This is a genomic window from Microbacterium sp. ZW T5_45 (genome assembly GCF_044987415.1).
Classification (GTDB): Bacteria; Actinomycetota; Actinomycetes; order Actinomycetales; family Microbacteriaceae; genus Microbacterium.
The window spans coordinates 113,138-157,009 of sequence record NZ_JBJDRJ010000005.1 but is presented as its reverse complement, the minus strand read 5'-3'; the positions used below and the strand labels follow the sequence as shown (position 1 = coordinate 157,009).

Sequence of the window (43,872 nt, the reverse complement as noted above, 5' to 3'; positions counted from 1 at the left end):
CCTTACGCCCCGTGGGGCCGGGCATGAGATCGGAGATCGACGCCCACTGGGCATCCGACAACAACACGAAACGACTCACCCGACAACACTCTCAGACCACGCCCACCATTTAGGAGACACGCCCTAGCGGAGCCGCAGTAGTCGCGCCCAACCAGGATACTGATCCACCGCGTTTCAGAGATGCAGCCTAGGTCAACCGTCAGTCTCGGAAACGCGGCTGGGTAGGGATCTGAGCGCGTTTAGCCAGGCGCTCGGGTCTTTCGCGGTTGTGAGTGCTGTTCCGCTGACGACCCAGTTCGCGCCGTGTGCGCGCGCGCTTCGACTCCGTTCGCCGTCGACACTCCCGTCCACTCCTCGCAGCGGTTGGCGACGCGCAAGCTCGAGGAGCGGGAGCCTGTCTGTTCGGAAACCGGTCCCCGCGTTGCCTGGGGCGACGGTCATGATGAGGACCGCGAGGTCAGCGTCGAGTCCTTGCGGAAGCTCACTGTCTGGGCCGATGGCGATGCCCGCACGCGCGCCCGATGTGCGTATGTGGTCGACCGATTCTCGCCAATAGGTGCTCTCCACGTGCACGATCACCAACTCCGAGAAAGCCAGCCAGTCGTCGAGTTCGGGCCGTGGGTCGGCGAGCATTAGATGTGCTTCTGAGCGCGCCCCAGTGCTTGCAGTGATTTCGTGGGCGTCCCGAGCAGTAAATCCGCCGGCGGGGCCCAATGACCCGTCGGCGCGATCCCAATGCCATACGCCGAGCCCAGCGGTGACAAGCCGCGACGCCTCACTCCGAACCTTGGCGGGGGGAACCGACCAGAGTGAGCCTGCCACTCTCATCGTCACGAGCCCTCGGAGCGGCGAACGGGAGGATGAGTGAGCGCTTGCGCGGCGAGGGAGTGATCTGTCACCAACCCCGTGATCAAACGGGCACGTGCCACGGCTACAACAGCACCGGCTTTTCTCTCCCCGGCGGCGACGGCCAGAACGCGGGGGATTGCCCTCAGTTGCGAGGAAGTGACGGCGATCGTCCGGTCGGCGAAGTCCTCCGCGATGGCCTCCCCGTCCGCGGAGAGAAGCGTCGCTGATACTTCGGCGACGACTCCTCGCGCCATCAGATCATCTCGCGCCGCAGACGGGAGGAAGTCGTAGAGCTGCGAGTCCGGCGGGTTCCAGGAACCGACGGATACGAGCGCTGTTGTGACGTCGGCGAACATGGCGATCGCTCTGGCGATATCAGCCTGCTGCCGGAGAGCGCGGGCCGTTTCTGCGGTCTCGACCACGAGCGGGGCGAAGATCGGGTGCGCTGATCCGCCTGAGTTGTGCGCCATGAGACGAACCAGTTCGACGGGCGACTGACCCAGATCCGAGCCCGCGGCACCTGTGAGCTGGACGATGGACATCTTGGGGAGGCGGGGCAGGGCAGTGGTCAGCGCGCTGAGCGTGCGTCCCCATGCCAGGCCGAGCACCTCACCGTCGCGCAGCGTGGAGCTAAGGAGCTCCGCACCCGCCATAGCCACGCGGTTGCGGACGCGCTCTGTGTCGCCGTTCGCGTGGACGACGACCGCCTCTTTCAGGTTCAGGTGCTCCGCGAGTTGCTGAGACAGGTCCCAAGCCACCGCGCCGTCGTCATTCAAGGTGATGGTGACGAGTTCTTGCGCACGAGCGAGTTCCAGCATTCGCGCAACCTTGAAGCGTGAGATGTCGAGTTCAGCAGCGATCTCAGTCTTGCTGCGGTCCTCCAGGTAATACCGGCGCGCGACCGCGAGCAGGCGACTGCGTTCCTCAACCGTGAGTTCCGCAGATTGGGCCGATCGTGTGCGTGCCACCGGCACACTCCCTTCGAATCAGTTGCGCAATCACCAGCGCGAGTCTACTATTGCACACATGGGCATAAAAAATGCTCAAATGAGCGAATTAAGCCAAGTTGGCTGCAAGGAGGCAGAGACGATGCGCAGACGAGTGCCCAATGAGGTGGGGATTGCGGCCGTGCTGGTACTGGTCGTGGTCGCGTTCAGCTTCCTTTCGCCGAACTTCCGCACGCTCGAGAACGCGCAGGTGCTCCTGCTCAACGGCGCGGTGATCGCGTTCCTGGCCCTCGGGCAGACTTTCGTGCTTCTGACGGGCGGGATCGATCTGTCCACCGGCTCCAACGTGGCGCTGACAGGAATGATCGCCGCCCTCGCGATGAGCGGCGGCCTTCCCTGGTGGGCGGCAGTCCTGATCGCGATCGCGACAGGGCTGCTCGTGGGGGCGATCAACGGGGGGCTCATCTACTACTTGAAGCTGCCCCCGTTCATCGTCACCTTCGCCACCTTCGGAGTGGCGGCGAGCATCCCGCTCATCCTCACCGGTGCGAGCTCCGTGAATGTCGCCGATCCCTTCTTCGCCATCATCGGTCGGGGGTCTGTCTTCGGCATTCCGATGCCCGTGATCCTCGTCGCTGTGGCCGCAATCATCTTCGGTTTCGTTCTGCGCTTCACCGCGACCGGCGTGCATATCTACGCGGTAGGCGGCAACGCCGAAACCAGCCGACTCGCCGGAGTGAACAGTGGGCGCGTCATCCTGCTCGCCTACGCGCTCAGTGGACTGTGTGCGGCAATGGGTGGTCTGATCGTCACGAGCCGTCTGATGGTCGGCTATCCCAGCGCGGGCTCGGGCAACGAGTTGTTCTACTCGATCGCAGCGGCCGTCGTGGGAGGCGTCAGCCTGTTCGGGGGCATCGGCTCGATCAGCGGTGCGCTCCTCGGCGCAGTTCTCATCGCGACCGTGTCCAACGGTATGAACGTCATCGGAGTGCAGAGCTACTGGCAGCCCCTGGTGATCGGTCTCATCATCCTCGGCGGAGTGATTATCGACACCCACCGCCGCCAGCTGTCCTTCGCCACCATCTTCTCCCGGCTGCGCGGCTCATCAGGGCAGCCCTCAGGCTCCCGACCCGTCGCTCCCGTCGTAGCCACTGCCGGTCCTCCGGCCGGAGTTACATCGGACCCCCCGGCACGAACGCCGCGAGAACCTCGCTAAGCGCCGCGGCGAGACCAGGCCGACTCGCCGTTTCTCCTCTACCCAAGGCCGCCTTCAACCCATTCCACCAAGGAGCAATCATGCAACGACGCATTTCACTGACCGCAGCCGCAGCGGGCATTCTGCTGCTGCTGACCGGGTGTGCCGGCGCCATCGACACCGGTACCGGCACCGCCCCCACCGCATCCGACGGTTCGATCCCTCGGCCCGCATCCTGCGATGACGACACCCCGTACATTGCGGTTGCGCTTCCGAACCTCACCAACCCGTACTACGTCGCGATGAAGCAGGGGTTCGAAGAACAGGGCACCAAGAACGGGTTCAAGGTCGAGGTGCAGGTCGCCAACGACGACGACGCAGCACAACTGTCGCAGGTGCAGTCGATGCTGCAGAAGAAGCCGTGCGCCCTCGCCCTGAATGCGGTGAAATCCGAACCCGCCGCGGCGATCGTGAAGGCGGCCAATGACGCGGGCGTGCCCGTGTTCACCGTCAACGTGACCGTCTCTCCCGAAGCGCTCGAAGCCCAGGGAGCATCAATCGTGCAGTACCTCGGCGCAGACAACAGTGCCGGAGGGCGGCAGATGGCCGAGCAGGTACTCGCCGACCTCGGAGCCGACACAGCCTTGAACATCGGATTCGTCACCGAGCCGGATGAGGTCCCCACCGTCCAGCGAGACGAAGGTTTCGAGGAGGGCATCGCCGCCAACGCGAACGCATCCGTCGTCGCGAAGGTCGACGGCAACGTCAAGCCCGACGACAGCCTCGCGGCCACCACCGAGATGCTCAGCGGCAACCCCGACATCAATGTCGTGTTCGCCAGCACAGGCCCCGGAACGTACGGTGCCCTGCAGGGGCTCGAGGGGCACCCGAACGTGAGCCTCTACGGTTTCTGCGCCTCCGAAGAACCTCTTGCTGGTCAGTACAAAGGTTGCGTCGCGCAGGAACCCGAGTCGTACGGGAAGCAGGTCATCGACCAGATCCGCGGATGGGTCGACGGTGACACGCCCGAGCCGGAGATCCTGCTCCCCCTGAAGATGTTCGTCTCGGGCGACACGCCCGCACCCGGCGAGGTCGGCTGACATGGCGGCGATGGACGCGGCGACCGGTGCCGCAATGGACGGTGTGGCCGGATCCGGCCTGGAAGTCCAGGACGTCGTCATGAGCTACTCGGGCGTGACGGTGCTGAAAGGCGTGTCCATCGCCGTCCGCCCCGGCGAAGTCGTGGGACTGGTCGGCCACAACGGGGCGGGGAAGTCCACGTTGATGCGCGTCATATCCGGCGCGATCAAACCCGTGTCCGGAGCGATCCTCCTCGACGGTGAGCGAAAAAGCCTGGGCTCGCCGATCGACGCGCTACAGGCAGGAATCGCGACCGTCTACCAGGAGCTGTCGCTACTTCCCAACCTCACCGTCACGCAAAACGCCTTTCTCGGACACGAGCGCACCCGAAGTGGGATCCTCAACAAAGACCAGATGCGTGAGCGGACGCGTGCGCTGACGGAGGAGTTCGGACTTGATGTCGACCCCGACGCGAAGGTCGGAAGCTATCCGGTCGCCACCCGGCAGCTGCTCGAGATCGCGATCGCAACTCACCGAAACGCCCGGTTTCTTCTCCTGGACGAGCCGACGACAAGCCTCGAAGGTTCCCAAGTCGATCGATTCCTCGAGATCGTGAAAACGCTCTCCTCCCGTGGGATTGGCATCGTGCTGGTCGACCATAAGCTGGAGGAGCTGTACGCGGTGGCATCGCGGGTTGTCGCTCTCGTAGATGGCGGGGTGCGTATCGATGCGGACGTGAAGGAAGTTTCGCGTCAAGACGTCGTGACTGCCATCGCCGGCGAGGACGCAGTGCAGCTTGTGGGGCGATCTGCCCGCAAACCAGAGTTGGCGGAGCAATCGACCAACAAGATCACCGTGTACGTCGAGGGACTACGCACCAGCGCTCTCTCCGACGTCACGCTGCGGGCACACGAAGGCCGCGTTCTTGGAATTTACGGTCTTGTCGGCGCCGGACGCACGGAATTGCTGCGCACCCTGGTCGGTTTAGACCCGATCAAGGACGGGAGCATTACTGTCTTCGGGAAACCTTTTGCCCCCCGAGGGCCGCATCATGCGATGAAAGCCGGCGTGGTCTACGTCACAGAAGAACGCAAAGTTGATGGCATCATCCCGCAGCTCGACTCGTCCCTCAACGCCATGCTGCCCGTGCTTCGCCGAGCGTACCGATGGGGGAAGCTGGACCGCTCCCGGGTCAGAGAGATCGCCACGGAGTACATGGACCAGCTTAAGGTGAAAGGGAACCGCTCCGGACCTATCGAGCGCCTCTCGGGCGGCAATCAGCAAAAGGTGTTGCTTGCCCGCGCGCTGGCGCAAGACCCGAAGATTCTGCTCCTGGACGAGCCTACAAAAGGAGTCGACCTCGGCGTTAAGGCAGACATCCACCAAATGGTGCGTCGACTCGCGCACGAAAACGGCCTCACGGTCATTGTCGTATCCAGCGAAGAAGAAGAGATCTGCGAGGTCTCCGACGACGTACTCGTTATGAGTAACGGCACTGCAGACGGCACTGTCCTGGATCCCGACTCTCTTACCCCCGCCTCACTACGACATGCCGCGTGGAACGCGGCCTGACGAAAGGACCTTCACCATGTCCATCGACTTCACGATGCTCGAGGCCGCGCGCCTGGTTGTACGCAACGAGGGGGCAGCGGTCTCGGCCGTGGCCGACCAGATCGACGAATCCTTCATCGCTGTTGTTGATCTCCTCGAACACTGCAATGGCAAGGTATTCGTGACCGGAGCGGGAACATCGGGAGCCGTAGCGCGGCGGATGGCACATCTGCTGGCGGTGTGTGGAACACCCTCGACCTTCATCCACCCCATGGACGCCCTGCATGGCACGATGGGCGCACTCGCTCCCGGCGACGTGCTCATCTCCATATCCCGCGGCGGCGAATCGAGCGAAATCAATGATTTCTCCACGCGAGCGCAGCGCCGCTCCGTGAAGGTAGTCGCCATCACCGCAGACCCGGAATCCACCCTCGGCCGACTCGCCGACCTCACCGTCGTTCTCACCACCGTAGGTGACGGCGACCCCGGGGGAGTCATCGCGATGGGAAGCACCCTCGTAACATCGGTGTGGGGAGATGCCCTCGCCAACGTCCTCATGCGCCGTCGCGGTTACGGCTGGGACCAGGTACTCGAGACACACCCTGCGGGGGCGGTCGGGCTCATCACCGACCTGCCAGAACCGCTGGACAGCCTCAACACGTCCCCGTCCGCCTGAATCGGGACAAGATACTCCCATGAGCATCGTCGCCGGGGTGGACAGTTCCACCCAGTCCTGCACCGTCGAACTCCGCGACGCCGACACTGGCGAACTACGAGGTTCCGGGAGGGCGCCCCATCCCGTCACGTTCCCCCCGGTGAGTGAGCAACACCCGGATGACTGGTGGAACGCATTCGAGTTGGCGTTAGGTCGAGCCGTGAGTAACGCGGCCCTCCCGGCTCATGAGATACGCGCGATCAGCGTCGCCGCTCAATGTCACGGTTTGGTCATGCTCGACGCGAACGGGCAGCCGTTGCGTTCAGCGAAGCTCTGGAACGACACCGAATCAGCCCCCCAAGCTCGAGAGATGGTGACGCACCTCGGTGCCGCGACGTGGGCCGATTCAATCGGTTCCGTCCCGACGGCCGCGTTTACCATCACCAAACTTGCATGGATGGCGCAACACGAACCTTCGCTACTCAGCGCAACTCGACATGTTCTCGTCCCGCACGACTACCTGACGTTCCGGCTGACCGGGCGTACAGTGACGGATCGTTCCGATGCCTCGGGGACTGGTTACTACGCCGCGCACGAATCTGCCTGGCGGTTTGATCTGCTCTCACGGTACGTTTCCGATGAGGTGGCATGGGATGTGCTCCTGCCGGAGGTTCTCGGACCCGCACAGGCCGCAGGTCTCATTCGGCCTCGTGTCGCCGACCGCCTCGGTCTTTCACGCGCCGTGATCGTCGGACCCGGAGCAGGAGATCAGCACGCCGGTGCCCTGGGAATCGGGACGCGAGAGGGCGACGTTCTCTACAGTCTGGGAACGTCGGGAGTTGTTCTCACTGAGTCGCGCACTCCGGTCTTCGATCACCTCGGTCTCGTCGACGGCGTTGCAGACGCCGCCGGCGGGTTCCTGCCACTGGTGTCGACTCTGAACTCGACCAAGGTCACCGACGCGGTCGGCCGGTGGCTCGACGTCGATCTCGAACAGCTCTCGGAGCTCGCGCTCCATGCGCCAGACAAGGATGAGCGTCCCGTGTTCATGGCGTTCTTGGATGGGGAGCGTACTCCGAACCGACCCGACGCTACGGGTCTCCTCGGCGGTCTATCCACGTCGACTACTCGGGAAGACATAGCCCGATCCGCATACGAGGGCGTGCTATTTGGGCTCGTCGCGGGACACGAGGCGATCCGTAACGCTGGCGCTCCAGCCGACGGCACAGTCACAGTCGTGGGAGGAGGGGCAAAGTCGCCGGCTTACCGCCAACTGCTCAGCGACATCCTTGGGGCGCCCCTCCTCACCAAGGATGTCCCTGAGGCGACAGCAAGGGGAGCATGCATTCAGGCGGCTGCAATCCTGCAAACCGAGTCGATTCCCGTAGTGCGCGACAGCTGGGATCCGAGAGTCATCTCCGTCACAGAGCCGCGAGGCAGCCGCGTCGAGATCGCGCGGGCCCGATACGACGCACTAGTGAAGGGGCCCGGGAGTCCACGCCTCGCCCCGCCCGCCACCGGAGACATGCGTCCGAAGCGAAGGCCGTCAGGCGACTGATGGACGCAGGGGGCGATCGCACCACCGCATGTGTCGCGCCTTCCCTGGGTGCAAACGTCAGGCGGTCTCCGCTCTCTGGTAACGGACAGAGAAGTTCGTGAGGTCGGCTGACCATCCGCGCCCGTCGAGGTCGTCGGTTCGAGCACCCGCGTGTAACCCGGTGAAGCGCAACTTTGCCCCGTGGTCGTCCGACAGGGTCCATACCGGATAAGTGCCGTCGAGGGGTCGATCGTTCACCTGGAAGGTGACGGTCGGTCCGGCGATCAATGCGCCAAGGGTGAGTGGTCCCTCAGGTGCCGGTACTGGGTGGGAGGACGTCGTGGCCGCGCCATCGCGCTGCGTGACGATGACATACCGGCCACTGTGTGAGTCACCCGTGACGTGGAGCCAGATCCACCCGTTTCGGTCGTACCAAAGAATCAGGCCGGCCATCTCGCGAGGGCTTCGGGGTGATGCATCGACGTGGAGCTCGATGGCGGCCAAGTGCTCTCGCACTGGGGTCAGCACCATCGACTGGTCGAAAACCGACGCGGGGGAGTGACCGCCGCGCATGCGAAGCCAGCCGGGGCGGGAGGTCAGGTCGAGGGTCTTGGGAGGCAGCGACGTGCGGAGCGTTGACCAGGAGCGACTGTCGAGCGCGGTGGAGAGGAACTCCTCACGAAAGTCGTCGGCGGGGGAGAGGGAAGGGTCGCGCTCAGGGAACGTGGAATCAAGTTCGACGCTTGTTGCGGCATGGTGGCCGCCCTGTTGCAGGCGCAACCATCCTTCCGCATCGAAGACGACGCGTTGGAGGCAAGTTTCGCGACCCAGGGTGGAGTACCTCTCCCCTTGATGGAGGACGGGGCGGCTTGCCAGGTGCACAAGCCACCAGTCGCCGTTGGCTGTCCGGACGAGCTCACCATGCCCTGCTTTTTGGAGGGCTTCACCGGGTGCATCTCGAGAGGTGAGTACTGCGGGGAGAGGGTCGCGCTCATACGGGCCGAAGCGCGAGCGCGAGCGTGCGGTGGTGATGCCGTGGTTCCATCCGGTCCCACCTTCCGCGAGAAGGAGGTAATACCACCCGTCGACCTGGTAAAGATTCGGCCCCTCGACAAGTTCCGTGTCCTGGAAGAGGAGCTCTGCGTGCCCACTCGTCCGTTTTTCGTCGGGGAAGTACTGTTCGATGACGATGCCGGCGAAGGACGAGACGTCGGAGCGTTGATCCCACTGCACCCCGACGATCCAGTGGGTGCCGTCAGAGTCCTGGAAGAAGGAGAAGTCGAATCCTCGGGATCCGAGGTAGATGGGTGCGCTCCAAGGGCCGTCGATTGACGCTCCCGTGACCAGGTAGTTGTCGATGTCGAGGTCATCGCCATCCATCGACCGAACGACGGAGTATGCGAGCCAGAACTGACCCTCAGAGTGCGTCAGACTGGGGGCCCACACTCCGCCGGAATCCGGTACCCCGCGGAGGTCGAAGCCCTCATCGAGTGCATGGCCGATGACCTCCCACTCCTGAAGGTTGGTCGAGTGATGTAGGCGGACGGCGGGATGGTACTCGAAGGTGCTCGTCGCAATGTAGTAGTCGTCCCCCACTCGCAGGATCGACGGATCGGGGTTGAATCCGCGGATAACGGGGTTGAGGAGTCGAGAGGTCACGGGGTTCAGAGTAGCCCCTCGGCAAACGTTATCCGAGAGCACACCCGTTGTCTGAGGTACGACGGCGAACAAAGTCGTGGATCTCGCCGGTTGGCAAAGCCTGCATGACGCCTAACGCTCGAAGCTTCCGGGATAGACGTACCTGATCTGGGCGAGTGTTTGGATGACATCCATGCTCGGCCCCCATATCCGCGCCAACGCTGAGACGGTTCTGGGGCCCTCCTCGGCTGTTCGTTTCCCGCGCCGAGATTTTCTGCGGACTGGTTGACCTCAGGTCTCGCGTTGGGCACACTGGCAGAGCGGATAGCGTTATCCGCAATGACGGCGCTGAACGATCCGCGCCACGCGCACTCTCACGGAGGAGAAGGACGTGTCAATAACACAGCACCCGCGTCGACGGCCAGTTGTGGCCACCGTCGCGACCGCTCTTGCCCTTGCGGTTGGATCGCTGATCCCCGTCCAACCCGCTGCAGCCGTCACGGACGTTCCTGTGACGGCAGAGGTCGCGATCGAGCGCGTGACGGAAGCGGGGTTCACCCACCCCGGTATCGGCATCACCGCCGATGCGTTGGAGGCCACCCGTACCCAACTGTTGGCCGGTGCTGACCCGTGGGCGAGCTTCTTCAATGCGATGAAAGCCACGAAATACGCCAGCCGCACACTGACATCGACGAATCAGGGTGCTGGGGACGGAGTGCCGCTGTCTGACGCTTTCGCGGACGCCGGAATGAACTCGCGCCTGGATGCTGACGGCGCCGGCGCGCAGACGCAGGCGCTGCTGTACTTCCTCACTGGCGACCCGGTGTACCGCGAGAACGCGCTGAAGATCGTGCGTATCTGGAGCCACATGGATCCGGAGAAGTACGAGTTCTACCCGGACGCGCAGATCAAGATAGGTGGCGGGGCATACCGTCTGATTCAGGCGGCCGAGCTCCTCCGCTACACATCGGTCGTCGACGGTGGCGGTGGCTACCCGCTGGAGTGGACGGGGCAAGATACAGATGACTTCACGGAGAACTTCATCGAGCCGGTCACCGCGACGTTCGCCTACAGCAACGCCTGGTACATGAACCAGGGCACGCTGCCGATGCTCGCATCGATGTCGGGGGCGATTTTCACGAACAATCAAGCCCGCTACAACGAGCGGGTCGAGTGGTTCACCGTCAACGCGAGCCACCCGGATCAGGATGTGAACGGTTCCGTGGCAGCGATGTTCCGTCTCATCGACAAGAACGACCCGCTGAACCCGTTCAACAAGTCTTTCGTCCAGCACGTGGAAATGGGCCGCGACCAGGCGCACGCTGCCGATGATGTGCTCACGCTCACGGCGCTGGCACGCATGGTCGACACCCAGGGCACCAAGCTTGACCCGAAGACCGGGGTCCCGTCGACGAAGAAGGGCGCTGTCACTCCTTACCGGTTCCTCAGCGACCGGCTCTTGAAGGGGGCGAACGCGTTCGTGGGCTTCACTATGGGCTACGACGTGCCTTGGATCGACATCACCGACCAGGGTGGACGGCTCGCCCAGTCGTACCGGGGCCGCGGCCCGGACGCTCTGAACGAGCTGTACCACATCTACACCTACGACGAACGCGTGAATGTCGCAGACGTCGCCCCCTACGTCGCTAAGCAGTTCGAGCAGCGCGACGGGGCCTACTTCTACAACTGGACGAGCCACGAGATCGGCACGAAGATCGCCGACGACGGGCTGTACAGCTTCTGGGGCGGCAGCATCCCCGGCGATGACTATTGGCTTTCCATTCCAGTCGCCGCGAAGGGAGAAAGTGTCCCCGCCGCTGACCAGAACCTGCAGTTCGAGGCCAAGGGAGCGGTGATCGCGGGCAAGGCCTCAGTTCTTCGTGAAGGAGACCAAGCTTTCCTGCGGGCGAGCGTGAAGAAGAATAAGGACACGACCATCGCCGTCCGCAACCTTCTCTACGGCCCCCGCGACGGGTTCAGCCCGGTCGCTCTTCGGGTACGCACGACCGAGACGTCCACCCTCAGCGTCAGTAGTCAGCGCGAATCGGAGCCGTACCACCGCTTCACGGTCCCCAACACCGGGGGTCAGTGGCGCTACGTCACTTACGACATGGACACCAGTGTTATTCCGAAGGCGGTGATGGGGGACAACAACATCGTCTTCCTCACCCTCAGCGGAACCAACACGTCTGTCGACCTCGATTACCTCGACGCCGACGCCTCCACGGAGGTCACCCCACCTCGTTTCCCGCAAGGCAGCACCACCACACTGATCGGTGTCGTGGGACAACCACTGGATGCTGACCTCGCCGCCGACAACGAAGGCACTGGTGAGACGCTGACCTATAGCACCCCCGTCGCTCCCAATGGCCTGGTCGTGGACAGCAGTGCCGGCCGCCTCACTTGGATCCCCCGCGCCAAGCAGGGTGGCGACACGGTTGCAGTCGTGCAGGCCGATGACGGCGCCACCGCCACGGCTCTCGCTGTCACGATCCGCATCGCCCAGGACCGCGCCGGCGCGTTGGCCCTCGCGAAGGACGGCTACGACACGACGGTGACATACACGAGCGTCAGTCGATCCGCGTACGACACCGCGGTCGAAGCTGCTCAAAAGCTCGTGAAGACCGGAAGCTACCGTTCCTTCGCTGACGCTCTTGTGAAGGTGCAGAACGCGGTTCGCGGACTCGAGCCCCTCACCCCGCTCCTCGGCGACGGCACACTCGACTACCTGGCGGTGTCGACGTCTACCCTGGATGCAAACCTTGCCGCGACGCTGGCGGACGACGACAACACGACGTTCGCGGGTGACCTCACGGTCCCCTCGTTCACTTTCGATTTCGGCCCCGGATATCGGGTGAAAGCGGACGCCTTCGAGTTGCAGGCGCGCCAGACCTTCGGGAACCGCTCCCAGGGCACGAACGTGTATGGCTCGAATGACGGGACGACCTGGACGAAGCTGACCACCCGGATGACGACCAACACGAACGATCGCGAGACGCTGCCTGTTGGTCCCTCCCAGGCGGATACCGCGTACCGATTGATCAAGGTGCAGGTCGACGAACCGGGGGTAGCCACGGATCCGAACTTCCCGGGCATTTTCAGTATTGGCGAGTTCCGCATCCACGGCGAACGCGTCGAATCGGTCAACCGCGTCACGACCGCGTCGATCACCTCGAACAACCCCATCGCAGGGATCGCCGCCACCGGTGATGTCGTCGCCCTCACCTTCGCGACCACGGAACCCATCACCGACGTGGAGGGCACCATTCAGGGGGCGCCTGCGGAGATCACCGGCGCGGGCACCTCATGGAAGGCGACGGCGACCGTTCCTTCTGATGTGATCCCCGGGTCGTACATCTCCTTCAAAGTCACCTACAAGACTGCGGCAGGGCAAGTCGCGGATCCTTTGCAACTGACCACGGATCAGTCTCGCCTGTTCCTGTCCGACACAACCGGACTGATTACGGCGCCCACGAGTCTGGCGACGATCGTGTCGACGAGCGGGGAGCCCGAGCCGTCGAAGCAGACTTGGGTGAACAACATGTTCGACACCAACGCCGCAACCTTCAGCGACGTCGGCCCGGTCGGTGGAAAGTACTACGTCATTTTAGACTTCGGTGACGGGGGATCGCTCGCCCTTGACCACGCCGAGCTCCTTGTCAGGCAGGACAGCTGGGGCTCGGGTCGCGCCTCGAACCTTCACCTCGAGGGCTCGAACGATCTGGCGACCTGGAAACCGGTCAGCTACAACGCGAAGGCCACGCTCGACTGGCAACTCTTGAAGCGACCGGCTGGCACCGCAGTGACGCCCTACAGGTACCTGAAGGTCGCCAACACGGATTGGATTAACATCGCCGAGCTGCGCCTGTTCGGCTCGCATACTGCTCCGGCCGCGTCCAGCATCTCGACGGCGAAGATCACCTCCTCCGGGGGAGATGTGGGAGGCCGTGCCGTGGAAGGGGACACCGTCACCCTCAGCTTCACGGCCAAGGAGCCGATCACGGACGTCACCGCCACCATCGACGGGAAAGCGGCCACCGTTACCGGCAGTGGCACGTCGTGGACAGCCACCGCCAGCGTGACTGTCGACGCCAGCCCGAGTCGGAAGCTCGGATTCCGCGTGGACTACGCCGGGCCCGCCGGGGAGGATCGCCCACCGCTGGTGGCCACTACCGACGGTTCGAGCGTGTTCCTCACCACGGACGAAGGACTCATCACTGATGTGACGAGCAAGTCCACGGCCATCCTGCTGAACGGCACCCCCAACGCCGACAAGCAGCTCCATGTGAACAGGCTGTTCGACCACAACGTGTCGACGTTCTCCGACTCCGTGCCCGTCGACGGTCCGTACCTGGTGATGGACTTCGGTGCCGGTCATGCGATCGGACTCGATCACGCCGAACTCATTGTCCGGCAGGACGCGTTCGGAACCGGTCGGGCGGGGGACGTTCGACTAGAAGGCTCCAACGATCTGGCGACCTGGACGCGCCTCACCGACAACGCCAAAGGAACGCTCGCCTGGCAGACGCTGGCGAAGTCCAGCGCTGCCCCCAGCACGGAGTTCCGTTACATCCGCGTCGCAAACAATGACTGGATCAACATCGCAGAACTGCGGCTCTTCGGAACGCATCAGTAGCACCGAGCAACGAGTGAGGGGGTGCCACGATGCGGCGCCCCCTCACTCGTTGCGATGCACCGATGACGCCTTTGCCGAGGGAACGGCCGCAGGGTTCGATGGAGAACGTCGCCGATCCTGGGCAGTGCGGTTGACCGCGTTTAGATTGCCATGGGGTGGGCGAAAGGCAGGCCAGCGACCAATCGGGCCACCTCGGATACGGTGGCCTGACCGAGGCGACGCAATTCCGAACCGGTGGACCCGGCAAGGTGAGGTGTCAAGAAGACATTCGGCAATGTGTAGAGCGGATGGCCCACCGGAAGGACGTCGGGATCGGTGACATCCAGCATCGCGCGGAGACGACCAGATCGCAGCTCGTCTACCAAAGCCTCCTGATCGATGAGGGTCCCCCGAGATGTGTTAACGACCGTGCTTCCATCCGGGAGAGCAGCCAGCACCGTGCGCGAGACCATACCGCGGGTGGCGGGTATCTCAGGCGCGTGCACCGACAGAATGCGGCATCTCGAGGCCAGCTCCTCCATCGTGGTTACCAGCGTGGCGCCGAGCTCCTCAGCTCGTTGTGCCGTGGCGAACGGATCGAACAGGAAGACGTCCACCGCAAAGGTTCGCAGCATCTCCATTACCCGAGAACCGATACTGGACGCGCCGACGATGCCGATGGAGGTCCCATAGAGTCCCGTGTGAGCCAACTCTGCTTCACGGTCGATTGCCCGCTGCTCCGCTGAATATTGCCGCGACACCCAGAAGGCGTCCTTTGCAGCGAGGATGAGGAGAGCAACGGTGTACTCCGCGACAGGGATCGCATTCGCGTCTCGAGCCGATGACACCACGACGCCCCGAGCGGTCGCGGCAGGATCGATGAAACCCACGCTCCCACCCCAATGAATGATGGCCCGCAGCGCAGGCATCGCGCCCAGGGCCCGAACATCGACTCGCGGGACACCCCACCCCGTGAGAAGTACTTCCACCTCTGACAGCGCGGCCGAATCCAGGTCGTCGAACGAGGTCGCCACCTGAGAGAAGTCCACCTCGAGCAACTCGTGCAGGCGCCTGCGCTCTGCGTCGCCGAAGACATGAGGAAGCGTCTTGGCATCCATCATGAGGGCGGCTTTCATCCGGATCCCTTCGTCGCGGTACCTTCGGATGCTACCGTGTATGGATAGCGTTTTCCACCTCGATAAGGTTGATCACGATGCGCGCAGTTATAGCCAGTGGCACTGGTCGGTACGCCGACCCGTGGCATCCGTTCACGAAGACGAGCCCGCTGTTGGCCGCTGTCTTGGAGGACGCGGGCTTCTCCGTCCGTGTGGATGAGGATGTTGACCATGCGATACCCAACCTCCGGGGTGTGGATTTGCTTGTCGTTAATGCGGGGGATCCTTGGCGAGAAGCAGGGGAGGGCGACGTCGCCCCGAAGGTGACGGGTGATCCGGCAGCCTTCGGGGCGGTGTTAACCCAGGGATTAGGGCTGCTCGCGATGCACTGCGCGGTGTCATCGCTCCGCGACTATCCGGACTGGTTCCCGGCGATCGGAGGTATGTGGGTGCCCGGGCTGTCCTGGCACCCGCCGGCCTCCATGACGAACGTGAAGGTGAACGGGTTCCCGGACGAAGAGGGCGGAGCCGGCTTCGACGACTTCGACGTCTTCGACGAACGCTACTGCCGGCTGCAGCAACTGGGAAGCCGTGACGTGGTCGCTACCCATCCCGGCGAACAGGGCCCTGAGCCCAGCGCCTGGGTGCGCCGCTACGGTCGATCACGCATCGCGGTCGACGTCCTTGGCCACGACGAGAAGTCGTACGAGTCGGAGGGACACCGGCAGCTGATCACCCGCTTGGCCGTGTGGGCAGCACATCGCGACGAGTCTCCCGGGGTGTGAGCACTGTATCTCGACGGGCCGTGATGTGATGGATGTGTCAGCTCACTCAAGGAGACTACGGATGACACTGCAAGACCGCCCCGCAACGCTTGCGGATGTGGCCCTCCGCGCACAAGTGTCGGTCCCTACGGCGTCTCGGGTGCTTAACGGCGGTATCCGAGGCCGTGAGAGTGGTGACCCGACCCTTCGTGCACGCGTCCGAGAGGCCGCGGAGGAACTTGGGTACGCGCCCAGCGCTGCTGCTCGCACCATCAAGGGCGGGCGATCACAAAGCATTGCCGTGATCGTCAATTCAATCGAAGACCTCGGATCCACCGTCATGATCGGCGGCATCATGCACGCAGCGGAAGATCGCGATCTCGCTGTCGCGGTTCGCACAACCCGGGACGATTCCGCTCGAGAACTCGAGGTCTTGCGCCAGTTGCGCGGCGATCGGCCTCGAGCGGTCATCGTCGCCACGAGCAGAACCAGTGACAGCGCACGAGAAGAGCGCGTTGGAAAGGAATTGGTGCTTCTTCGTCGGCAAGGCGCGCGCATCGTCGTCATCGGGGATAGCGCCCTTCCGTTCCCTAAAGTTACCGTCGACGCCGCGAACGCGGCGCACGAGCTTGCCCGAGGTCTGGCAGCCACCGGAGCGCGACGCTTTGCGGTCGTCTCTGGGCCAGAACACGAGATCACTGCTCAAACTCGACTTCAGGGATTTCTCGCGGGACTGCACGAAGCAGGTGTCGCCGTCCCCCAGAGATTCATCGCACACGCAGAATTCTCTCGCGACGGCGGCGTAGACGCCGTCCATGCATTCGGCACCGCCCTCCAGAGCGTCGACGTCATCGCCGCCATGAGTGATGCCCTCGCCGTGGGGGCGATCATCGGCCTCCGTCGGCTCGGTCTCGCGGTGCCGCGAGACGTGCTCGTCTCGGGTTTCGACCACATCGGTGTCGTCAGCGACCTCGTTCCGACCCTCAGCACCGTGAGAATTCCACTTGCCGAAATGGGTCAGGCTGCCGTTGCTGTCGCTATGAATGACGGGCTCGCAGACGACCACCACGAGGTGCTTCCTCATCAGGTTGTCTTGCCGTGTACGCCGGGCGAAGCCTCTTAGAGGAGGGCCTGCTCCCGGATAGGATAACGCTATCCAATCGAAGGAGAACCTCCATGCTCGACCGCGCGCACCTGAGTGCTCTGCCCCTTGCCGTGTCCTGGACGGACGACCGTCCGGTGTCGCTGGACGAGGTCGGGGGATTACCTTTCGGTCGGACGGGTGTGCCTCTTGTTCAGGTGACCACCTCGGCGGAGCAGCGCGGGCGTACAAGTCAGGCCTATGTGCGTTCCGCGGTGGGCGACCGCCTGCGGTACGTATCTCACGACGTCACTGAGCAGCCGGAGGTCACCACAATGACCGTCCTGCAGCGCGACGCGGTGACTCTCTTGGAGGTACGCACAACAGTCGAGGTCCCGGCTGGCCAGTCCGTGGTCCGTGTCACCTCCGCTGTCTCAAACCCCTCAGCCTCGCCTGTGGTGATCACCTCGGTCGGCTCCCTTACCGTAGGACTCGGGCGATCAGAAGAGGACCTGAACACAATGACGATCGGCTACGCCGAGAGCGAGTGGGTTGCCGAGAATCGCTGGCGGGAGATGCCGCTGCGGGAAGTTCTCCCGGACCTCGGTTTGACCATTCACGCACAAGACGGCCGCGGGCATTTCGCTGTCACAAGCCATGGCTCATGGTCGACGGGGGAGCACCTGCCCCTTGGTGTCATCACCGATACGCGACGTGGGCTGGGGATCGCCTGGCAGATCGAGTCCAGTGGGCCCTGGTTGTGGGACCTCACTCAGACGCTCGGGGGTGGCGTGCTCAGCTTGCTGGGTCCGACTGACCTCGAACACCAGTTCGCCCACACCATTAGGCCCGGCGAGACTTTCACGACCGTGCCGGCTGCGATCGCCATCTCACCGGAGGGCCGAGATGGAGCATTCGGCGAGCTCACGCACTACCGCCGCTGGCTGCGCCGGGAGTCCCAAAGCGAACCGCTGCCGCTCGTCTACAACGACTTCATGAACACGCTCATGGGCCAGCCGACCACCGACGCGCTCCTTCCGCTGATCGATGCGGCAGCTGACGCGGGTGCGGAGGTGTTCTGCATCGACGCGGGATGGTTCGCGAATCCTGAGATCGGGGACTGGTGGACCACCGTGGGGGAGTGGCGGGTCGCCGAAGAGCGATTCGCCGCCGGCTTCCGTCAGGTCACCAATCACATACACGCGCGAGGAATGCGGCTCGGGATCTGGCTGGAGCCCGAGGTTATCGGGGTTGACAGCGCGGTTGCGGCGAGTCTGCCATCGGAAGCGTTCTTCACCCGGTTCGGAACACGGGTCGTGGAGGACCGTCGGTTCCATCTGGACCTTCGCCACCCGGCAGCTCGCGCACACCTGGACGCCACGGTCGACCACCTGGTCGCCGAGTACGGGGTCAGCTACTTCAAGCTCGATTACAACATCAACCCAGGCGCCGGCACCGAACTGCATGCAACAACGGCCGGCGATGGGCTGCTTGCCCACACTCGGGCCCTGCAGGAATGGATCCGGAATCTCACCAGCCGGCACCCCGACGTTCTCATTGAAAACTGCAGTTCCGGAGCCATGCGCGCAGACTACGGGCTGTTGTCAGTCACGCATCTCCAGTCGACCAGCGATCAGCAGAACTTCGAGCTTTATCCCCCGATCGCGGCCTCCGCGCCGGCATCGATTCTGCCCGAACAATGCGGTAACTGGGCCTACCCCGCGACCCATATGAGCTGGGAGGACACCGTCTTCACCCTCGTGACGGGGCTGTCCGGCCGTTTGTACCTTTCCGGGTTCCTTCACGAGTTGCGCGCGGATCAAGAAGGGCTTGTTCGTGAGGCGGTGGCGGTCCACAAGGGCATGCGGGACGACCTTCGAACGGCCGTGCCATTCTGGCCGCTAGGGTTGCCCGCCTGGGACGACCTAATTGTGTGTCTCGGACTGCGCAGCCCGCAGGCCACGTACCTCTTCATCTGGGATCGGGCAGAGGAATCTCGTTCGGTGGATATCCCTGACGTGACATCCACCCTTCGGCAAACTTTCCCCCGACAGGGCGGTACAGCCGATTCGTGGTCGGTCACCTCGTCTCCGTCAGGTGGAACGCACCTTCGTACGTCGCCGGGTCGCTCAGCGCGCATGTTTGTCGCCGACCGGGACTGAGGTTGTGGGGTCGGGGCGGCGATCACACGCCCCGACGTGGGGTCAACGGCCCTGACGCTCCAGGCCCGCGGGAACCTTCTCAGGATCGAGAAAGGCGGTCCGCCACCCGTCGAGAAGCTCGACGAATCGTGCGGGATCTTCCAGATGCAGGAAGTGCCCGTGACCGTCCCAAAGGTCCGACCTGGATCCGGGGGGTGTGTGCAGCGATGCTTCGCGCTGGACGCTCTGCACCGTGGAGTGGATGGAGAGAACCGGCTTGCGGCGGAACTGCGCAACCTCTGCCGTGAACGGCATGAGCCCGATGGCGTCGGGGTCGACGTACTCCGATCGGAGATAGGACGCGATCACGGCAGGGTCGGTGGCACGAAGATCTCCGAGTACCCGTGCCGTGTCAGCAGGTGACATCCCTGTGGTGGCGGAGGCGAAGAACTCGGAAACCGATGAATGGCCGGCGCGCTCGATGTTGGCCGCCCACACCGCCATCTCCTGACGGGTCGATGCTTCCCCAGCGTATGCCGCATCGATGACCACCTCGCTGTGGATAAGCACCGGCGCCTCCGTGTGAGCGAGAAGAGTCACCTGCGCGCCCATTGAGTGCCCGACGAGCACGGCCGGCGCCGACAGCTTACGAAGGACCGACACCAGCTTTTGGGCCGCGGATCGCACGGTCGACGGCCCCTGCCCTCCGCCCGGAGAGCCGGGGAGCTGGAGCGTGATGACCTCCCATGTCGCGGGATCGAGAAGGTCCTGGATCGGCCTCCAACTCTCGGCTGATCCGGCCCATCCATGTACCAACACCACCGGCGTGCGCGTCAATGCTCCCACCATGTTCCTTTCCGTTCCACGACGAACGGTGTCCACTCTGCCGCAGTATGCGCAAATTGCGCAAGCGTTAGCGCGAAAGCAAAGCGCATAAATCCGCTTGACATACGGAGGCTACCGCCCATATCTTGAAAGCGCTTGCTCAATATCGAGCGTGCACCACCTTCATCAAGGGAGAAGAAGATGACAGCGCGAAAGGCGTTGATGGCCATCGCAGCAGGTGGCCTTGTTCTGAGCCTGGCGGCATGCTCGGCAGGGAATGGCGACTCGGGGGAGAGCGGTTCTGCTGAGAATCCGATCGAACTCACGTTTTGGGGCAAGACCCAGGGTCAGCAGGCTCAGGTGGACTTGTGGAACGAGGGGCACCCCGAGACGCAGATCACTTACGTTGAGCAGGGCGGCGACTCCGACCTGTCGCAGGCGCTGCAAAACGCCACGACCGCGGGCAACGCGCCCGATGTGTTCGAGGTGCCGCGCACATACTCGGTCTCGTTCCTGGCTGACGGTGTGTCGCGGGACATCTCCGAATGGTTCAACAACGATGACGGTGCCCTCGCCAAGGGCGCATTCGACTTCGTCAGCGTTGGCGACACCGTCGTGGGTGTGCCGTATGCCACGAACCCCACGTTCAACGCAATCAACACAGCCACGTTCGAGAAGTTTGGGTTCGAGGCCCCGGCCGACTGGGCCGAGTTCCTCGAGCAGGCAAAGACCATGCAGCAGCAGGGCGACATCAAGAGCATGAACCTGCCTGGTGAAGACCCCTCCTACCTCCGCGACGTCGCGACGCAGTTCGGCGCGGAGTGGTGGCAGCCAGAGGGGGACGCCTGGAAGATCGGGTTCACCTCCGAAGAATCGCTCGCAGCCGGTGAGATCATCCAGCAGGCGATCGACGCGAACATCGTCTCCAACAACACGTACATCGAGTGGGACGCGCTGATGCAGTTCTTCTCTTCCGGCCAGCTCTCGCAGTTCACCACCTCCACGTGGCAGCTTCCGGTCTATGAGCAGAACTTCGCTGCCTCGGTGGGCGACTGGGAGCTGGCCCCGTACCCGTCGGAGTCGGCGTCCGGTGAGCTGGTGTCGCCGAGCTACTACAACATCTACGGCATCTCACCCAAGAGCGAGCACCCCGAAGCGGCGGTGGAGTTCGCACGGTGGACCGCAACCGACCCTGACGCGATCGCACTTCTGGCCGATCCCACCGAAGGTGGTGCCGCGTTCCCCGTTGTTGCCGACCCCGAATCGGTCATCGACCAGCTCCTGCCGGCCAAGCTCCTCGGCGACACCCGCGAGGACGCCCCGGCGGTTGTCCTCGGGGCAGCAGACACGGCGCGATCGATGATCGAAGGCCCCAACCAGGCCTCGGCGACGGAAGAGCTCACCGACTGGTGGGCCAAGGTCATCACTAAGGAAGCCACAATGCAGGAGCTCCTCGAGCACATGCAAGAGTGGACCATCGACGACCTGAAGTCGAAGAACATTCAGGTCGCGGAGTAACATCCCTGCGCTATGACGATGTCTACTTCCACCACGTCGTCCAGCACGGCCAACCGCACGGGGGGCTTCACGCCTCCCGTGCGGCGCCGCTGGCGAGCAGCACAGAACCGGGCCGGCATGGCCTTCGCGGCCCCCTTTTACCTCGGTTTCATCTTCGTCTTCGTCCTGCCCATCCTCTACGCCATTCAGCAGAGCTTCTACTCCGTGCAATCCAGCGGCGGGCTGGGACTGGGCGGCACCGACGTCGTCTTCGCCGGCCTCGATAACTACGTCCGTGCGTTCACGGACGACGGATTCTGGGCATCCATGGTCAGGGTGGCGATCTTCGCTATCGTCCAGATCCCCATCTCACTCGGCCTCAGCTTGACGGCCGCTCTGCTCCTCGACAGCCTGACCTCGGAGGTGCGTGCGAGCGGATTCCGCACTGCACTCCTCGTTCCCTACATGGTGCCCGCGATCGTGGCATCACTTATTTGGGTCTACCTCTATTCACCCCGCGTTGGACCCTTCACCGCAGTGGGAGACCTCTTCGGAGTCGACGTCAACTTGTTCTCACCGTCCATGCTTTGGGTGTCGATCGGAAACCTGATCGTGTGGATGGTGCTCGGCTTCAACATGCTCATCCTTTACGGTTCTCTGCGCGGAATCGACCGTTCCGTGCTGGAGGCTGCTCGCGTGGATGGTGCAGGCGCGCTGCGGATCGCATGGTCCATTAAGATTCCTGCGATCCGCGGGAGCCTGGTGCTCACCGGATTGCTGTCCATCATCGGCATGTTGCAGATCTTCAATGAACCGTTGCTGTTCCGCGCAGCCTCGCCGGAAACCGTGACCAAGGACTTCACGCCGATTATGTCGATCTACTTCCAGGCGTTCGCGAGCAACAACTACAACTACGCCGCCGCGCTCTCCGTCGTGCTCGCCGCGGTGCTCGGCGTGCTCTCCTTCGGCTTCTATAAGCTGACCAACCGCAAGGAAGCATCGTGACAATTGACTACCGCGACGCGACCGCGACGGAAGCAGTCGTCTTGAGCGGGTCGGACCGACGCCGGACCCCCCACCCTCGCAAACGTGGCACCCGGGAGCAGACAGTCGCCCTCATCGGCCTCATCCTCTTCGCGATCTACTCCGTCGCCCCGATCTGGTGGCTGATCGTCAACTCCACCAAAGATCGTCGCGACCTCTATAACTCCAACGGGCTCTGGTTCGCCGACTTCAATCTCTGGAAGAATCTCGGGTCGCTCGCGACCTACCAGGATGGCGTCTTCTTCCGCTGGGTCCTCAACACCATCCTGTACTCCGGCGTCGGCGCTGCGGTCTGCACGCTGATCTCGATCGCGGTGGGCTACTCGCTCTCTAAGTTCAACTATCGAGGGCGCGGGATCGGACTCGGCATCGTGGTCGGCTCGTTCTTGATCCCGAGCACCCTAATCACGCTGCCGTTGTTCCTGCTGTTCTCTCAGATCGGCATCGTCGACACCATGTGGGCGGTCCTGATCCCGTTTTTCGTCTCCCCGTTCGGTGCGTACCTCGCGAAGGTGTATGTCGACGGGTCCATCCCCGACGAGCTCCTCGAAGCCGCTCGCATCGACGGCGCAGGCGAATGGCGCATCTTCTTCACGATGGTGTTGCCGATGATGCGCACGGGCGCCGCGACCGTCTTCATCCTGTTGTTCGTCGCCAACTGGAACAATTTCTTCCTTCCTCTCACGATGCTCCGCGGATCCGACAAATGGACCCTCGCTGTGGGTCTCTACAGTTGGTTCGTGAACCGGTCCGACTCCGTCGTCGACCTCACCGCGCTGACCATCACAGGAGCGCTCATCTCGGTGATCCCGCTCGCAATCATGATGATCGCCATGCAGCGTTACTGGAAGACAGGGGTAACCCTCGGCGCGATAAAGTGACCTATCCCGCTCCCACCCGCCCGAGAAGGAAACCGATGTCCGAGAACGGCGCCGTGACGCTCGAAGACGTCGCTCGCGAAGCGGGCGTTTCGGTCTCCACAGCCTCCCGCACCCTCAATGGCCGTACGGGACGTGTGAGCGAGACCACCCAGGCACGCGTGCGGGCGGTCGCCACGCGAATGGGATATGCCACCAACCTGGCCGCCCAGGCAGTCGCCCTGGGCCGCTCTCGCGCCGTGGGGTTGATCGTTGGAGACATCCCCGACGACTACCAAAACCCCGTCATGACAGGTGTCTTCCACGCTGCCGCCAAGCGGGGCATGCTGGTCACCACGGCGGTAGCGAAGACCGCAGCCATCACTGCGACATCCAACGCCATTCGCCTCCTCCGGGGCCAACGGCCTTCCGTGATCATCTACGTCGGCACCGAATCATCGGACAGCGAGGGAATGCCGGAACTGACGGCTGAACTCCAGCACGCCGAAGACGAAGGATGCCGCGTCGTCGTTATAGGTGTCTCCGGAACACCCTTCGATTCCGTCGTGGTCGACGACAGACGCGCCGCCGGGGAGCTCGCCAAGGCGCTTGTCGGCATCGGATACACAACCCCAATGATCGTTGGTGGAATCGGACTCGGAAACATCTCGCGCGAGCGAACCGCCGGGTTCATCGAAGGCTGTGCGACGAGTGGGATCACCGTGCCGCCTGATCGAGTCCTGCAGCAAGCATCCAGTCACGACGGCGGGTACCGAGCCGCAGGAGAAGTTCTTCGACGCCGCCCGCTTCCTGACGTCGTCTTCTGTGTGAACGACTCCATGGCGATCGGACTTTCTGTTCGGCTGCGTGAACAGGGGCTCGTTATCGGCCGCGACATTGCCGTGGCCGGCTGCGATGATATGCCCGCGCTCCGTGACATCGATCCACCCCTCACCACAATCAACCTCCCTTGGCTCGAGGCAGCCGAGAAGGCTTTCGAAATGGCTCGATCAGCCGATGCCCCCGGCCGCGCAGTCGTCTTGAACGGATACCCGGTCCTGCGTACCTCGACACCACTGCTGGTGCCGCAACAGGTATGACCTGGTGGGAGTCGCCTACGTGGTCTCGCGCGTGACGACGTAAGCGTCTGTTTCAGGCCCAGCGGACGACATGCCCTCGTTGGAGATCGCGCCGAGGGCAAGGATCGCGAGGTATCGTCGCGGCCCTGCGGTGTCGACGCGAACGCTGCTGATCGCTGGGACGCGTAAATGAACTAGGGGTGTCGACATATCCGATCACCTCGAGTTGCTCGGGGCACATTCACATGAGCGCGCAGCGCGGCGCTGACGATCATGGCGGCGATGTCGTCGTAGCAAGCGACAACGCTATCCGCGAGCTGGGTCATCCAGGGGCCCAGCACCGCGCTAGCGTTGCTGGGATCGAGGTCGGCAGTTGCGAAGAGCTCGTGAGACGCTCTGGGGGTCTCTTCGGCGAGGCGACGTCTGCTTGTGACGAGGTCTTGGACTCGGAAGTCGGTCGAACCGGCGATCGCCCGACGTGTCAGCAGGTCGAAGGTGAACTCGATTACCGACATGTTTCGTGAGAAAACTGGCATCCTCGGCGTCACATCAGTCACCCGTCTTTCCGGGGGTGTCGCGTTTCATTAACTGACAACATTCGTGAGATCGGACAGATGCCTCCAGAAGATGACCTTCCCCCGAGCTGCGCTACTCGCCCTCGGACTCGAATGGTGCGCACACCTCTGGTCAGGGCGCTGGAGACGGATCTCGATCAATCCCTCAACATCAGAACGATCACGTGCGAAAGGAGCGGCGTCGATGTCCGTAACTCCGAGGACATCGCCGAGCGATATGCCACCGATGGGAGCCGGCCGTGTGCAACGACGACGTTCTCACTTCAGCGTTATCCAGATGTGAGCAGAACGTTCGTTCGACGTAACCGCGACCGGGCTGTTCGTGAAACACCGGGCGCCTAGCGTCGGCACCACGGACAGAGGAGGGCTCATGATCGTTCGAGACAGCGCATCGGCGGATGTCGTCGTGGTCGGCGCCGGGATGGTGGCGCACCGGTTCGTCGAGAGTCTGCTGCGCTCGGAGGAAGACGGGCGGACCGTGACCGTCATCGGCGAGGAGGGACGCGCGCCGTACGACCGCGTCGCGCTGACCTCGTACTTCACGGGTGCGCGCGCCGAAGACCTCGAGCTCGACTCCGGGATCTTCGCCGACACACGGGTTCGCTTCATCGCTCACGACCGGGTGACGGAGATTGATCGGGCATCGCGGTCGGTGCGCACACGTTCCGGCGCTCAGCACTCGTACGGAACGCTCGTGCTGGCCACCGGGTCCTACGCCCTGAGACCCGCGGTCGACGGCGCCACGCTCCCCGGCTGCTTCGTGTACCGGACGCTCGACGATGTCGCGTCGATCCGTGGGTTCGTGGAACGACGGGCGGCACAGCTCGGTCGCCCACTGCGCGGCTTCGTGATCGGCGGCGGTCTGCTCGGGCTGGAGGCCGCCGGTGCGCTGCAGGGGCTCGACGTCGGCTGCACCGTGGTGCAGTCCTCCGACCGGCTCATGTCGGCCCAGCTCGACCTGGCCGGGGGCACGATCCTCCGCCGGCTCATCGAGTCGAAGGGGATCGAGGTGCGCACGGGTACAAGGACCACGCGCCTGGACCCCGATGCATCCGGTGCCGTGGCCGCCCTGCAATTTCAGGACGGCAACATGCACGACGCGGACATCGTCATCTTCACGGTGGGCGTGCGCCCGCAGGACTCCCTGGCCCGGCTCGCTCAGCTCGACGTGCATCCCACGGGCGGTGTGCTGATCGACTCCCGCTGCCGAACCGTCGACGAGCACATCCTCGCGATCGGCGAGGTCGCCAACTTCGACGGTCGCTCCGTCGGACTCGTCGCCCCCGGATACGCGATGGCGGAGGTCGCGGCGACCCGCCTGCTCGGCGGCGACGCGACCTTCCCCGGCTACGACGATTCGGCCAAGCTCAAGCTCGCCGGCGTCGAGGTCGCCAGCTTCGGCGACGCGATGGCTGTCGCCCCGGGCGCCCTCGACGTCGTCTACACCGACCCCGTGAACGGGGTGTACAAGAAGCTCGTGCTCTCCGACGACGCGAAGACCCTCCTCGGCGGCATCCTCGTCGGCGATGCATCGGCGTACGGCTCGCTCCGTCCGCTGGTGGGTGCGCCGCTCGGCGCCGACCCCGCCGCCTACCTGCTGCCGGAGGGCGGCGCAGCGCTCCAGGAAAGCGAGCTGCCGGACTCGGCCGTCGTCTGCTCGTGCTCGAATGTCACGGCCGGTCGCATCCGCGAGGCAGTCCACTCGGAGGACTGCACGGATGCCGCAGCTGTCAAGGAGTGCACGAAGGCCGGCGCGACCTGCGGGTCGTGCATCTTCGCCGTGAAGAAGATCGTCGGACAGGAGCTGACCAAGCTCGGCCAGACGACGTCCGACGCGCTCTGCGAGCACTTCGCGATGTCGCGCCGGCAGCTCTTCGACGCCGTGCGGGTGTCGGAGCTGTCGACGTTCAGCGCCATCATCGGGCGCTTCGGCACCGGTCGGGGCTGCGACATCTGCAAGCCGGCCCTCGCCAGCATCCTCGCCGTGCTGGTCGGCGCGCACGTGCTCGACGGTGAGAACGCCTCGCTGCAGGACACCAATGATCACGTGATGGCGAACATGCAGAAGGACGGCACCTACTCGGTGGTGCCTCGGATGCCCGGCGGCGAGGTCACACCGGCAGGACTCATCGCCATCGGCACCATCGCGGACTCGTATGGGCTGTACACGAAGATCACCGGCGGCCAGCGCATCGACATGTTCGGTGCCCGCCTGGAGCAGCTGCCGCAGATCTGGCAGAAGCTGGTCGACGCCGGGTTCGAGTCGGGGCAGGCGTACGGCAAGGCGCTCCGAACCGTGAAGTCGTGCGTCGGATCGACATGGTGCCGATACGGCGTGCTCGACGCGGTCGGCATGGCGGTGCGGTTGGAGCTGCGCTACCGCGGTCTCCGCGCGCCGCACAAGCTCAAGGTCGGCGTCTCCGGGTGTGCCAGGGAGTGCGCCGAGGCCCGTTCGAAGGATGTCGGTGTGATCGCGACCGAGACGGGCTGGAACATGTACGTGGGCGGGAACGGCGGGTTCTCTCCTCGGCACGCCGAGCTGCTGGCATCGGATCTCGATGACGAAGGACTGATCCGCGCGATCGACCGCTTCTTCATGTACTACATCCGCACCGCAGACCGACTGCAGCGGACGGCCGGATGGTGCATGGAGCTCGACGGCGGGCTCGACGGGCTCCGCGAGGTGATCTTCGACGACAGCCTCGGCATCTGCGAGGACCTCGACGCAGCCATGGCGGTGCACGTGGACCGCTATGAGGACGAGTGGGCGGCGACCCTGCGGGACCCCGTGAAGCTGCGGCGGTTCGAGTCTTTCGTGAACGCGCCCGATACGCCGGACCCCTCGCTCGCGTATGTGCCGGAACGGGGCCAGGTGCGCCCAGCCACGGCCGAGGAGCGCGGCAATGGTGCGGTTCTGATCGCCGGCACGACGTTGGAGGTGCGCCGATGACGCTCACGAGCTCCACGATGTTGCGGCGGGTGCGGGTGTGCGCCCTGAGCGATCTCGAGGTGGAGCGAGGACGGGCCGCACTCATCGGCGCGGAGCAGGTCGCACTGTTCCTCCTGGCCGACGGATCCGTGCATGCCGTATCGAACTACGACCCGTACAGCCGAGCGAACGTGATGTCGCGCGGCATCGTCGGGAGCAGGGGCGACACGCCGACCCTCGCCTCGCCGATGCACAAGCAGGTCTTCGACCTGCGCAGCGGTGCGTGCCTCGAGACGCAGGGCAAGGAACCCGCCAGGCTGCGGGTGTGGAGCGTGACCGTCGTCGACGGGAGCGTCGAGGTCGACATCGAGGAGATCCGATGACCGTGATGCTGGGTGTCGACCTTGCCGGACGCGATGTGCTGCTGGTCGGCGGAGGGCCGGTGGCGGCAAAGCGCCTCCACCGCTTCCTCGCCGACGGCGCAAGCCCCCGGATCGTGGCGCCGGTGTTGGACGATGACACCGCATTGCTCGTCGAGCGTCACGCTCTCTCGTGGGAGCCCCGGGTGTTCCGTGCGAGCGACCTCGACGGCGCGTGGCTCGTGCACACGGCGACCGGCGATCCGCACGTCGACCGTCTCGTCGCGGAGCAGTGCGAACTGCAGCGCGTGCTCTGCATCAACGCCTCGGATGGCGCGCACGGCACGGCCAGGCTCACCGCACAGGCCGAGATCGGCGACGTGACGGTCGCCGTCACCAGCACCGTCGGCGCCGACCCTCGGCGTTCGGTCGCGGTGCGCGACGCGATCGCCGATCTGGTCGGCGACGGCCGGCTGCCGCTGCGGCGCCGACGGGCCGGCCGCAGCGGCAGGGTCGACCTTGTCGGTGGCGGTCCCGGTCCCGCTGATCTGATGACCGTGCGCGCCCGACGCCTGATCGCCGAGGCGGACGTACTCGTCATCGACCGCCTCGGACCGGCAGCCGAGATCGTGCAGGGGCTCGACTCCGATGTCGAGGTGATCGACGTGGGCAAGCAGCCCGGTCGGCACCCGGTCCCACAGGACGAGATCAACCGGATCATCGTCGAGCACGCCGCAGCCGGACGCAGGGTCGTCCGGCTGAAGGGCGGCGACCCGTTCGTGTTCGGGCGCGGCGGTGAGGAGATGCGCGCCTGTCTCTCCGCCGGGATCCCGGTCGACGTCACGCCGGGGATCTCGAGCGCGATCGCGGTGCCGCAGGCAGCAGGCATCCCGGTCACGCACCGCGGTACGGCAGCGGCGTTCCACGTCGTGAACGGGCAGGGCGGGTTCGGGCCGGGTACCTTGGAGGCTATGACTGACGTGACGGTGACGACGGTCGTCCTGATGGGCGTCGCCGCTCTCGGACGGCTGGTGGAGTCCGCGCTCGCGCACGGCGTTCCGAGGGACCGCCCTGTCGCATTCGTCGAGAGCGGGCACACGCCGCAGCAGCGTACGACACGCACGACCCTCGGCCGGGCTGTCGAGGACGCACGCGCGGTCGGGCTGCACAACCCCGCCGTGATCGTGATCGGGGAGGTCGCGAGCGATCGTCTGCTGCTGTCCGCGCCCGCGGTGATCGGGGCTGCCCTGGCGTGACGACCCGTGCCCCGCTCCCGCCGGCTCTCGCCGGATGCACCATCGTCGTGGCCGCGGACCGGCGCGCGGGTGACCTCGTCTCCGCGCTCGAACGCCGGGGTGGACAGGTCTACCGGGCTCCTGCACTCAGCATCATCCCGAACGAAGACGACGAGGACCTCCTCGCGCGCACCCGCGATCTGATCGCGATTCCGCCCGACATCGTGATCGTGACGACAGGTGTCGGGTTCCGCGGGTGGATCGATGCCGCGCACGAGAACGACCTGGCGGAGGACCTCGCGGTCGCGCTGGCCGGCGCACAGTTCGTCGCGCGAGGGCCGAAGGCGCACGGTGCGATCCAGCAGGCCGGGTTCACGGCCGACTGGGTCGCGGAGTCCGAGACGTCGGCGGAGGTGGGGGAGTACCTGACGGCTGACGGTGTGGCCGGCAAACGCATCGCGATCCAGCACCACGGTGCAGGGGCCGACGGTCTCGATGCGCTGCTCGCCGGCCTCGGTGCCGATGTCGTGAGCATCACGGTCTACCGGTGGGGTCCGCCGCCCGATCCGCAGATCGTGCACCGCTCAGTCGTGCAGGCCGCCGCGGGAGAGGTCGACGCGGTGCTCTTCACTTCCGCGCCCGGCGCCGCGGAGTGGGTCAGAGCCGCGGTGCGCGCCGACGCGCTCGACTCGATCCGTCGACGCGCGGCGGCCGGACGTTTGCTGCTCGCGGCCGTCGGCCCCATCACGGCGACACCGTTGCGCGAGGCCGAGCTGACCACCACGCTCGCCGCCCGCGGCAGGCTCGGATCGCTGGTGCGCTGCGTCGTCGATCACTTCGCCTCAGGGGCGGCGCCGCGGCTGCGGACGGCGGCAGGCGCCATTGAGGTGCGCAGCGGCGGAGCGCTGCTCGACGGGCGCTTCGTGCCGCTCTCTCGCGCAGGTGCCAGCATCCTGAGCGAGCTGTTCGACGCCGCTGGCCGGGTGCTCTCGCGGGAGGAGCTCGCGCTCGCGCTGCCGCGGAGCGGCCAGAGCGCGCACGCTGTCGAGATGGCGGTCGCCAGGCTCCGGGAGTCGCTCGGCGGTGCGAGCGTGATCCAGACCATCGTGAAACGCGGTTACCGACTCACCGTGGAGGAACCCGAATGACCACTCTCGTCGCCTGCTCCCACGGCACGGACTCGCCGGAGGGACGGCGCGCGGTCGAGCTTCTCGTCGATCTCGTTCGGCAGCTGCTGCCGGAGACGCGAGTCGTGCAGGCATTCGTCGATGTGCAGGAGCCCACACTGCTCGAGGTGATCGAGCAGGAACGGAGCCTCGACGATGTGGTGGTGGTGCCGTTGCTGCTCTCCGTCGGGTTCCACACGGCGGTGGACATCGCTGACGCGGTGCGCCCGCACGACAATGTGCGGGCGGGGAAGCCCTTGGGCACGCACCCGCTGATCGCCGAGGTGCTGGCCGACCGACTTCGGGCGACCGTCTCGGACACCTGGGTCCCGGGCGACCACGTCGTGCTCGCCGCAGCCGGGTCCAGCAACCCCGCCGCCGTCGCGGATGTCAACGCAGCCGCCGAACACCTCGCTCGTCTGATCCCCGCCCCGATCACGATCGGCTACGCCTCGGCGATCGATCCGCGGATCGGCGAAGCGGTGGCATCCGCTCGTCGTGACGGGGCTTCCCGGGTGATCGCCGCGAGCCATGTGCTCGCTCCGGGGTACTTCGCCGGACTCGTCCAGAGATCGGGTGCCGACCTGGTCTCTGCGCCGCTCGGCGTCGACGTGCGCATTGCCGAGGTGATCGTCGATCGCTTCACCGCGGCCTGACGTCGCCGCGAGCACGTTCGAGCGCGCGTAGGAACGGGGGCGGATGCCGACGCATCCGCCCCCGTTCGTCGATTCAGACCCGCGACGGCTCGCGCTCGGCTCTGGTCGTGTCCTGACCGATCACGGGCGTATCCGCGGTCGGTGCCTCGGTGACGACCAGGCGCGCCCGACGCTGCTCTGCACGCGCCTCGCGCGCCTTCCGAGCCTTCGGGCGGCCGTGCGTGAAGTAGATCGGCAGCCCGACGAAGGCGAGGCCGCCGACGAGGTTGCCGACGACGGTCGGCAGCTCGTTCCAGACGAGGTAGTCCCACACAGTGAAGTCCGCACCCATCAGCAGGCCCGAGGGGAACAGGAACATGTTGACGATCGAGTGCTCGAAGCCCATGTAGAAGAACAACATGATCGGGAGCCACATCGCGACGATCTTCCCGATCGTGCTGTCCGACACCATCGCCAGCACGACCCCCGTCGACACCATCCAGTTGCAGAGCACGCCGCGGATGAACAGTGTCAGCATCCCGGCCGCGCCGTGATCGGCGTACCCGACGGTTCTGCCATGCCCGATCTCGCTGATCGCCTCGCCGACGGGGCTGGGTTCCGTCGAGAACCCGTACGTGAAGTAGATCGCCATGAGGATCGCCACCAGGAAGGCGCCGCCGAAGTTGCCGAGGAACACGAGGCCCCAGTTGCGCATCAGCGACCCGAACGTCGCGCCGGGGCGACGGTCGAGCACCGCGAGCGGGCCGAGCGTGAACACGCCGGTCAGCAGGTCGTACCCGAGCAGATAGAGCATCACGAATCCGACGGGAAACAGAACGGCGCCGAGGAGGGGCTGACCTGTCTGCGTCGAGACCGTCACGGCGAAGGCGGCCGCGATCGTGAGCAGGGCCGCGCCCATGAAGGCGCGAATGAGGGTGTCGCGAGCGGACAGCTGCAGTTTGTAGGCGCCGGCATCGACCATGCGGGTCGCGAGCTCGGCGGGTTTGATGTAGGACACATGACCTCCACGGGACGGGAGCACGGATGCTCGGCTGCATCGAGCATGGTCGAACGGCGTTTCACTCAGCGACGCGCGAGGTTACGTCTGTGGAGCGAACCCTTCACTTCGTCGATCCAGCGGTGTGAGAAGGGCTGGCATTCAGGAGGCGTCGTAGATCTCCCGAGCGCGGGCGACGATGTCGTCCAGTCGAGACTGCAGGAAGGGTCCGGGGCATTCAGTTCCCGACCAGGTCTCCCGATGGCTGATGACGTGCTCTCTGTCGATCGCGAACGACACCGGAACGCCGTCCAAGGTGCTGCCGTCGAAGGTCGCGAGCCAGGCGATCATCCGGGCGAGCTCTTCCAGCTGCGCGGGGGTCACCCGGTACTCCGGGGCTCCGGTGGCGTTCAAGGTCTCCACCGCCAGCGAGCGCCAGTTCCAGTCGGCTCCGGTGGAGGACGGCTTGGCCCCGGGGCGGATGAGCTCGATGACGGATCCGTCGTTGCGCAGGTAGAAGGTCGGGGCGGAGGATCTCTTGTTGCAGTGCGACAGGAAGTCGAGCTGCTCGGTGGTCGTGCCCGTGTGGTGGATGACGAATCGATCGATGATCGGCGTCACCGTGTGGCGGTCGCTTCCCGCGGTGTCACGTGTCGACCGCACGGTCGGATGCGCGCAGTCCGTGAACCCCAGCGGTGCCTCGAGCCCGCGGATCGCGCGGTCGTAGACCGGCGCGTACTCCGGGAGCCCCCGCGGGTTGTCGGGATCCACTGACGTGTCGGGAGCGACGAGAGGGGGATCCTCGGGAACTGTCGAGAGCACGATTCCCGCGGCCGTGACGGCGATCCCGGCACCGGCCGCGATGAGGAAGCGTCGACGGGTGTGCGTCGACGGAGGTTTATCCGGTTCCGCCGGGGGAGAGTGCGTCATCTCCACATCTGACCACATTGCGGTGACATGTGGCCTTCGGCGCGAGCATCCGGGGTCCGACTCCGCCGCTCGGCGGAGGAGGGCCCGAGCGCGCGGCGTCGATATCCGCCGTATGACGGACGCGGGTGACCGCATCCATCGATGGAATGGAGGCAGCCCCATGCGAGCGAAGGATCGACCATGCCGAAGGACGCGGATCTTCCACCTGTGATCGTCGCGGCCCACGTCTCGAAGACGTACGGCGATCGGCGAGCTCTCGACGATGTCTCATTCGAGGTGCACGCGGGGGAGATCTTCGGAGTGCTCGGCCGGAACGGAGCCGGGAAGTCGACCCTGCTCGAGAGCATCGTCGGACTGCGGAGGCTGACGAGCGGTGAGGTGCGGGTCTTCGGCGTCGACCCGGCGCGGGACCGGCGTGCGGTCACCTCTCGAGTCAGCGTGCAGCCGCAGGCGGCCGCTCTGCCCGAGCGACTGACCGTCCTCGAGATCCTGCGCCTCTTCGCTTCGCTGCATCGGCGTCCGCGCCGCATCTTCGACGTGATCGATCTGATCGGTCTCGCAGAACAGGATGCCGTCGCGGTGCGAGACCTGTCAGGCGGACAGCTGCGACGGCTGCTGCTGGGTGTTGCGCTCATCGGGAACCCGGAACTCGTGGTGCTCGATGAGCCCTCGGCCGGCCTCGACCCCGCCGCGCGACGAGGGCTGCAGGACATCGTTCGATCGCTGGCGGCGCACGGCGTCACCGTGCTGTACTCGACCCACGACCTCACGGAAGCCACGGATCTCTGCGACCGTGTCGCGATCCTTCACGACGGCGCGCTCGCCGCCGTCGATCGGCCCGACGAACTGGTGCGACAGAGCTCCACGGTGAGCTCGATCGCCTTCACCGCGCCGGCCGGTTCCGGATTCGGCTGGTTGCGCCTCCGAGCATCCGTCACGAGCCTCACGGTCGAGGCCGTGGACGGCGGGGAGCGTGTGCTCGTCACGACGGACGACCCGGATGCCGTGCTGCGCGCCGTCATCGAGCGCCCGGGTCTGCGCACGTGGGCGTACGACGTGCGCAGAGGCTCCCTCGAGGACGTGTTCCTCGCCGTGATCGGGGATGGGATGAGCGAAGGGCAGGCCTCATGACTCGCGAGATCGAAGGGGAACCGCGGATCGGATCGGCGTTCGTCGAGATGACCGTGGCCGGCGCGAAGGAGCAGTGGCGCGACCGGCGGGGCTTGTTCTCCGCGCTCTTCTCTTTCGGCTTCTTCCTATTGTTGATGTTCGCGCTCAACCTGGCCATCAACGTCCAGGGGCGCGCTGACCCCGTCGTCGTGGTGACGGGCGAGCAGACGGCGGTCGAACGCGTGCTCATGTCGCTCGGCGAGCACGGGATCGAGGCCACATCCGGCCCGGGAGCGGACGTCTCGGTGACGGTGACCTCGGTCAGCGCGGATGTCGTCGTCGGAGTGCCCGGATCGCGTGCCCCTGCGTGGTTGGAGGTGCAACGCGCGGTCGAGGCAGCGGGGTACTCGCCCGCCGACATCACGGCGACTGAACCCGACGGTTTCGTGGTGGTCGATCTGCTCCGCGCCAATCTCGCCGGGGTCGTCTTGCTGGGGTTCCTCTCCGCGACGTTCACCGGGACGAGCCTGGCTCTCGTCACTGCACGTTCGCGCGGTCTGCTGCGGCTTCTGGGCACCACCCCGGTGCGGCGACTCGACTACGTGTGCGCTCAGATCCCGCTCCGCTTCGGGTTCGCAGCGCTCATCGCGGTCGTCACGCTGATCGTCTCGATGGTCAACGGCTATTCGTCCGGCGGCGGCATCCTGCGGCTGTCGATCACTCTCTTGGTGGGGCTGGCGATGTGCTTCTCGTTCGCGTTGCTGCTCGGCAGTCGCTCGCGAAAGCCGGAGATCATCACCCAAGCAGCGGTGATGATCCCCATCCTCGCGCTGTTCGCGACCGGGGCGGTGTTCCCCCGTACCGTCTTGCCCGAGTGGGTCTGGTCGGTGACGGACATGCTGCCGACGAACTGGCTCGTGCAGGCGGCTGGAGCCGACCTCGCGGGCACTGCGACGACTCTCCCCATCCCGGCTTTGTGGGCTCTGATGCTCGGCGCCACCGTGATCGCGACTTTGATCGCGGCACGATCGTTCGTCTGGGACGATCGGGAACGCTGACGATGGAGCGCGCGAACAGCTCATCCGAAGCCTGAAGAAGTGTCGCGCTATTCAGGTTTATGGCGCGTAGACCTGAATAGGGCGCGCAGTACGGACCTCGGGCTGCTCGTCGGTCCGGCCGGTCACCCCCGCATCCTATGCGCGACCGCTCCGGATCAGCGCCTGTCCCGACTCCGCATCACTGCGAGCACGATCGTCGGGATCAGGGTGAGCGCGACGATGCCCGCTCCCACAGCGGCGGGGCCCGCGATGCCGAGTGCGCTGCCCAGCGTCAGCCCGGCGACGGCGGATCCGACGGCGGTACCGGCGTTGAAGGCCGCCACCGCGAGCGCCGAGCCGAGCGTCGCCGCCTGTCCGGCGAAGCGCACGCTGAGATCGATGAGCACCCCGTTGGCGCTCAGACCGAAGAGCCCCAGCAGGACGACCAGGACGACCGTCGCCCACGGTGCACCCGCCACCGCGCTGATGCCGAGCAGCAGGAGCACCGTGACCGCGGGAGTGAAGATCGTGATCAGCGAGGGGTGCGCGTCGCCGAACCTGCCGCCGACGAGCGTGCCGATGAACGAGCCGATCCCGAAACCGGTGAGCACGAGCGGCACGAGCGCTGCAGGAACGCCGGCCTGATCCGTGAGGATCGGCGAGATGAACGAGTACGCCGCGAGCACTCCGCCGGTCGTCGTCATGCACGCGGCGAGGGTCACCCAGAGCCGGACCGATCGCAGGCCGGAGAACTCAGCGCGGATCGACGTGCGGGAGGTTTCGTCCTCTGCCGCGGGAACCAGTCGAGCCACGAACACCGCGGCCACAGCAGCCGCGATGGCGAGGGCCCAGAAGGTGCCGCGCCACCCCACGGACTGGGCCACGAGTGCACCGAGCGGCACGCCGAGCACGGTCGCCAGCGCGCCGCCGGCACTCACGATGCCGATGGCGCGCGCACTCGATGAGGGGCCGGCCGAACGACTGGCGACGACCGCCGACACCGCCCAGAAGGCGCCGGTGGCGAGAGCGGTGACGAACCGTGCGGCGAGCAGCACGGTGAAGTCCGACCCGAGGGCGACGATCACGTGGCCGATGATGAACACGACGAGTGCGAGCACGAGCGTCAGGCGCTTCGACAGTCGCAACGTGAGCATCGCCATGAGCGGTGCGCCGATGATCATGCCGATCGCGAAGACCGTGATCAGCATCCCGGCGCGGGCGATCGAGACGTTCAGGTCGGCCGACATCTCGGGCAGGATGCCGGCGACCACGAACTCCGTCGTGAGCATGAGGAATGTGCCGAGGGCCAGCACGTAGACGACGAGGGGCAGGCGCGGAGGCGGGGCGGATGCCGGGGGACCGGCATCCGCGTCGCGACCGACTGTCGGGGTCGATGACGTCGTGGTGCTCACGAAGACCTCCGGGTGGCTGAGTGTCGGAATCGGATGATCCTCAGTCAACGAGGATCGAGCACAGCGCGGGAGTTCCTCTCGAGACGTGTACTGGCGGGGAACCCCTGAACCAGGACCTAGCGGAACAGCACGAGCAGGTACACCGCGAACACCGCCAGGTGCGCGGCACCGTGCACCGCGGTCGCCTTCTTCGCGCTGAACGTCGTCACCGACAGCAGCATCGTCACCGCGAGTATGAGCAGGTTCGCCGGCGACTCGGCCAGCACGACCGTCTGTCCGGTCGCCATGCCGATGATCAGCACCGCGGGGATCGTCAGGCCGACGGTCGACACGAGCGCGCCATGGCAGAGGTTGCTCACCCGCTGTGCTTCGCCGCTGAGCGCCGCGCGGACCGCAGTGATCGACTCCGGCAGGAACACGATCGCCGCGATCAGCACGCCGGCGAGTGCCGGGGGAGCACCGAGTCGACCCAGTCCGTCGTCGAGAAGCGCCGCCATGTCGTGTGAGAGAAGCACGATCGGGATCACCGTGGCGACGAGCGCGGCGAGGCGGGTGACGATCTCGCGCCGGTTCTCGCGCAGCACGACACTGATGTCGGTGCGCGCGGCGGCGTCGCCCGCGGCATCCGCCACCGGCATCCGAGCGCCGATCTCAGTGAAATCCGCTGCCTGCGCGCCCATCTGACGGAACAGGAAGAACGCGTAGAGGCCCAGTGCGAGCGCGATCACGACCAGCCCCTGGCCGAGAGTGTACGAGCCGTCCGCGCCGATCAGCACGGGCAGCGCGAACGCGGAGGATACCAGCACGATCAGCATCGCGAGGTACGCCGACGTTCCGGTGCGGTTGTGCGCGAGGCCGCGGTGGCGGAGCCCGCCGACCAGCAGACAAAGGCCGATCACGAGGTTGAGGATGATCATCGAGACGGCCATGATCGAGTCGCGGGCGATGGTGGTGTGCTCGCCCGGCCCGAGCATGACGGCGGAGATGAGGATCACCTCGATGAGGACGATCGACAGCGTCAGCACGAGCGATCCGTAGGGATCCCCGAGCTTGTGCGCGAGCGCCTCCGCCTGCGTCACGACGCCGAACGCGCAGACGATCACGACGGCGACGATGAGGCTCAACGCGATGATCAGTGCCGGGGTCGGCGCGGGAGCGGCGATCAGCGGGTGCGCGAACAACAGGATGCCGAAGGCACCCCAGCCGAGGACGATGCGGGCGACGTCCGAGACGCCGATGATCCGACGATGTGCGGTGCGCGACATCTGGCGGTACTCCTTCGCGGGGTCGTCCCCGGATGAGATGACGCGAGTGGGCCGTCCCGCCCGCGCTGCCGTGTCGGCGTTCTGCGTCGATCGTAGAGTGCGTGCCTGATCAGTGCCTGTGCAAGGGCATTGGGCCGAGAAGGGGTCTGCCAGTACCGGGAACGCTCGACACTGCCGACGGAAGGGAGACGACGATGTGATGGTAGTCGGAGGGGGAGCGCGTGCTCACCTCTCGAGAAACGGAGCCACCATGAACGAACTCACTCTCAACAACGGTGTCACCATGCCGGCGATCGGGCTCGGCGTCTTCCAGAGTCCGCCGGAGGAGACGACGGATGCTGTCGCCGAGGCCCTGCGGGTCGGCTACCGTCACATCGACACCGCGGCCGCCTATCGCAATGAACGACAGGTGGGGGAGGGGATCCGCCGCTCCGGGATCCCGCGTGACGAGATCTTCCTCGAGACGAAGGTATGGGTGTCGGACTACGGTTACGATCAGACGTTGCACGCCTTCGACAAGGCCGTGGGCAAGCTCGGCGTCGAGAACCTGGACCTGCTGATCCTGCATCAGCCGGTTCCGTCTCGGTTCGACAGCGTGATCGCCGCCTATCAGGCGCTCGAGGCACTGCTCGCCGACGGACGTGTGCGGGCGATCGGGGTCAGCAACTTCATGCCCCCTCACCTCGCGCGGCTGATCGCTGAGACAGCCGTCGTGCCCGCCGTGAACCAGGTGGAGCTGCATCCGTACTTCACGCAGCAGGACGTGCAGCGTGAGGATGCCGAGCGCGGCATCCTCACTCAGGCGTGGTCGCCGATCGGCGGCATCACCTTCTACCCCGGGTGGGGCGACGAGCGCCGCAGTGTGCTGCAGGACGAGACGATCGGCGAAATCGCGCGTCGGCATGAGAAGTCGCCCGCACAGGTGATGTTGCGGTGGGGCATCCAGCAGGGGCGCTCGGTCATCCCGAAGTCGACCAATCCGATGCGGATCGCCGAGAACTTCGACGTGTTCGACTTCTCACTGTCTGTGGAGGATCTCGCGCGGATCGACGCGCTCGACACCGGAGTGCGCGGCGGCCCCGACCCCGATCAGCCGCGGGATGCGTTCTTCGACCTGGTGATCGACGAGGCCTGAGGGGGGCGGCGGGGTCAGCGGGCTCCGGATGCGATCGGGCGCATGTGGGCGCGTCGGGCGCGTCGGGTGCGTCGGCGCGTTGGGTGCGTCGGCGCGTTGCTCGCCGATGCTTCGGGTGCGCGAGGTGAGCTTCTTGTCCGTCGGCGTCTGGTGCCGTCGGCATGGTCCGACCCACTCGATGCGGGCTCCGGGGAACGTCGGAGGTCGGTCGTAGGGTGGGTCACGGCCGGAGAGAGAGCCGCCTCTAAGTACGAAATCAACCGAGAATTCCTCTTCCATCATTCGTAGTTTTGTACTATACTCTGTTCATGGATACCTCGTCTGATCTGGATCTCGAGTTTCGGGAGCGTGAGCGGATTCTCGCGTCCTGGGTCGAGACGCGGGAGCAGATCGCGGCGTTGGAAGCGGTCGCGGCGGGCCTGCTGATCGAGCAGATGGACCTGCATGATCGTGACGTGGTCGAGTTCCCCCGGCATCGGGAGGCGATCTTCCGGTCGATGGTCGCGGAGTTCTCCGCCGCAGGACACGTGTCGAAGGGGTCGATGGAATACGCCTTCACGGACGCGCGGCGGGTGCGGGACTGGCTCCCCGCTGTGCGTGCGGCCGCGCAGGCCGGGACGATCTCGGCCGCGCATGTGCGGGAGATCGCCCGGGCATCGGAAGTGATCGCGGAGGCGATCATGGCGGGGCGGGCGGATGCGGCGTTGATGGGTCTGTTCGAGGCCGCGGTGCTCCCGGTCGCAGAGACGGACACGGCGTCACGGACTCGGGTGCATGGGCGGGAGGTCGCGTCGTCGCTCGTCGGGGAGACCGTCGTGGATCGGCACAAGCGTGCCGCGCGAGAGAGGTCCGTGACGGTGCGGTCCCTGGATGACGGGCTGGCGATCCTGACCGCGGTGTTGCCGGAGTGGATCGCCGTCGCGATCCAGGACCGGATCACGCGCATGTCGCAGCAGGTGATCGCGGACCGTGACACCCGTGAACCCACCCTCGATACCGCGGAACCCGACGCGGACGGGTCGCTGAGTGCGGACGATCTGGACCCGTGGGATCCGCGCCTGGATGAGCATGACCGTCTCGATGAGGAGGCGGTGATCTTCAGCGCCGACGGGGCCACGTTCACCCGCGACCCCGACGACGACATCGAGCATGTGCCCGCGGACACGCGGAGTCTGGATGAGGTGCGGGCGGACGTGTTCACCGACCTGCTCCTCGCCGGCACCCCGGGCGCCGCGGTCGGTGACGCGGCCGGCGCGGTCCAGGCGCGCATTCAGGTCACGGTCGCTGCGACCACCCTGGCTGGGGCGGATGACCGGCCGGCACAGTTGGATGGGTACGGGGAACTCGATCCCGACATCGCTCGGGATCTCGCCGGTGCGCATGGCGGGTGGACGCGCCTGTTCCTCGACCCCACCGGCCTGCTCACCCACACCGACACGTATACCCCGACCGCGGCGATGCGTCGGTATCTGCGGGCGAGGGACCAGCATTGCCGGTTCCCGGGATGCCAGACACCGGTCCACAGGTGTGACATCGACCACAACCAGGATCATGCCCGGGGTGGGGCGACGTCGATCGACAACCTCGCCCACTTCTGCCGGTCGCATCACACGTTGAAGCATCCCGACGTCCCGGATCCGTACCGGTGGACCGCACAGCAACACGCTGACGGGACCATCACCTGGCACAGCCCCCTCCACCACGCCTACACCGACCGCGTCCCCCGACGCGTCATGTTCACCTGACAGCGGGGCGATCCACGCACGACGTGCAGCCGGCAGGCTGGTCTGTTCAGCGGTCTTTCTTCGGTCCAGCGGTTGTCCGGCCCCGCCGCTCGGCCTGCCGGTGCGGATGTCCCGGCCCCGCCGCTCGGCTGCTAGAGCGGGTGTCCCTGGTGTCGGCTACCGTGAACCGATGGCTGCCGACACCCGCACGGAGCGCTTGATCCTGACGCCGATCGATTCCGCCGATCCCGAGTTGGTGCAGGCGCTCTTCGAGATCCAGTCGGACCCGGCGACGTGGACGCATCTCCCGGACGGAGTCGAGACCGACGTCGCGCAGAGTCGGGCCATGGCCGAGGACTACGCGCGCTCCTGGCGAGACTTCGGGCTCGGATGGTGGGCGATCCGCACCGCGGACCGGCTCGGCGAGCTCGCCCCGGGAGCGATCATCGGCCTCGGCGGTGCCGCGGTCCGGCGTCCCGACGTGCGCGCGTGGAACCTCGGCTATCGCCTGGCCCGGGATGCCTGGGGGCACGGTTTCGCCACCGAGGTGGGCATCGCGGCACGTCGCGCCGCCGCGGCTGCCCGCCCCGACCTCCCGGTCACCGCGCGAGCGCTCACCCGGAACCCCGCATCCTGGCGCACGCTCGAACGCGTCGGGCTGAACCTGGCCTGGGAGGGGGACGATCCCGCCGACTACCCGCTCACGTCCGGGCTGCTGCGTCGGGTCTATGCCGACCGCGAGGTGCCGCCGGAGCTGTTGGCGCAACTCATCGCCCTCGGCTGACGGACGTCACCGCTCAGGTTCCCGCTTCCCTCCCCGCGCCCTGCGTGCCGTTCGGCACCTCGTCTGTCTCTTCCTGGAATCCGGTGCCGCCGATGCGCTACGCGTGACACCGGCCCGCCCCCGTCTCGGCTTACCGCGGGGCATGTTCTCGGAGAAAGCGGAGCCTATTTCCGTGACCGGTCACGCGAATATGTCGTCACACCTTGACTACGCAGTCAGAATGCTCGTACTCTCAGGATGCCTGTCAGAGAGGAGGGTGGATGGACGAGGTCGTTCCCCGAGCACGACGCGTGTCGATGACCGACGTCGCGCGCATCGCCGGCGTCTCTCAGAAGACGGTGTCCCGTGTCATCAATGACGAGCCCTACGTGACCGACAGCATCCGCGAACGCGTGCTCGCCGTCGTCGAGCAGGTGGGATTTCGCCCCAACGCGGCCGCACGGGCGCTCGTCACCCAGCGCTCTCGCCGCATCGGCGTCGTCGCACTCGGCGGCACCGCGTTCTATGGGCCGAGTTCGGTGCTCGCCGAAGTCGAGGCGGTCTCCCGCAAGGCCGGCTATGCGCTCAGCGTGGTGCGCACGGATCCGGGCGCGGGCGCCGACATCCAAGCCGCGATCGACACCCTTGCAGCGCAGGGGGCGGAGGGGATCGTCATCTCCGAACCCGTCGACTTCGGCAAGGGACTCCTGACGGTTCCCGACGGCATCGAGGTGCTCACCTTCGGCATGCGACCGGTGACCAGCAGCCCGCGCGAGCTCATCATCGGAGCCGATGAGTCGTCGGGCGCGCGCGACGCGACCGAACATCTGCTGGTGCAGGGGCATGCGACCGTGCACCACATCGCCGGCCCCATGAACTGGCAGTCGAGCCGCTCGCGGCGCGACGGCTGGCGCCGTGCGCTCGACGACGAGGGAGTCTCCGTCGTCGACCCGGCCGAGAGCGACTGGACGCCGTCCGGCGGCTATGACGCCATGCGCGCCCTGCTGTCGGATGCCGTCGCGACAGGCGTGCCGTGCACCGCCGTGTTCGTCGCCAACGACCAGATGGCGATCGGGGCGATGGCGGCGATCCGTGACGCCGGGCTGCGCGTGCCGCACGACGTCGCGATCATCGGATTCGACGACATCGACGTGGCGGCCTTCCAGGCCGTGCCGCTCTCGACAGTCCGCCAGAACTTCGCCGAGACGTCCCGTATCGGGATGCACCGGCTCCTCCGCGCGCTCGACGGCCACGCGCCAGGTACCGCGAACCGCAAGCTCCAGGCTCAGCTCATCATCCGTGAGTCGAGCCAGATCACCCCCGCGAACTGACGTCCGCCACCACCCCCGGTGGGCACCATCGCACGATATGACAACGTAGTCAGGAGTATCGAATGACCTTCTCTCCCCATCCGCCAGGACTGTCCCGACGGGACGTCCTCCGGCTGTTCGCGATCGGCGGGGGCGCCGCGCTGCTGGGCTCGAGCCTCGCCGCCTGTGCTCCGGGAACCGCCACGCCCGTGGCATCCGGCAGCGTCGATCTCTCGTTCTGGACGCACGACGACGGATACATCGCGTTCTTCGGCGAGGCCCTCGCCCTCGCCGAGTCGACCTCGAGCTTCCGTTACAACATGGAGATCACCAAGGCCGGCGCCGCCGACATCGTCACCAAGCTCATCGCGCAGGCGGTCGCCGGCACGGGCACTCCGGACGTCGTCGGTCTCGAGATCGGAGCATTCTCCCGGATGCTGCGCGGCGACATCGCCCCGGAGCTCCTCGCCGACTTCAGCGGCGCGATCGCGCCGATCGCCGACGACCTCATCACCGCGCGCCTGACGCCGTTCAGCAAGGACGGCAAGCTCTACGCCCTCGACTCCGACACCCCGCTCACCGTGCTGTATCACCGCGCCGACGAGTACGAGCGCCTCGGACTCACCACCGACTTCGGCACCTGGGAGGAGTTCGGCAAGGTCGGCGCCCAGGTCGCAGAGCGCGAAGGCGTCGCACTCAGCGCGGTCGCCACCAGCGACCCCGGCGGCACCGTGCAGAACTGGCACATCCATCTCCTCCAGCGCGGCGGAGACCTCTTCGACGAAGACGGCAACGCCACCCTCGAGACACCAGAGGCGGA

General features: G+C 65.7%; 34 protein-coding genes (1 of these 34 running past the window's edge). 25 read left to right on the top strand and 9 right to left on the bottom strand.

The window, feature by feature from the left end:
- Positions 1–192: 192 nt before the first annotated feature.
- Together ACI3KS_RS04090 and ACI3KS_RS04085 are read right to left on the bottom strand one after the other, a co-directional pair.
- Positions 193–828 (bottom strand): hypothetical protein, encoded by a 636-nt coding sequence (locus ACI3KS_RS04090; RefSeq protein ID WP_404915477.1) that lies wholly within the window; start codon positions 826–828, stop codon positions 193–195.
- Between the two features lie 2 nt (positions 829–830).
- Positions 831–1,817 carry a sugar-binding transcriptional regulator gene (locus ACI3KS_RS04085; RefSeq protein WP_404915475.1) on the bottom strand — a complete coding sequence of 329 codons (987 nt, stop codon included), beginning with the start codon at positions 1,815–1,817 and terminating at the stop codon, positions 831–833.
- A gap of 121 nt (positions 1,818–1,938) precedes the next feature.
- On the opposite strand from ACI3KS_RS04085, the gene ACI3KS_RS04080 reads away from it, so the two are divergent.
- The 5 genes from ACI3KS_RS04080 (at position 1,939) to xylB (ending at position 7,835) form a co-directional block, all read left to right on the top strand.
- Positions 1,939–3,012, top strand: coding sequence for an ABC transporter permease (locus tag ACI3KS_RS04080; RefSeq protein WP_404915473.1), 1,074 nt, complete (start codon positions 1,939–1,941; stop codon positions 3,010–3,012).
- Between the two features lie 80 nt (positions 3,013–3,092).
- The gene (locus ACI3KS_RS04075) at positions 3,093–4,091 is read left to right on the top strand and encodes a substrate-binding domain-containing protein (protein ID WP_404915471.1); all 999 of its coding nucleotides are present in this window, start codon (positions 3,093–3,095) and stop codon (positions 4,089–4,091) included.
- 1 nt (position 4,092) lies between these two features.
- Positions 4,093–5,643, top strand: coding sequence for a sugar ABC transporter ATP-binding protein (locus ACI3KS_RS04070; RefSeq protein WP_404915469.1), 1,551 nt, complete (start codon positions 4,093–4,095; stop codon positions 5,641–5,643).
- 34 nt (positions 5,644–5,677) lie between these two features.
- A complete protein-coding gene (locus tag ACI3KS_RS04065; RefSeq protein ID WP_404915467.1) occupies positions 5,678–6,298 on the top strand; it encodes an SIS domain-containing protein in 621 nt (206 codons plus the stop codon).
- A 19-nt stretch (positions 6,299–6,317) separates the two neighbouring features.
- On the top strand, positions 6,318–7,835 hold the full coding sequence (xylB, locus tag ACI3KS_RS04060; RefSeq protein WP_404915465.1) for a xylulokinase: 1,518 nt from the start codon (positions 6,318–6,320) through the stop codon (positions 7,833–7,835).
- 57 nt (positions 7,836–7,892) lie between these two features.
- On the opposite strand, the gene ACI3KS_RS04055 is transcribed toward xylB, so the two are convergent.
- Complete coding sequence (locus tag ACI3KS_RS04055) at positions 7,893–9,473, bottom strand: family 43 glycosylhydrolase (protein WP_404915483.1); 1,581 nt, start codon at positions 9,471–9,473, stop codon at positions 7,893–7,895.
- Between the two features lie 490 nt (positions 9,474–9,963).
- Between ACI3KS_RS04055 and ACI3KS_RS04050 the strand changes: the two genes are divergently transcribed.
- The gene (locus ACI3KS_RS04050; RefSeq protein WP_404915463.1) at positions 9,964–14,088 is read left to right on the top strand and encodes a discoidin domain-containing protein; all 4,125 of its coding nucleotides are present in this window, start codon (positions 9,964–9,966) and stop codon (positions 14,086–14,088) included.
- A gap of 140 nt (positions 14,089–14,228) precedes the next feature.
- Here the strand turns inward: ACI3KS_RS04050 and ACI3KS_RS04045 are convergent, their stop codons facing one another.
- Positions 14,229–15,203, bottom strand: a complete 975-nt coding sequence (locus tag ACI3KS_RS04045) for a hydroxyacid dehydrogenase (RefSeq protein WP_404915461.1) — start codon at positions 15,201–15,203, stop codon at positions 14,229–14,231.
- 77 nt (positions 15,204–15,280) lie between these two features.
- On the opposite strand from ACI3KS_RS04045, the gene ACI3KS_RS04040 reads away from it, so the two are divergent.
- From ACI3KS_RS04040 to ACI3KS_RS04030, 3 genes are read left to right on the top strand one after another with little or no spacing between them, the layout of a single operon-like run.
- Complete coding sequence (locus tag ACI3KS_RS04040; protein ID WP_404915459.1) at positions 15,281–15,967, top strand: ThuA domain-containing protein; 687 nt, start codon at positions 15,281–15,283, stop codon at positions 15,965–15,967.
- A gap of 28 nt (positions 15,968–15,995) precedes the next feature.
- Positions 15,996–17,069, top strand: coding sequence for a LacI family DNA-binding transcriptional regulator (locus tag ACI3KS_RS04035; RefSeq protein ID WP_404915481.1), 1,074 nt, complete (start codon positions 15,996–15,998; stop codon positions 17,067–17,069).
- A gap of 53 nt (positions 17,070–17,122) precedes the next feature.
- Positions 17,123–19,189 (top strand): glycoside hydrolase family 36 protein, encoded by a 2,067-nt coding sequence (locus tag ACI3KS_RS04030; RefSeq protein WP_404915457.1) that lies wholly within the window; start codon positions 17,123–17,125, stop codon positions 19,187–19,189.
- Between the two features lie 42 nt (positions 19,190–19,231).
- On the opposite strand, the gene ACI3KS_RS04025 is transcribed toward ACI3KS_RS04030, so the two are convergent.
- Positions 19,232–20,050 (bottom strand): alpha/beta fold hydrolase, encoded by an 819-nt coding sequence (locus tag ACI3KS_RS04025; protein ID WP_404915455.1) that lies wholly within the window; start codon positions 20,048–20,050, stop codon positions 19,232–19,234.
- A gap of 144 nt (positions 20,051–20,194) precedes the next feature.
- Here ACI3KS_RS04025 and ACI3KS_RS04020 point away from each other — a divergent pair, with 144 nt between their 5' ends.
- The 9 genes from ACI3KS_RS04020 to ACI3KS_RS03980 all read left to right on the top strand — a co-directional run bounded on the left by ACI3KS_RS04020 (position 20,195) and on the right by ACI3KS_RS03980 (position 31,390).
- Complete coding sequence (locus tag ACI3KS_RS04020; protein ID WP_404915453.1) at positions 20,195–21,511, top strand: ABC transporter substrate-binding protein; 1,317 nt, start codon at positions 20,195–20,197, stop codon at positions 21,509–21,511.
- Positions 21,512–21,628: 117 nt separating this feature from the next.
- A complete protein-coding gene (locus tag ACI3KS_RS04015; protein ID WP_404915451.1) occupies positions 21,629–22,495 on the top strand; it encodes a carbohydrate ABC transporter permease in 867 nt (288 codons plus the stop codon).
- Positions 22,492–23,415: a carbohydrate ABC transporter permease gene (locus tag ACI3KS_RS04010; protein ID WP_404915449.1), complete on the top strand. Its 924-nt coding sequence runs from the start codon at positions 22,492–22,494 to the stop codon at positions 23,413–23,415. The genes ACI3KS_RS04015 and ACI3KS_RS04010 overlap by 4 nt, the downstream gene beginning before the upstream one ends.
- A 35-nt stretch (positions 23,416–23,450) precedes the next feature.
- The gene (locus ACI3KS_RS04005) at positions 23,451–24,491 is read left to right on the top strand and encodes a LacI family DNA-binding transcriptional regulator (protein ID WP_404915447.1); all 1,041 of its coding nucleotides are present in this window, start codon (positions 23,451–23,453) and stop codon (positions 24,489–24,491) included.
- A 924-nt stretch (positions 24,492–25,415) separates the two neighbouring features.
- The gene (gene nirB, locus ACI3KS_RS04000; protein ID WP_404915445.1) at positions 25,416–27,995 is read left to right on the top strand and encodes a nitrite reductase large subunit NirB; all 2,580 of its coding nucleotides are present in this window, start codon (positions 25,416–25,418) and stop codon (positions 27,993–27,995) included.
- Entirely contained in the window at positions 27,992–28,357 is a 366-nt protein-coding gene (nirD, locus tag ACI3KS_RS03995; protein ID WP_404915443.1) for a nitrite reductase small subunit NirD, read from the top strand. The genes nirB and nirD overlap by 4 nt, the downstream gene beginning before the upstream one ends.
- Entirely contained in the window at positions 28,354–29,589 is a 1,236-nt protein-coding gene (gene cobA / locus ACI3KS_RS03990) for a uroporphyrinogen-III C-methyltransferase (RefSeq protein WP_404915441.1), read from the top strand. The genes nirD and cobA overlap by 4 nt, the downstream gene beginning before the upstream one ends.
- On the top strand, positions 29,586–30,716 hold the full coding sequence (locus ACI3KS_RS03985; RefSeq protein WP_404915439.1) for a uroporphyrinogen-III synthase: 1,131 nt from the start codon (positions 29,586–29,588) through the stop codon (positions 30,714–30,716). The genes cobA and ACI3KS_RS03985 overlap by 4 nt, the downstream gene beginning before the upstream one ends.
- Positions 30,713–31,390, top strand: a complete 678-nt coding sequence (locus ACI3KS_RS03980; RefSeq protein ID WP_404915437.1) for a sirohydrochlorin chelatase — start codon at positions 30,713–30,715, stop codon at positions 31,388–31,390. Before ACI3KS_RS03985 ends, ACI3KS_RS03980 begins: the two co-directional genes overlap by 4 nt.
- A gap of 73 nt (positions 31,391–31,463) precedes the next feature.
- On the opposite strand, the gene ACI3KS_RS03975 is transcribed toward ACI3KS_RS03980, so the two are convergent.
- On the bottom strand, positions 31,464–32,387 hold the full coding sequence (locus tag ACI3KS_RS03975) for a formate/nitrite transporter family protein (protein WP_404915435.1): 924 nt from the start codon (positions 32,385–32,387) through the stop codon (positions 31,464–31,466).
- Between the two features lie 141 nt (positions 32,388–32,528).
- Positions 32,529–33,296, bottom strand: coding sequence for a peptidoglycan recognition family protein (locus tag ACI3KS_RS03970; RefSeq protein ID WP_404915433.1), 768 nt, complete (start codon positions 33,294–33,296; stop codon positions 32,529–32,531).
- A gap of 180 nt (positions 33,297–33,476) precedes the next feature.
- On the opposite strand from ACI3KS_RS03970, the gene ACI3KS_RS03965 reads away from it, so the two are divergent.
- Entirely contained in the window at positions 33,477–34,427 is a 951-nt protein-coding gene (locus tag ACI3KS_RS03965) for an ABC transporter ATP-binding protein (RefSeq protein ID WP_404915431.1), read from the top strand.
- Positions 34,424–35,464, top strand: coding sequence for an ABC transporter permease (locus ACI3KS_RS03960; protein WP_404915429.1), 1,041 nt, complete (start codon positions 34,424–34,426; stop codon positions 35,462–35,464). Before ACI3KS_RS03965 ends, ACI3KS_RS03960 begins: the two co-directional genes overlap by 4 nt.
- 155 nt (positions 35,465–35,619) lie before the next feature.
- Here ACI3KS_RS03960 and ACI3KS_RS03955 read toward each other — a convergent pair whose 3' ends face one another.
- On the bottom strand, positions 35,620–36,855 hold the full coding sequence (locus tag ACI3KS_RS03955) for an MFS transporter (protein WP_404915427.1): 1,236 nt from the start codon (positions 36,853–36,855) through the stop codon (positions 35,620–35,622).
- A 116-nt stretch (positions 36,856–36,971) separates the two neighbouring features.
- Complete coding sequence (locus ACI3KS_RS03950) at positions 36,972–38,120, bottom strand: calcium:proton antiporter (protein WP_404915425.1); 1,149 nt, start codon at positions 38,118–38,120, stop codon at positions 36,972–36,974.
- 250 nt (positions 38,121–38,370) lie between these two features.
- Here ACI3KS_RS03950 and ACI3KS_RS03945 point away from each other — a divergent pair, with 250 nt between their 5' ends.
- From ACI3KS_RS03945 to ACI3KS_RS03925, 5 genes are all read left to right on the top strand, one after another.
- A complete protein-coding gene (locus tag ACI3KS_RS03945) occupies positions 38,371–39,255 on the top strand; it encodes an aldo/keto reductase (protein WP_404915423.1) in 885 nt (294 codons plus the stop codon).
- A 308-nt stretch (positions 39,256–39,563) separates the two neighbouring features.
- Positions 39,564–41,000, top strand: a complete 1,437-nt coding sequence (locus tag ACI3KS_RS03940; RefSeq protein ID WP_404915421.1) for a DUF222 domain-containing protein — start codon at positions 39,564–39,566, stop codon at positions 40,998–41,000.
- Positions 41,001–41,169: 169 nt separating this feature from the next.
- A complete protein-coding gene (locus ACI3KS_RS03935) occupies positions 41,170–41,763 on the top strand; it encodes a GNAT family N-acetyltransferase (RefSeq protein WP_404915419.1) in 594 nt (197 codons plus the stop codon).
- 260 nt (positions 41,764–42,023) lie between these two features.
- A complete protein-coding gene (locus tag ACI3KS_RS03930; RefSeq protein WP_404915417.1) occupies positions 42,024–43,073 on the top strand; it encodes a LacI family DNA-binding transcriptional regulator in 1,050 nt (349 codons plus the stop codon).
- A 62-nt stretch (positions 43,074–43,135) separates the two neighbouring features.
- Positions 43,136–43,872, top strand: partial view of an ABC transporter substrate-binding protein gene (locus tag ACI3KS_RS03925; RefSeq protein WP_404915415.1) — the 5' portion only. The gene runs 610 nt beyond the window's last position; only the first 737 of its 1,347 coding nucleotides appear in the window; the start codon lies at positions 43,136–43,138; its stop codon lies off the right edge, out of view.

Bases quoted from the DNA above. Each gene is read 5' to 3' on its own strand.
- ACI3KS_RS04075 (WP_404915471.1), top strand. From the start codon at position 3,093: ATGCAACGACGCATTTCACTGACCGCAGCCGCAGCGGGCATTCTGCTG.
- ACI3KS_RS03930 (WP_404915417.1), top strand. From the start codon at position 42,024: ATGGACGAGGTCGTTCCCCGAGCACGACGCGTGTCGATGACCGACGTC.
- xylB (WP_404915465.1), top strand. From the start codon at position 6,318: ATGAGCATCGTCGCCGGGGTGGACAGTTCCACCCAGTCCTGCACCGTC.
- ACI3KS_RS03945 (WP_404915423.1), top strand. From the start codon at position 38,371: ATGAACGAACTCACTCTCAACAACGGTGTCACCATGCCGGCGATCGGG.
- ACI3KS_RS04030 (WP_404915457.1), top strand. From the start codon at position 17,123: ATGCTCGACCGCGCGCACCTGAGTGCTCTGCCCCTTGCCGTGTCCTGG.
- nirB (WP_404915445.1), top strand. From the start codon at position 25,416: ATGATCGTTCGAGACAGCGCATCGGCGGATGTCGTCGTGGTCGGCGCC.
- cobA (WP_404915441.1), top strand. From the start codon at position 28,354: ATGACCGTGATGCTGGGTGTCGACCTTGCCGGACGCGATGTGCTGCTG.
- ACI3KS_RS04045 (WP_404915461.1), bottom strand. From the start codon at position 15,203: ATGAAAGCCGCCCTCATGATGGATGCCAAGACGCTTCCTCATGTCTTC.
- ACI3KS_RS04070 (WP_404915469.1), top strand. From the start codon at position 4,093: ATGGCGGCGATGGACGCGGCGACCGGTGCCGCAATGGACGGTGTGGCC.
- ACI3KS_RS04090 (WP_404915477.1), bottom strand. From the start codon at position 828: ATGAGAGTGGCAGGCTCACTCTGGTCGGTTCCCCCCGCCAAGGTTCGG.
- ACI3KS_RS03980 (WP_404915437.1), top strand. From the start codon at position 30,713: ATGACCACTCTCGTCGCCTGCTCCCACGGCACGGACTCGCCGGAGGGA.
- ACI3KS_RS04080 (WP_404915473.1), top strand. From the start codon at position 1,939: ATGCGCAGACGAGTGCCCAATGAGGTGGGGATTGCGGCCGTGCTGGTA.
- ACI3KS_RS03960 (WP_404915429.1), top strand. From the start codon at position 34,424: ATGACTCGCGAGATCGAAGGGGAACCGCGGATCGGATCGGCGTTCGTC.
- ACI3KS_RS04040 (WP_404915459.1), top strand. From the start codon at position 15,281: ATGCGCGCAGTTATAGCCAGTGGCACTGGTCGGTACGCCGACCCGTGG.
- ACI3KS_RS04035 (WP_404915481.1), top strand. From the start codon at position 15,996: ATGGATGTGTCAGCTCACTCAAGGAGACTACGGATGACACTGCAAGAC.
- ACI3KS_RS04020 (WP_404915453.1), top strand. From the start codon at position 20,195: ATGACAGCGCGAAAGGCGTTGATGGCCATCGCAGCAGGTGGCCTTGTT.
- nirD (WP_404915443.1), top strand. From the start codon at position 27,992: ATGACGCTCACGAGCTCCACGATGTTGCGGCGGGTGCGGGTGTGCGCC.
- ACI3KS_RS04065 (WP_404915467.1), top strand. From the start codon at position 5,678: ATGCTCGAGGCCGCGCGCCTGGTTGTACGCAACGAGGGGGCAGCGGTC.
- ACI3KS_RS03935 (WP_404915419.1), top strand. From the start codon at position 41,170: ATGGCTGCCGACACCCGCACGGAGCGCTTGATCCTGACGCCGATCGAT.
- ACI3KS_RS03940 (WP_404915421.1), top strand. From the start codon at position 39,564: ATGGATACCTCGTCTGATCTGGATCTCGAGTTTCGGGAGCGTGAGCGG.
- ACI3KS_RS03970 (WP_404915433.1), bottom strand. From the start codon at position 33,296: ATGACGCACTCTCCCCCGGCGGAACCGGATAAACCTCCGTCGACGCAC.
- ACI3KS_RS03965 (WP_404915431.1), top strand. From the start codon at position 33,477: ATGCCGAAGGACGCGGATCTTCCACCTGTGATCGTCGCGGCCCACGTC.
- ACI3KS_RS04005 (WP_404915447.1), top strand. From the start codon at position 23,451: ATGTCCGAGAACGGCGCCGTGACGCTCGAAGACGTCGCTCGCGAAGCG.
- ACI3KS_RS04015 (WP_404915451.1), top strand. From the start codon at position 21,629: ATGGCCTTCGCGGCCCCCTTTTACCTCGGTTTCATCTTCGTCTTCGTC.
- ACI3KS_RS03950 (WP_404915425.1), bottom strand. From the start codon at position 38,120: ATGTCGCGCACCGCACATCGTCGGATCATCGGCGTCTCGGACGTCGCC.